Raw genomic sequence first — 57,671 nt, forward strand, 5'->3', positions numbered from 1 at the left:
CGCCCTGGACGCCTGCCGACGCAAAGGCATGAACGTCAGCGATCCGCTGGCGGCCGACAGCCTGTTTTACGCGGCGGAGCAGGGCGCTTACGACGCCATCCTGGCCATGTATCACGATCAGGGCACTATCCCCCTGAAGCGGTTCGGCTATGTGACCTATGCCGTCGGGCTGCCGATTATCCGCACCACCGCCGGCCACGGCACGGCCTTTGATATCGCCTGGCAGGGCATCGCCAAACCGGAACTGCTGTCCCGGGCGGTGAGACAGGCCGAAGAACTGGCCATGACCAAAGCCCGGCTTCAGCACGGATGAGCCGGTAAGGGAGAGAATATGCTAGGTATCGTGGCCGACGATCTCACCGGCGGCGCCGCTATCGCGGGGGAAATCGCCCGCCCCGGCAAACCGGTGCCCGTACTGCGCCTGCAAACTGACGGACGCGTCGAATTACGGACGCTGGTGCTGGAAACCGGCAGCCGCTATATGCCGGTGGCGCAGGCGGAGCAGCGCGTCGTGTCGGCGGTTCAGCAGCTGAGGCAGGCGGGTTTTACCTTGCTGATGAAAAAGATCGACAGCACCCTGAAGGGCAACGTCGCCGCTGAGCTGGCGGCATTCGCCAAAGCCGTCGGCGAACGGCTGATGATCGTACCGGCCTGTCCGGCCATGCATATCCACGTTCGGGCCGGCTATCAGTGGAAATCCGGCCGACAGGGTATCGATATCGTCGCCTTGGTGGGGCAAGCGCTGGGCTGGGCCCCTTTATCCCTGCCGCTGGATGTGGTGCGCGGCGGCGCGGCGGCCGTCAGCGCCTGGCTGCGCGCTAATGACTGTCCGGTGATTATCGCCGATACCGAGACGCAAAATGATATCCGGCAGATAGTCGGCGGCGCCGGGAGCGCCGGTATCAACGCCTATGCCGGCGTCTACGGCTTGGGCCGGGCGCTGGTCGGGCTGGCGGGCAAGCCGGATATGCAGCCTCCCGGCGAGGCGTCCCGGCTGGTGGTCTTGGTGGGGTCCACCGCCTCCGCCACGGTGGCGCAGGTGGATTATCTTATTGAGCAAGGGGCCGTCAATATCGCGGTACGGGTATCTTCTCTCATCGGCGACGACGGCGAACGGGAACTGAGCCGGATACGCAGGGAAATCGCCAGCGCCACCGCGCCTGTCGTATTGGTGCATACCGACGCAAAAAGCACTGCGGATAGTGTGAGCCGGTTTTGCCAGGATCGGGGCTGGAGCGACCGGGATCTGGCGCAAGCCCTGGCGGCGCCCTTTGCCGAAGCGGTGCGTGGCTTGCCGGGGGCGGGCATCATGATAGTCGGCGGTGAAACCACCGGGGCGTTATTCGACATGCTGGCATGGCGCGGTTTGCTGGTGACCGGCGAATTTGCCGATTCGGTGCCCATCGCCGCGCCGCCGGACGCTGCGTATCCTTTTATTTTAACCAAACCCGGCGCGTTCGGTACCGTCTCGGTGCTGCAGGACGCGGCGCAAAAGATGCTGGGAGCCCGCTGTGGCCGGCAATGAGTCTCGGCAAAATCATATTTAGGAGGACCGATGCGGTATTTTCCGGGGTTTCGTCTTGATAATAAAATCGCCGTCGTCACCGGCGCCAGCAAAGGACTGGGGGAGACCATCGCCCATTCGCTGGCGGAATCCGGCGCGACGGTGGCCATTGTCGCCCGCGACAAAGCGCTGCTGGAGCAGGTTGCCCGCACCGCCAAAGAGGAGTATGGCGGCAGGATGTTCCCGTTTCAGGCCGATCTTATCGATACGCACGGCTTTGACCGGTTGGTTTCCCGCATCGAAGACGAGGTGGGCGCCATCGATATCCTGGTGAACAACGCCGGGACCAATATCCAGCAATCCGCCACCGACGTTGACGAGCAGACCTGGGATTACCTGCTCGACCTGAATTTGAAATCGGTGTTTTTTTTAAGCCAGGCGGTGGGCAGGCGGATGCTGGACGCCAGGCGTCCTGGCCGGATCATTAATATCGCCTCGCAAATCGGCGAGGTGGGTTTTTACAAGCGTTCCGCCTACGCCGCCAGTAAAGGCGGGCTGGTGCATATGTCCAAGGTCATGGCCATTGAGTGGGCGGAGCAGGGCATCAGGGTCAACTGCGTCGGACCGACCTTTGTGGATACGCCTTTGCTGAAGATAGCCTTTCAGGACCGGGAGATAGCGGATGAAGTGATGCGGCGTATCCCTATAAAGCGCCTGGGCCTCGCATCGGAAGTCGCGACGGCGGTGGTGTATCTGGCCTCGGAAGGCGCCGATCTGGTTACCGGCCATCATTTATTGGTGGACGGCGGCTGGACGGCGCAATAGTGACGGCATGACGGAGAAAACACGATGAATATCGGCATGATTGGTTTGGGGCAGATGGGCTGGAACCTGGCGAAAAATTTGTCCGTCGCCGGCTACTCCGTGGCGGGCTTTGATCCGCGACCGGATAGCCGGCAGCGAATGGCGCAGATTAATGTCCAGGCGGCGGACTCGCCGGCGAGCCTGGCCGCCGGCACCGACGCCGCGGTGCTGATGGTCCTTAATAGCGAACAGGCCGAGTCGGCGGTCTGGGGGGTGAATGGTTTTGCCGCCGGGGCGGCCATAGACAAGACGCTGATTATCATGAGCAGCCTTTCACCGGTATTTGTCAGGGCGCTGGCCGCGCGTGCCGAGGGCAGGTTTCGGGTGCTGGACGCGCCGGTGAGCGGCGGAGTGGAAGGCGCGCGGGCCGCCACGCTGACCATTATGGCATCCGGTCCGGCGGATTTGCAGCAGGCCATGATGCCGGTGCTGCGGGCGATGGGTAAAAACGTAATTAACGTCGGCCACGAGGCGGGACTGGGGGCGACGATGAAGACCATCAATCAGGCCATGCTGTTCGCCGCCCTCGCGTCCGCCTCGGAAATGGTGGTGGCCGGCGTCAAGGCGGGGCTGGATCCGGATACCATTATCAAGGTGATCAGTATCAGCAGCGGCGGTAGCTGGGCGCTGGAACACCGGGTGCCTCTGGCGTGGCAAACCGACTATGTCAGCGGGGCTACCCTTGCCATCGCGGCGAAGGATATGCGTTCAGCGACGGAACTGGCGGATTCCCTGGGCACATCGGCAACTATTGCCCGCGAGGTGCGAAGGCTGGTGGATATCGGCATGGCGCGGCATCAGGGGGAGGGGGACGATCCGCTGATGGTGGAGATTATCGAACAGTTAAGCGATTTTTATATCAAGTCCCGTTCTGGGGCGGTCTCCCTATAACACGGCCGTTGCAGGGTCGGTGATTGCGGGCCTGCCGAGCCATGGGGCGCTCGGGCAGGCGGTAAAACCTATTCTTTCATGCACCAGCACCGCAAGCAGCCGGTGAGTAGTGCTTTTAGACATCTCCAGCACGTCGCTGCTGGAATCCCAAATCCAGCGCACCAAGTTTGTAAGGCGTTTGCGTTACGTTGAGGTTGTACAGGTTAATATAATATTAACTTTGCAATTAATGCTCTGTTTTTAATGGATTTTTTCAGGAAAAAGGCATTAATGAAAGAATATAATTAACACGAAAATCATAACCATAAAAAGGAAACCTGGGGAATATGTTGTCTAACGTGAACGCCTCTAGTCTTATCTTCTCAATAAAGTCAATAGATAAAATTTCATATGCCGAGCTTTGGGAGTTAGCTAGGTCCGACACTAACTCTACATTCACAAAATTCAGGCATTCCTTCATCGCGGCGGGCAATCCGCCTGATCGGAATAATGGGAAAATAGTGTCCTTCAACAGCACGGTGTCTGAACAGGCAATAAATGATCCTTGCGCTTTCCATAAAAATATTGAGGCGAGAATTAAAGAAAAAGAAGCGATTCTTGAAAGCAACAAGATGGAAAATATTGAGCATTGCGTCAGGAAATTGATGTTATCCGAATTCAAAAACAGAGATGATGCAACGATAAATGTTGTGAAACTGCATCTCGATGAATATTACCAATTGAAAAATAACAAAACGGTCTGAAGATTAATGGCTCCATGAGAGCCATTGCTATGACCAACGGCAAGCTTCCCTGTCTGAGTGACCGAAACCTCATTTGGCGAAGGCCGTGCGTGCCGGCGGCAAACCGATAACCCGGCCTGGCGGGGGGTAGGGCACGCCGTATTCTTCAGGCCAATTGTTACCGTTGTAATACAAAGTCATTAGCCTTTCTGCCAGCGTAATGTTATATAGTCGTGCTTAATCGGAGTATGCCGTTTCTCCTCCCGCCATAGTGCGTTTCCGTTCTCGGAATGAGAATATTTTATGTGCCGGGCCGTGGAGCATAAAAGGACCCTCTTTCCCATGCAGCCAATGTTTGAGTAATCATGCGCGTTGATCTGGATGATGACACCGCCGATATCAAGGCGCTTCCACGCTTCCAGCGGGCCGCTTTCCAGGCGCGCGGCTTATATCGTTTCGCCCAGGCGCTGGCCGTGCTGTGCGCCATTTTATTGCTGGCGGCGCTCCTTATTCATTGGATTGCGCCGGGGTCGATTTGGCTGCCGCTGGTTTGCAATAATATCGCGGCGCTGCTGGTATTTACCGCCGCGCTGCTCTCCGTCCGTCAGGTGGCGGCCTGGCGCGCCGCGGCCCTGGCGCAAATTAACGCTTCCCCCGCTGCGCCGCTCCCGGCTGAAACTTCGGCTTCAATCAACGCTACCGCGCCGCCGCCGGCTGAAATTTCGGCTTCACACAGCGCTGCCGGGGCGCCGTCGGCTGTAACGTCGGCCTCAACCAACGCTGCCGGGATGCTTTCGGCCGAATCTCCGTCCCCAATCCCAATAGCCGCGCCAGGCCCGCATCCGGCTGACACGGCGGGCTCAGCGGAAGCGCCGCCGCCGGGCCGTATCGCGCTTTTTCTCTCCGCCCGGCTCCGTCGGATCGGTAGCGACCCCCTGTGGTTGATTGGTTTGTCGCTACTGGCGATGCTGCTGATACGCGGCGGCTGGAACGTCGGCGCCCGTATCGGGCTGGTGGATCAAACCGCCTATGTGGTGGTGGGCCTGTTGATTCTGGCCGCCTTCGGACTGCTGGTGCTGGAACGGCACCTGGCGGCCAGTCCGCCGGAACAATGGCCGGAAGCAGCGGGACTGATGCCCGTGGTGCGGATGGTTATCGCGGTGCAACTGCTCGCCGTGCCCTGTCTGCTTTTTGCCAATGCAACCTCTTCCTGGCCGGGATATCTGGCGAGCCTGACGGGCTTACTGCCGGCGCTGGTGGCGCTGGAGCTGATGGCGCGGGCGGTGCTCTCATTATTCACTCCCCGCCGAGAGCGTCAGGAGCCGCGCCTGGTTGGCGAAAGCATGCTGGCGGCGCAGCTGCGCTGGCCGCCCCGCCCGCTGCAGTTTTTTCAGCATGAGCTCCAGCAGCGCTTCGGTATCGATTTACGGCAGATTTGGGCCTTCACCTTTATGCGCAGGGCCTCCCTGCCGATTTTGGCGTTTCTGCTGCTGGCGGGCTGGCTGCTGACCGGCGTCACCGAGGTCCCCTTTAACGGCCGCGGCATTTATGAGCGCTTCGGCAAGCCGGTCAAGGTGATTGCCCCCGGTCTGAATATCGGGCTGCCCTGGCCGTTCGGCCGCGTACTGTCGGTGGAGAATGGCGTGGTTCATGAACTTACCACCGGTTCGGCGGATACCCCGGCCGGCGGCGTGCCGGCGCCGGCGGAAGGTCCGGCCCCGGACAGCGCCAATCGCCTGTGGGATGCCTATCACCCCAGCGAACGGTCCCAGGTGATCGCCAGCGCGGCGGGGGACAAGCAGAGCTTCCAGATTGTGAACATGGACGTGCGCTTTATCTACCGCATCGGGCTAAGCGATAAGGCGGCCCTGGCGGCCACCTATAATACCGCCGATATCCCGGCGTTGATTCAGAGCACCGCCAACCGGGTATTGGTGGATGATTTCGCCTCCCGCACCCTGGACGATGTGCTCGGCCACCAGCGGGCGGATTTGGCCGCCGACATCGGCAAAGTGGTGCAGGGGCGGCTCGACCAGATGAACAGCGGAGTGGAAATCCTGGCTATCGTGATAGAGGCCATTCATCCGCCGGCCGGCGCCGCTAATGCCTACCATGGCGTACAGGCCGCGCAAATCGCCGCCCAGGCGCTGATTGCCCGCGAGCGCGGCCAGGCGGCGGCACGTCTTGACGCCGCCCGGCTGGATGCCAGCCTGGTGGCCGATGGGGCCGCCGGAGCCGCCCATGAGAGCCTGTCCCGGGCGCAGGCCGCCGATCTGCGTTTCGCCGCCGAGCGCCAGGCGTGGCAGAACGCGGGGCAAGCCTTCCTCACCGAAACCTATTTCAGCCAGCTCGCCCTGGCGTTGGGAAATACGCCGGCATTGATCCTCGATCATCGCATCGGCGCCGGCGAGCCGCCCACACTTGATCTCAGAAGCTTTGTCGCCCCTATCGATCCGGGCGCCGGCAAAGCCAAGCCGCAATAAATGCCGGAGAATCTTCTTTGAGTATGTCACCGCCACCCGATCATGACGTCCGTGCTTCCCGCGCCAGGCTTTGGCGCCGTCTCGGCCTGTCCGCCCTGCTGCTGATATTCGTTATCGCCGCCGCCTGCCTGGTGCAGGTGCGCTCCGGCGAAGCGACGGTGATTACCCGCTTTGGCAATCCGGTGAGGGTGTTGCTAAAGCCCGGCCTGGCCTGGCGGCTGCCGCTGCCGTTTGAATCGGCGATCCCGGTGGATTTGCGGCTACGCACCACCTCCAGCGGATTGCAGGACGTGGGCACCCGGGACGGCCTGCGGATCATCGTGCAGGCGTATGCCGTTTGGCAGGTGCAGTCCGATCCTGACCATGTGCAGCGGTTTATGCGGGCGGTGCAGAATCAGCCGGACGAAGCCGCGCGTCAAATACGCACTTTCGTCGGTTCCGCGCTGGAAACCACCGCCAGCGGTTATCCGTTGGCGGACCTGGTGAACACCGATGGATCCAAGGTGCAGCTGGCGGACTTTGAACAGCGGCTGCGCGGACAGATTGAGCAATCCCTAGGACAGACCTACGGCGTGCGCCTGGTGCAGGTGGGCATTGAACGCTTGACGCTGCCGTCGGTGACCCTGGGCGCAACGGTGGACCGCATGCGCGCCGAGCGGGAAACCATCGCCACCGAGCGTACCGCGGAAGGTAAGCGGCGGGCGGCGGAAATCCGCTCCGCCGCCGAGCGCGATGCCCGCATTATCCAGGCGGACGCCTCGGTGAAAGCCGCGGCCATCGAGGCCCAGTCCCAGGTGGCGTCGGCGGAGATCTACGGCAAGGCCTATGCCAGCTCGCCGGCCCTGTATGACCTGCTGCGCTCGCTGGATACCCTAAGCAGTATCGTTAACAGCGGTACCCGTTTGGTGCTGCGCACCGATGCCGCGCCGTTCCGGGTGCTGGTGGAAGGGCCGCCGCGTTTAACGCCCGCTCCTACGGTCAAACCACCGTTGTCTCCCGTGGTGCCGCCTGCGCCGGCGGCGCCCGCTACCGGGTCGCGGCAGCCATGAGACGGCCGATGATAGGCGATATCGGCCGGGGCGGCCCCTGGCTTCAGGCCGGACGGGTGGCTTTCCTGGTCCTCTATGGGGTGACTCTGCTCACCGCCGGCGCCTGGCTGCTGAGCAATGTGCGGCAAATCGGTCCGGACAGCCAGGCGGTAGTGCTGCGTTTTGAAGCCCTGCACCGTATCGAGCACGCCGGCCTATTGCTGGCCTGGCCGCAACCCTTTGAACGGGTGGTGGTGCTGCCCGCCGCCGACCGGGTGATCGAACGCCGGGTCACGGCCTTGTTGCGTTCGTCGCAGGCGCAGCAGGCGGATTACGGCGACGCCCTCACCAGCGATACGCTGGCGGGTTCCGGCTATCTGCTCACCGGCGATGCGGGCGTGGTGCAGCTGGATGTGCGGGTGTTTTACAAAATCAGCGATCCTTATGATTATGTCCTGCAAGGAGTGCATATCGCACCGGCCCTCGATCGGCTGGTGGAACGCGCCGCCGTGGTGGTATGCGCCTCGCGGGATCTGGACACCATCCTGGTGGCCCGCCCCGAGCTGGTAAGCAACGACAGCGATGTGGTGGCGCGGCGGGAGCGGATGCGCGGCGATTTGCAGCAGAGCATCAACCGGAGCCTGATCGCGCTGAAGGCTGCCGGCAGCGGACTGGGAATCGAGATAGAGCGGGTGGATGTGCAATCGTCGCTGCCGGACAAGGCGGTGAGCGCCTTTAATGCCGTGCTCACCTCCAGCCAGCTGGCGGAGCAGGTGATTGCCGGCGCGCAAAACGATGCGGCGCGGGTAACCCAGTCCGCCAATCAGTCCGCCGACCGTACCCTCCAAATCGCCCAGGCCAGCGCCAGCGAGCGGCTGGCCAAAGCGCGGGCGGATACCGCCGCCATCACCAGCCTGGCCACCACCCTGGACAGCGGTACGGATCCTGATATCCTCTGGCGCCTGTATCGCGATCGCATTGCGACAATCTTTGCCAAGGCGGGTTCGGTAACCGGCATCGATCCCCACGAGGATGCGCACTTGATCCTGCAAGGGGTCGACAACGCTACAACGGTGAAAAAATGAGCGATCCGGCCATGACTCCACATTCCCGCGAACATCACGATGTTCACGATCGCAACGATGCTCACGAGCACGATGACGGCCATGGACATCATGATAGTCCCGGGCACGAACATCATGATGGCCATGAGCAGCACGGTAATCATGCACATCACGGGCATCATGGACACCATCATGCCCCCATTACCGGCACCATGCTGACCCGCGATGAACAGCGCGCCATAGCCCGTCAATTAACCCTGGCCATGATAGCCTTCGGCCTGCTGGCGCTGGGATTGATCTGGCGCTGGCTTGCCCCGGATCAAGAAGGGGTCGGCCAGCTGCTGCTGGGCGTCTCCTCGCTGCTGGTGGCCATACCGGTATTCCGCTCCGGCTGGTACAGCCTGCTGCATCCCACCCTGCACGGTATTACCGACCAATTGATAGCCCTGGCCATGCTCGGCGCCTGGGCGACCGGCGATTTGCTCACCGCCGCGCTGCTGCCGATCATCATGATTTTCGGCCACGTGCTGGAGGAACGCAGCGTTATCGGCTCCCAGGAAGCCATCGACGCCCTGGGCCGGCTGACCCGCAGCCAGGCAAGAAAAATCGCGGCCGACGGCAGCGTGCTTGAGATCGACAACGATCATCTGCGTCCCGGCGATCGGGTGGAAGTGCGGGCCGGGGATCGCGTGCCGGCGGACGGACGGGTACTGGAAGGACAGGCCAGCCTGGATACCGCGCCCATCACCGGCGAGTCGGTGCCATTGGAGGTCCGGCCCGGTATGACGGTGTTCGGCGGCTCCATCAATCTGGACGGCCTGCTGCGTATTGAGGTGACCCGCATCGGCGAAGAATCCACCCTGGGCAAGGTCATTGCCCTGATGCAGCAGGCCGAGGGGTCCAAACCCCCCATCACCCGTCTGCTGGAACGACACGCCGGACAATATCTGCTGCTGGTGCTGCTTATCGCCGCGTCCACCTGGTTCGTCACCAATAACGCCCAGGCGGTGCTGGCGGTGCTGGTGGCCGCCTGTCCCTGCGCGCTGGTGCTTTCGGCCCCGGCCACGGCCATCGCCGGCCTGGCGGTGGCGGCGCGCCACGGCATCCTGATTCGCAGCTCCGCTTTTCTGGAAGAACTGGCGGATCTCACCTCGCTGATTATCGATAAAACCGGTACTTTGACCCACGGCGCCCTGCGTTTGCAGGAAATTCGCACGGCATCGGCAGAACAGGCGGAGCCTGTCCGGCGACTGGCCGCCAGCCTTGGCGCCACCAGCAATCATCCCGTCAGCCGCGCGCTGGCCGCCCTGGTCCCGCAGGAGGATTATTATCCGTTAACGGATATCGCCGAGCGGCAGGGCCTGGGAGTGGGCGCCATCACCGCCCAGGGCGAGGCGGTGCTCGGCCGTCCTGAACTTTTTGCCCAACAGGGCATCGTCACGTTGCCGGTGCCGGAGCATGACGGTCCCATCGTCGGGCTGGCTCTGGATGGACGCTTTCTCGCCTGGCTGCTGCTGGCGGATACGGTTCGCCGGGAGGCCGCCGAGGCGCTGGACGAACTGCGACAGCTCGGCCTCGGCCGGCAGATGCTGCTCACCGGCGATCGCCGGAGCGTGGCGCAGAGCATCGCCGGGGCGGTGGGCATCGGCGAGGTGATATCCCAAGCGTTGCCGGAAGATAAGCTCACCCGCGTCACCGCCGAAATCCGCAGCGGTTTCCGGCCGATGGTGGTGGGGGATGGCATTAATGATTCGCTGGCGTTAAAGGCCGGAGTGGTAGGGGTCGCCATGGGGGCGGGCGGGGCCGATATCGCCCTGGCCTCGGCGGACGTGGTGCTGATTGGCAGCGACCTGCGCCGTCTGGGCACCTGCGTGCGGCTTAGCCGCCGTTGCCGGCGCACGTTGCATATCAACGTGCTGATCGGCCTGGGCTGGACGGTGCTCATCGTCGCGGCGGCGGCGTTCGGCCTGCTGGGGGCCGCCGGCGCGATGATCGCGGCGGTGCTGCATAACCTCAGCACGCTGGTGGTGCTGGGCAACGCCGGCCGCCTGCTGCGTTTCGATGAGCCGCTGGGACAGATTGAGAGGCGGGATCCGCGGCAGAAATAATTAACCGGCGCGCCGTTCCAATCCGCGCTATACGGCTCGCTCCTTTTGCACGGCGTCGCCGGCAAGATTCAATCCGCCCGTTTCAATGGATGACCCCTGATTCGTCGCGATTGTCACAGGTCTTCCAGCGGAATCTGCTTCATTATCTCCACCCGCATCAGGAGATGGTAAAGCGGCTCCAACTGCTGGAAAGCGCGCTGCAGGCGCGGCGCCAGCTCCGGTGAGAACAGCGACTCCACCGCCGTATCCGTCGCCATGACCGCGAAGGATTTAAGGTTGTACCAGGCGGCAAGGCGAGGGTCCTGATCTTTAATCAGCGGACGTTTGTAGCGTTCTCCCTCCAATACCAGGGGCGCGCGGCAGCAGGCCGCCGCTTTGGCGAACTCTTCCGGCTGGCGCAGCATCAGATGGCGGAAGCGATCCATGGTGGCCTTGCTGGCGGAATAATAGCCCAGTCCGTAGCGAAAACACTCCGGCGAGAGCTCAAAGAAATAGACCGGGGCATCGGTCCACTCTTTGGACTGACGTTTGAAACTGAGCCACATGCGGCTGCGAAACAGGGATTTGTCGTTGGAAAAGCGGGTATCGCGGTATATGCGCGACAGGGTTTTACCGATGGCCGGGCGCGTCTCGAACCGATCGTCGATTTTCAGCATGGCCGGCGCCAGGCTTTCCACCAAGGCCCGAAAAGGCATCAGCAGATTTTCATTGTAGATGCCGCGGTGGGACTCGAACCACTCTTTGCTGTTTTCGGTAACGATCTGCTGTAAAAACCCCAGCCCTGCCGGGGTGAACCCGTGAAATGAAGACAATTGCACAATGTATACCCTGCTATAAATAGCAAAGAATCTACTAGATCTCCGTCCCGGAAGTCTATCGGATCGTGGCAATGGGATCCAAAAGATAGGTTGATACTTGAGGGAGGGCTGGCAAACAATCCCGGGGCCATTATGGCGGGACAGGATGATAGAGGAGTAAATTACTAGGATCTAGCATCCTGTCCCGACCGGGCACATTGTTATCAAGCCCATCGGGTAAGGCTAACCATTATGCTTTCAGCAATGCGCCGGCTTTCGCCACTACGTTTTCCACGGTGAAACCGAACTCCTCGAACAGCTGCTCCGCGGGGGCGGACTCGCCGAACCGGGTCATACCGATAATGGCGCCCTGCAGGCCGACATATTTATACCAGTAATCCGCTATGCCGGCTTCAATGGACAGCCGGGCAGGGACCCCGGACGGCAGCACCGACTCCCGGTACGCCTCGTCTTGCCGGTCGAAGACATCGGTGGACGGCATCGACACCAACCGCACGCGATGTCCCTGTGCCGTCAAGCGATCCCAGGCCCGCGCCGCCAGGTCCACTTCCGAACCGGTGGCGATCATCAGCAGCTCCGGTATACCGCCGCAGTCCTTAAGCACATAGGCGCCGCGGCGAATATCCGCCAACTGCCTTGGGGTACGCGGCTGCTGCGCCAGGTTCTGGCGGGAAAGCACCAGCGCGGTGGGGCCGTCATCGCGCTCCACGGCATGCTGCCAGGCAATGGCCGTTTCCACCTGGTCGCAGGGCCGCCAGGTACTGACATTCGGCGTCAGTCGCAGGCTGGCCAACTGTTCCACCGGCTGATGGGTCGGTCCGTCTTCTCCCAATCCGATGGAATCATGGGTATAGACCAATACATTGCGCAGTTTCATCAGTGCCGCCATGCGCACCGCATTGCGCGCATACTCCATAAACATCAGAAAGGTGGCGGAATAGGGCAGAAACCCTCCGTGCAGTGCGATACCGTTGGTGATGGCCGTCATGCCGAACTCGCGTACGCCGTAATGGAGATAGTTGCCAGCCGGGTCTTCGGCGATGTCCTTGGAACCGGACCATAGGGTCAGATTGCTCGGCGCCAGATCGGCGGATCCCCCCAAAAATTCCGGCAGCATCTTGCCGAAGGTTTCCAGCGCATTTTGCGACGCCTTGCGGCTGGCGATATTCGCCGGATGGGCCTGCAGCGTTTCGACGTAATGCTGGGCCGCCGCGAACCAGCCGGAGGGCAATCCACCCGCCATGCGGCGTTTGAATTCAGCGGCCGGTTCCGGGAAAGCTCGGGCATAGGCGGCGAATTTTTCATCCCAGGCGGACTCAAGCTCCCGGCCCCTAGCCTTGGCATCCCATAACGCGTAAATTTCCGCCGGAATCTGGAATGCCGGCCACGGCCAGTTTAATGTCTCGCGGGTAGCCAGAATTTCCTCTTCCCCCAGCGGAGCGCCGTGGGCCTCACTGGTGCCTCCCTTGTGGGGCGAGCCGAAGCCGATGATGGTTTTGCAGATAATCAGCGACGGTTTATCGGCCACTGCGCGGGCTTCCTCGATAGCCGCTTTAATCGCCGCGCTGTCGTGGCCGTCCACGCCGTCCACCACATGCCAGCCATAGGCGGCAAAACGTGCGGCGGTATCGTCCTTGAACCAGCCTGCCACCTCGCCGTCGATGGATATGCCGTTATCGTCATAGAAGGCGGTCAGCTTGCCCAGGCGCAGTGTGCCCGCCAGCGAGCAGGCTTCGTGGGAAATGCCTTCCATCATGCAACCGTCGCCCATAAAGACGTAGGTGCGATGGTCGACGATATCATGTCCCGGACGATTGAACTGCGCCGCCAGAGTGCGTTCGGCGATGGCGAAACCCACGGCATTGGCTATGCCCTGTCCCAGCGGTCCGGTGGTGGTTTCAACGCCGGGGGTATAACCGAACTCCGGATGACCCGGCGTACGGGAATGCAGCTGGCGAAAGCCGGCCAGTTCCGTCAGGGGCAGGTCATAGCCGGTAAGATGCAACAGACTATAGAGCAGCATCGAACCGTGGCCGTTTGACAGCACAAAGCGATCCCGATCGGCCCAGCCGGGATTTTGCGGGTTGTGTATCAGATAGTCGCGCCACAGGACCTCGGCGATATCCGCCATGCCCATCGGGGCGCCGGGATGTCCGGATTTGGCTTTTTGTACCGCATCCATGCTCAGTGCGCGAATGGCGTTAGCCAACTCTTTACGGGGTAGCATAATCTTGCTCCTGGGTGGTTATAGTTCAGCGGCCAGCATATCTTCCAGCTTTTGCTGGTCCACGGCGAACAGGCGGATGCCTTCAGCCAGTTTTTCCACCGCCATGGCGTCCTGATTGTGCTGCCAGCGGAATTCCGTTTCGGTAAGCAGATCCGGATGAGGCAGGCAGCGGGCGGGCGGCGTCAGTTTTCGTTCAAGGGAAGCGTCGGATTTCTTCATCTGATCCAGCAATGCAGGGGAGATGGTCAAACGATCGCAGCCCGCCAGGGCCAGTACCTGCTCCACGAGGCGGAAGCTGGCGCCCATGATGACCGTAGGGTAGCGATGCTCTTTATAATATTCATAGATGGCCCGTACCGATTTAACGCCGGGGTCCTGCTCGGCGTCGTACGCGGCGGCGGGCTGCCTGGCCTGATACCAGTCATAGATGCGGCCGACGAAGGGCGATATGAGGAATACGCCGGCCTCGGCGCAGGCCCGCGCCTGGGCAAAGGAAAACAGCAGCGTCAGGTTGGTGTTGATGTGCTCTTTTTCGAGCTCTTCGGCGGCCCGGATCCCTTCCCAGGTGGCGGCGAGCTTGATCAGGATACGGGAACGGTCGATGCCCTGCTCTTTATAAAGGGCGATAAGCTTGCGCGCCTTGGCGATACACATGCCGCGATCGAACGACAGCCGGGCATCCACTTCGGTGGAAACGCGGCCGGGGACGATGTTGAGTATCTCCCCACCGATGTTCACCGCCAGTTTATCGCAGGCGTTAATCAGCCGGGTTTCCCTGTTTCCCCCCTGCTTGCGGGCATAATCAAGGGCGTCGTCAATCAGGGTATGGTATTGGGGCAGCGCCGCTGCCTTCAGGATCAAGGAGGGGTTGGTGGTGGCGTCCTGCGGCTCGAATTGCCGGATGGATTCAATGTCGCCGCTGTCGGCGACCACCACGGTCAGTTGCTTGAGTGCCTCTAACTGGTTCATTTTTATGCTCCTTAATCAGACTTCCCGGTCTGATTATTTCAGGAGGAGGAAGAGTGAGAACGCTTATTTTTCCGCCCCCTGCTGTTCGTAATAGTCAATCTTCGCCACCTTCGGTGCCGATCGACCCCCTTCAAACTCGGATCCCAGCCAGGATTCGATAATGCTTTTCGCCAGCTCCGGCCCGATGACCCGTGCGCCAAGAGTGATGATTTGCGCATCGTTGCTCTTGCGGGCCCGTTGCGCGGAGTAAGTGTCGTGGCACAGCGCGGCGCGGACGCCCGGAACCTTATTGGCGACGATACTCATGCCGATGCCGGTACCGCAGAGCAAGATGCCGCGCTGGTGTTTTTCATCCCTGATGGCGCTGGCGACCTGGAAAGCGACGTCGGGATAGGTTTCCCCTTCGCTTTTGCCGGTGAAATCCGTGACGGGTATCTGGCGGTCTTGAAGAAATTTAACCAGCACATTTTTCAGCTCAATGGCGGCATCATCTGCTCCAATAGCTATTGGCAGCATAAAATACTCCTTATTTGTAATAAAAAGGGTTTAAACCAGTAATGGAAGATCATTTTTCTACCATAACCATAATCAATCATATGTTCAATACATGTTCATTTATTTTTTACGATTTGACCAGTGATTTAACTCATTGAGTGATAATTATCGCAAAAATAATCCTTTAATAAGCCATTAACCTCTTTTTAAAATGCTTTTTGAACAGAGTCACACTTTCAAACGTCCCAACTAGGTAATTTTCAGTAAGGGGTTTATTGTTCATTTGTTCCGTAAGTATTCTTATGCTCATCGAGCGCAAGCTATTACAGCCGGAATCATAAGCGGGGGATATAAAGGAGCCGCCGCGCGGGCGTAACGGACGTGCGTGATAAAAGAGGGACGCCAATAACGTAACGATTCAGAAAAGAGTGCGATGATATGCCGGTATCCTGACGCTGGGCCAGCAAGGATACCGGCTTGTATTAATGGATTTCACTCGAGTAACGAATGAACGGATAGCGACGGGAAAAACGCGTTATACCGGTCGGGAAAAAACATCCGGATAATGAATATATCCAAGCGATTTCGCGTTGCTGAAAGATGACGGGTATAGGCCTGGTTTCTAGGAGGAACATATGACGAACGGTCAAAAAGAAAGACAAGGTGAATTATCACTGCGGGGCAAAGTGGCCCTTATTACCGGCGGAGCGGCGGGCATCGGACACGCCATCGCCGAACGCTTTTTGCAAAACGGCGCCCGGGTGGCCCTGCTGGACTTCGCGGCGGACGTCGCCGGTATAGCACAGCAGCTCAGCGAACATCATGCCATCGGCATTCATACCGATGTTACCAGCAAGGCTTCGGTGCAGCAGGCAGTGGCCCAGGCCAAGGAACATTTCGGCCACCTCGATATTCTGGTGAACAGCGCGGGGATTGTCGCGCTGCAACCGGCGGAAGACCTGTCGGAAGAGTTCTGGGACCGCACGATGGCGGTAAATCTCAAAGGGGTATTTCTCGCCAGCCAGACGGTGGGCGCCCATTTTATCGCTCAGGGCAGCGGCAGCATCATCAACATGGCGTCGCAGGCCGGCGTAGTGGCATTGCCTAATCATCTGGCCTATTGCGCCAGTAAAGGCGGGGTCATCAGCCTGACCCAGGTGCTGGCATTGGAATGGGGACCGCATAACGTGCGCGTCAACGCCATTTCTCCCACCGTGGTGCTCACCGAACTGGGGCGTAAAGCCTGGTCGGGAGAGGTGGCGGAAGAAATGAAGCGGAAAATCCCGCTGCGGCGTTTCGCCGAACCGCAGGATATTGCCGCCAGCGCGCTGTTTCTCGCCAGCGATGCCGCCAGTATGATCACGGGCGCCAATCTGGTGGTGGACGGCGGCTATACCATTCAATGAGTTAACCTTCAGGCAAAGATGAGGTCAAGATGAACAGGATTATTAACGATCCGGATCAGGTGGTGGAAGATGCCCTGCAGGGATTCCTGAAAGCCTACCCGGAATATTACACCGCCACCGAAAATCCCCGGGTGCTGAAAACGCCGGCCGCGCCTATTGCCGGCAAAGTGGGTATAGTAACCGGCGGCGGCAGCGGCCATGAGCCCGCTTTCCTGGGCTATGTGGGCAAAAATCTCCTTGATGCGGTGGCCATAGGCGAAATTTTTTCCTCTCCCACCGCCGGCGCTTTTCTTGATGCGTTCAAATCCGCCGATGGCGGCGCGGGGGTCGCCTGCCTGTACGGCAACTATGCCGGCGATAACATGAACGTCAAAATGGCCATTAAAAAAGCCACCGCGGCGGGCATCGCGGTCAAGACCGTGGTAGCCAACGACGACGTGGCGTCCGCGCCCGCCAGTGAAAAGGAAAAACGGCGCGGCGTGGCGGGGGAAATCCTGATGTGGAAAGTCGGCGCTGCGGCGGCGGCGAAAGGCTATGACCTGGACGGGGTAATAGCGGCGGCGCAGAAAGCCATTGACCAGTGCCGCTCCATCGGTATCGGCTTAAGTTCCTGCACCATTCCGGCGGTGGGTAAGCCCAATTTCTTTATCGAAGACGGCACGATGGAGATCGGCATCGGCCATCACGGAGAGCCGGGGGTGGAAATTTCTCCCATCCAATCCGCGTCCGCCATGGCGGAGACCATGCTCAATCTGGTGCTCAACGACCGGCCCCTGGGCAAAGGGGATGAGGTGGCGCTGCTGATTTCCGGCCTCGGCGCAACGCCTGTTATGGAGCTGTATATCTACTACGCCGAGATTGAAAAGCGTCTGAGCGCTCGCGGGGTGGCTATCCACCGCCGTTATGTGGGCAACTATTTTACCTCGCTGGAAATGATGGGGGTGACGCTGACGGTGATGAAGCTGGATGATGAACTGAAAGCCCTTATCGACGTACCGGTCCAATCGTTGGGTTTGACCCAGGTGGAATAAATCATGGCAGAGCAGATTTCAACGCAGTATGGTAGCGAGATCGTAGCGGATCTGGTGAATGTGATCGTCGGTAACCGGGAGTACCTCAGTGAAATCGACGGCGCGATTGGCGATGGCGATCACGGCATCAATATGTCCAAAGGTTTCACCTTATGCGGCAAGGCCATCAACGGCAAAGCGCTGACCCTGGCGCAGGCCTTCGATGCCCTGTCCGACGCGCTGATGGAAGGTATCGGGGGATCCATGGGGCCGCTGTACGGCAGTCTCTTTATGGGCATGGCGGACAGCGTGCGGGATAAGCCGTTTCTGGATAAGGCGGCGTTTGCGGCGATGCTGCGCGGCGGCTTGACCGGATTGCAGGATATCAGCAGCGCCGGCATCGGCGATAAATGCCTGATGGATACCCTGATCCCGGCGGTGGACGGTTTTGAACGTTCCGTGCTGCAGGGCGACAGCTTCAGCCAGGCGCTGGCGCAGCTGAAACTCAACGCGGCCCAGGGACGCGACTCCACCCGTGATCTGGTGGCCAAAATAGGCCGTGCCAGCCGTTTGGGCGAGCGTTCGCGCGGTGTGCTGGATGCCGGTGCGGTATCCTGTTGCCTGCTGTTGACCCAGCTGGCCGATACGGTGGAGCGACGATTGGCGTCGGTGGCGGTGTAGCGTCGGTATAAAAGCGGGCTTGTGATTTTCTATTCCCTCTTTCACAATGGATGAGGGATTAGAAGATGCAGGCTTGTCATGAGGAAACGGGTGATAGATGGAAAAACAAACGATATTCCAAGATAATGAACTACTGACCGAGATTGCCGTTGCTTATTATCAAGACGAGATCACCCAGGAAGAGATAGCAAATAAATTCGGCATTTCCCGCATCAAGGTTGGTCGTCTGCTTAAACGCGCCCGGGAAGAGGGCATCGTCGAAATCACCGTCCGCTATCATCCGGTGTTCAGCTCCAGGCTTGAGCAGCAGATGAAGGAGCGTTTCCCCATCAGCCGCGCGCTGATTGCGCTTGATTACCAGGACGAGGACGAACAGCGTCGCCAGGTGGCGGCCCTGGTGGCGAATTTTCTGGCGCTGACGTTGAAAGACAATATGGTGCTGACGGTGGGACAGGGCCGTAACGTTTCGGCCGTGGCGGATCATATCGGGCAGGTGCCGGAAAAAAATTGCCGGTTTATCTGCGGCATCGGCGGGACCCATCGGCCCGGAGATGCCATTAACGCCGATCATATCAGCCGTCGGATGGCCAGGAAATTCGGCGGCATCAGCGAAACGCTTTATGCGCCGGCCTATGTGGAAAATCGCGCCCTTAAACAGGCGTTCATGCAAAACGGTACGATCAAGGATACTCTCGATCGCGCTCGTAAAGCCGATATCGCCCTGGTGGGCATCGGTGATATGAATGAAAACAGCTATATGGTCAAGCTGGGCTGGTTTACTCCCCATGAGATTATCGATGCCAATCTCAACCAGGGCGTTATCGGCGATATTGCCGGTTATGATTTCTTTAATGCCCAGGGGATTCATGTGGATACGGTGATGAGCGATCGGGTGATCGGCCTGAGCATCGAGGAGCTACGGAATATTCCCTGCGTGATCGCCATTGCTTCAGAGAATACCAAGGCGCTGGCGATACTGGGCGCCCTGCGCACCGGGGCCATCAATATCATCGCCACCAGCGCCCAGAACGTGCGGACCATTATCAACCTGTCGCAATAACGGCCCGGTTCCGCGGGCCGGGCCTGTTGACGCTGGGTAGGCTTGTCAGCCGCCCGTGCGCGGGGTTATTCGGTAGAAACCTGCCGGGCGATTTCCTCTACCTGGCGGATGGCCGCCGCGATGTGCTCCGGCGAGACGGCGTCAACCGCCAGCACGAAGGTTTCCTGCCTGCCGGCGGCGAATTCCGCCAGGGTGGCTATCGCCGTTTCACGATCGGTGGTAATGCCCAATGAGGCAAAATTGTAGGGAAATCCGTTTTTTCTATAAAAGGGCATGAGTTTTTTCACCACGTCCGCATCGCCGGTGGTCACCAGTTGCACCAGTATGCCGTAGGCCACTTTCACGCCGTGCAGTATTTCATGAGTTTCCGGCAGATAGCTCAGGGCGTTGTGAATGGCGTGGGCACCCGCCATGCGGCCATATTCTCCGCCGCAGCCGCCCACCATGCCGGCGACGGCAACCACCGCCTCGGCAACCCGCTGGAAGGCGGGGGTAACCCGGCCCGCGTCCATGTCGGCCAATGCCGCCGGTGTGTCCGCAAGCAGGGTATCCAGGGTGGTTTTCGCCGCCGCCAGTCCCATGGTGACGAACAGCGGCAAACTGTCCCGGGGGTATTTGCGGGTAATGGCTTCGGCTTCGTACCATTTTGCCAGGGTGTCGCCGATTCCGCCGACAAAGTACGCTTTGGGGGAGGCTATCAGTAACGATAAATCCAGCAGCACCAGGTGGGCGGCGCGGTGGTAATAATCCACCTGTTTGAAGGTGTGGTCGGGGTGATAGACCGCGGAGAGAGGGGTATAGGCTGAACAGGTGCCCATGACCGTCGGAATAAGGATATTTTCCACGTTCAGGAGTTCGGCGGTGCCTTTGGCGGTATCCAGCGCGCGTCCGCCGCCGATGCCGATAATCACATCCGCGTCCGGCGCCAGTTGTGACAGCCGCTGCATATCTTCATGGCTGGCGGTTTCATCATAAAACAGCACCGGGATAGTCAATTTTTCCGGCATGAACCGTTGGAACGCGGCATAGGCGTGTTTGCCGGCTATGATATAGGGGCGTTGGAAATGGGTTAATTTTTCCGGTAAATACCGTAAGGCTCCCTCTTCGCAGATATATTGCCCCGGACCGCTCCGTACAACCTGGCTTAATCGCATGTTACATATTGCCCGCTAGTATAAATAAAACACGAGTATAATCGTTTGGCGGCGCCTCACGCTACCTGTAACTGGCCCGGTGCGCGTTCGTTGATGGTGGGCCTGGCGTGCCATGGGGCGCTCTCCCTTTAACACGTTTGCTGCGCGATGGGTGATAACGGGCCTAGCGTGCCATGGGGCGCTTCGGCGGGCGGTAAAACCACGCCCGCGTCGACCCCATCGGCGCGCTCTCCCTTTAACACGCTTGCTGCGCGTTCGGTGATGGCGGGCCTGGCCTGCGGTTACAGGTCTTGCGGGTCTTCTTCAAACCAGTGGTGATAGCGCTCCGCGACCTGGGTCAGGGAGAAAATCATCTCTTTTAGGTGCTGATGCATCGCCAGCTCGGCGGCGTCGGCGTCGCCGGCGATAATGGCATCGAGGATGCGGCTGTGCTGCTTAATCAGGCTCGCCGGCGGCGACTCCTTGCTCAGGGTAAGAAAGCGCACCCTGTCCATGCCGGCTTTGATATTCTCAATGGTTTCCCAGGCCAGTTCGCAGTGAACGCTTTGCGCCAGTCCGCGATGGAATTCATCATCCAGCAGGAGGAATTCGTAAGGATCGTCTTTTTCCGCCGCCAATGTTTGCTGATGTATCATCCCGTTCAATCGGGCGATGTCCTCGGGTTTGGCCTCCGCCGCCGCCCGCCGGACCACCGCTGTTTCGATGGCTTCACGGATAAAGCGGCCGTCGGCCACATGGCGGGCGGATATCTTGCGTACAAAGGTGCCGCGCTGCGGCAGTATCTGCACCAGGCCGGTTTCCGCCAGTTTGATAAAGGCTTCGCGCACCGGCTGGCGGGAAATTTTGTACCGGGAGGAAATCTCGTTTTCCGACAAGGTCGAGCCAGGATGAATGGTGCAGGAGACAATATCTAGGCGTAAGAAACGGTAGATCTGTTTACTCACTGATTCGTAGGCGGTGATGTCTCGACTAAGGGGCATAAGTATTTCATTTTTATGTAGGCGTAGAAGAATTCGATAAGTCTAAAGAGGAGTGAAGGCCAGCGCCAGTCATTTTGACGTTTAGGGTGGACGGGAAGCGATCAGGCGAAAGGCGGACGGCTCGACGGGAGCCGTTCGCCCATGGGGATCAGGAGGCGGAGACCGGGTTGCCTTGATGCTTTGGCGGTTTGATCACCACCAATACCAGCAGGGCGCCCAGGGCGGCTACCACCCCCGCCAGCACGAAGGCGCTGTCGAATTTGCCGGTATGCTGTACGATATAGCCGGTGGCGACCGGGCCCACGATACCGGACACGCTGCCGATAAGATGGATAAAACCGCTTGCGCCCCCAACCCGGCTTTTATGCACCACGTCCTGGATAATGGCCCAGTAAATGGCGCCGGTGATATAAAGAAAGAAAATCGACACCGACATCAGCACCACTGCCGGCACCACGCTGCTCACCATGCCCGCCAGCGCCACGCAAATCGCCGCCGCGAATAACGACACTACCAGCACGATTTTGCGCGAGAGCAGCAGGCGGCCGGTTAACTGAAAAATTCTGTCGGAAATCCATCCCCCCAGCGCCAAACCCACGAACCCCACAATCCAAGGAATCATCGTGGTGAGGCTCATTTCCTTGATGTTCAGGTTATGGGCCTGTACCAGATAGCTGGGGAACCAGCTCAGGAAGAAAAACAGAATGTAGTTATAACAGAAGAAGGCGAAGGCGGTGACCAGGATAATCGGCTGGCGCAGGTAATATCCCAGGCCGTGGGCCGATTGGGCCAGTTCTTCGTCTGCGCTGATGACTTCCGCTTTCATCTGGTTTACCAGCAGCCGTTCCTCTTCGCTGACCCGTTTGCTGCGGGACGGATTGTCCGCGGCGAAGAACAGCCAGCCGGCCATCCACACCAGGCCGATGACGCAAATCGCTATAAAAGCCGGACGCCAGCCGAACGCCAGGGCCAGATAACCCACGATCGGCCCGCTTACCGCGCCGCCCAGCGGCGAACCGGCGCTGAGAAAGCCCATGGCCGTTGCCGCCTGTTTCTTCGGAAACCAGCCGTTGATGGTTTTATTGGCGGAGGCGCAGATTGGCCCCTCCGCCATGCCGAACAGTACCCGCAGGATCATCATCGACCAGAAGCCGGTGGCGAAGGCGGTCAATCCGCAAAATATGGACCAGAGCGTCACCGCCAGTCCCATCACCAGTTTGGGACCGAATCGGTCCGTCGCCAGGCCGCCGAGAAAGTTGAATAAGGCATAACCAAAAAAGAAGCTGCCGAAGATCAGGCCGAACTGTTCAGCGTTAATGGTTAGGTCTTTTTCTATCATCGGAACGGTGATCGACAATGCAACCCTGTCGATGTAATTGATCATGTAGACCAGGAATAACAGGAAAACGATCGTCCAGCGTAAGTTACGAAACATAGCAACTCCGGTTCTTATGAAGAATTTAGGGCACCGAGGCGGCGTATACCGTACGAAGCGTATCAGCCGACAGTAAGAATCACCTTGCAGCAGCGCTGCGGATCTTGTTCAAAGATAGTCATCGCCTCTTCTATCTGGGCCAGGGGCAGGGAATGGGTCACCAGCTTGGCCGGCGCGATAATGCCGCGCGCCATCCAGTCGATGACCGCCGGGAATCGCTTACTGTTCAGCCGCGAGGTGAACAGCGAAATCTCCTTGCTGGTGAGGCTTTGCTGCGTCACCGTGCAAGGGTCGCCGGAGAACCCCAGCAGGCCGATGCGGGCGGCGGGGGAGGCCAGCGCCACGGCTTCGGGCAGAATGGACGGATGGCAGGCGGCATCCACTATCAGAGTCGGCTGCTCGCCGTTTAGCAGTTCCGCCAGCGGCGTGGTGCCGTTATCCAGCGTCAGGTCGGCTCCGCTGGCACGGGCCAGCGCCAGGCGCTGCGGAATGCGGTCTACCACGATCACCCGGCTCACGTCATAGACGCCTTTTAGCACCTGGACAACCGTCAGCCCCATGGGCCCGGCGCCATATACCAGCGCCACGTCCCGCGTCGTGGGCTTGAGAAAGGCGGTGATATTGGCGGCGATGGTGAAGGGTTCCACCAGGCTCGCCACCTCATCGGGAATGGCGGCGGGCAGGAGATAGGCGTTTTCCGCCGGGGCGCAGGCATATTCGCTGAAACCGCCGTCGCGGTGTACGCCAATCACCTGCAAAGAGGCGCAGACGTTAGGGCGGCCCACCGAACAGGGGTAGCAGTGGCCGCAGCTGACCACCGGGTCCACCGCGACCCGTTCGCCGATGCGCCGGCTGTCCGCTCCCGCCCCGACCGCGTCAATTACGCCGAAAAATTCGTGGCCGATAACCCGGGGATAGCGGGCGAAGGGATTATGCCCGCGCCAAATATGCACATCGGAACCGCAAATACTGGCGGAACGAATTTTAATCCGGACTTCACCGGCGGCGGGTTGCGGTATGTCCCGCTGCTGCAAAACCAGCTCGCCCGGCTTATTGATGACTACACTTTTCATGAGGGTCGCTTTCCTTACTTTATTAACCTAGAGCAATAGGTTAAAAATACTACTTCCATTCTTCCATACAAGTATTCTTGAATGGAAACAAGACGCCCGTCACACATTTAGCAGGCGTCGGGTATCAGGCTGGATTGAATGCCGGAGAATTACCGCAGTACTCTTTCGCGGGCGGCGTTAACGCTGGGGGGACTCCCCGCCGGAATATCATCACGCTGCTTTTCCGGCGGGTGGTAATATCGGGCCTCTACCGAAACGGCGGCTCGTTGAAGGTGCGAAGCTTGCGGGAATGCAATTGATCGCCTTCCGCGCGCAGCAGTTCGATGGCGTGGATGCCTATCTGCAGGTGCTCGGAGATGGCGCCGTCATAGAAACGGTTCGCCTGGCCGGGCAGCTTGATTTCGCCGTGCAGCGGCTTGTCCGAAACGCACAGCAGCGTGCCGTAAGGTACCCGGAAGCGGTAACCCTGGGCGGCGATGGTGGCGCTCTCCATGTCCACCGCCACCGCGCGGCTGAGGTTAAAACGCAGCGCCGAGGCGGAATAGCGCAGCTCCCAGTTCCGATCGTCGGTAGTGACCACGGTGCCGGTGCGCAGGCGCTGCTTCACCTGATCCCCCGGCATGGCGCTGATGGTTTTGGTCGCGTCATACAGGGCGCGCTGCACTTCGGCGATGCTGGGAATGGGAATATCCGGCGGCAACACCGCGTCCAGCACGTGATCGTCGCGCAGGTAAGCGTGCGCCAGTACATAGTCGCCTATCATCTGGCTCTCCCGCAGACCGCCGCAGTGGCCGATCATCAGCCAGGCGTGGGGACGCAGGACCGCAAGGTGATCGCAAATGGTCTTGGCGTTGGACGGGCCGACGCCGATATTCACCAGCGTGATACCCCGTCCCCGCCTTGAAATAAGATGGTAAGCGGGCATCTGATGGTTTTTCCAGGCCAGATCGGAAACCGCTTGCCCGGGATTCAAGGTCTCGGCGGTGACATAGGTGCCCCCGGCGCAGGACAGCGCCTCATACGGGCTGTCGGGGTCGGCAATCTGGCTGCAGGCCCAGCGTACGAATTCATCCACATAGCGGGTGTAGTTGGTGAACAGGATGAACGGCTGGAAATGGTCCACCGGCGTGCCGGTGTAGTGCTTAAGACGGGCCAGGGAAAAATCGGTGCGCAGGGCGTCGAAATGGGATAACGGAAAGTTCTTGGCATAGGTAAATAACCCGTCGGCGGTCTCATCGCCGATTTGCGACAGCTCCGTGGTGGGAAAATGCTGCGCGATGCCGGCGCTCATGGAGCGGTCAAGAGCCAGGTCGGAACCGTCGATGACATAAGGAAAGGGAATTTCATGATGCGACGGCAGCACCTCGATACTGGCGGCGTATTCGCCCTCCAGCATCTCCAACTGGTGGGTCAGATAATGCCGAAACAGCCGTGGACGGGTAATGGTGGTGGTGTAGCAGCCCGGACGGGCGAAACGGCCGTAAGCCCGGTTCTTGGGATGGCCTTGGGAAACCCCGTCCCAGTTGACGCGCAGTTCGGGATAAGCAAACAGTCCCGCGGCCCGCGCCTGTTCGTCCGGTAGCCGGCCGTCCTTGATGAAATCCTTGATGGCTTCGCGCAGCGCCGTTACCGCGCCGTCATACAGCGACTCCAGCTTATCCAGGGCCTGGGCGGCGGTAAAGTTAATGCCGGATGTATTATTATCCACGTTATCTCCTTGGTTTTACCGATACAGCAATTGATCTATGGCTATTTGCCATAGATCAGCAGGCGTTATGCTGATTTTATCATTTCATCGCCCTATCCAGGCCCCTTTCCGGCGGGATTATCGCTGATTATTCCTCATGGATGAATTTGAGACAATGATCCTCCCGCCAAAGGGCCCGATAAGATTACCTCTATGGCGGCGCAGGGAACAACGCCGGTCAATATAGCGCCGGTCAGGTCAGCTCCGGTCAGGATAGCTCCGGTCAAGTCAGCTCCGGTCAGGATAGCTCCGGTCAAGTCAGCTCCGGTCAGGTCGGCTCCGGTCAGGATAGCTCCGGTCAAGTCAGCTCCGGTCAGGTCGGCTTTGCGCAGGTTGGCGCCGCTCAAGTCAGCCCCGCTCAGGTTAGCCCCTCTCAAATCAGCCCAACTCAGGTTTGCGTTATCCAGGGCAATACCGCTCATGTTCGACTCCCTCAGAATCGTGTTACCCAATTTAGCGTCTCTCAAATCGGCCCCGCGCAGGTCGACCCCTTTCAGATCGGTATTACCCAGTTCAGCTTCAGCCAAGATGGCCCACCTCAAATCAATCCCTTCCAGATTGGCGGCAAAGAGGTTGGCTTGACGCAGGCAGGCGCCGCGCAGAATGGTATGGCTCAGATCGGCGCTGCGCAGGTCAGCATCGTGCAGATTGGCATTCATCAGATTAGCGTCCCTGAGGTCTATATGCCCTCGGTCCGTTAAGACTACGGCGTTATGGGGAAGACCGGCCCGCCGTCGTATCATTAAACCGGTGCTGCTGCGGCAATACATTTTTCTGTTTACTTCCGACCGGATACATTTGCCGTCCTTGCTCACGTCGATAATGACGGGATTTAATTCACAAGGGTCGTCATCCGGCAGGGTGAACGTAACGGTATAGCCGGCGAAATCCACCACCAGCCTTGCCGGAATTTTACATGAAGCGCTGTCCGGGGACGCAAGGTAAAGTGAGGTGGCCAAGGCTTCGGCGAACGCATCATATGCCTCGGCGCGCTGCCTGCTCAGGTAGCCAAAGGTAAAAAAATTGAGAATATGCTCAAGGATACCTTGAGGTGAGGTGGCTTCGTCTCTTGCCAAACCGGTGCCGATACCGGAAAGGTGTTCCGCCATCGAGCTTGCACGATCAATGGTAAAATTCATTGATGACACTCCTTGTCAATGCCATTGCGGCTGACTTATTTCAACCTCTGAAATGACAAAATGACGTTAACATGATGAAGGGTAGCGCTCTTTCAGAAAACACTCTTTGATAAGTCCGGTTAAGCATTGGTTCAGGCGATAGCGCAAAGTTTTCGTCGAGACAGGTCCATCGTTTGGCGCCAGATATGGGCACAATATCCCGGCGAATGAAAGGTGAGGGTTGAGTCATCATCTGAGCAACTCCCCCGACGTGGGGGAGTTGAGCTGAACGGGCAAAGCCCGCGCCGGGACGTGACGATCAGTATCTTTCCAGCCAGTGGGCATAAGGCGCCGGCAGGGTCCAGGACGGTCGATCGATACCCAGTTCGCGGGCGGCATAGTAGGCCCAGTGCGGATTGGCCAGATGTGCTTTGCCCACCAGCACCAGATCCAGCTGGCCTTCGGCGACCGCCTTTTCAGCCAGTTCCGGCGTGCCGAACCCCCAGGCGGAAGCTACCGGAATGCCGGTTTCTTCCCGCACCCGCTGCGCGATGGGGCCCATAAACGCCGGTCCCCAGGGAATGTTGGCGTCAGGTGTTGAAAACCCGATGCTGACGCTGAGCAGATCCAGCCCGGTGGCTTTGAACCGGCGGGTTAGTTCGATGGACTCGGTGAGGGTTTCCTCGTCGCGGCCGTCGAATTCGATGACGCCGAAACGGGCGGTGAGCGGCAGATTTTCCGGCCAGACTTCACGCACTGCCGCCAGGGTTTCCAGCAGGAAACGGCTGCGGTTTTCCAAGCTGCCGCCGTACTGGTCGTGGCGCTGGTTGGAGTGCGTGGAGAAGAAACTCTGGCCCAGATAGCCATGGGCGAAATGCAGCTCCAGCCATTCAAAACCGGCGTCGCGGGCACGGCGGGCCGCCGCGACGAAATCGTTGCGTACCCGGGCGATATCCTCCAGGGTCATGGCTTTGGGTTGCTTGGGTAAATTGGCGCCGAAGGCAATCGCGGAGGGCGCGATGGTCTGCCAGCCGCGTGGATCGCTGTCGGCGATATGATCGTCTCCTTCCCAGGGACGATTGGAGCTGGCTTTACGCCCCGCGTGTCCTATCTGGATGCCGGGTACCGCTCCCGCCGCTTTGATGGCTTTTACCACCGGGACAAAGGCCTGCGCCAGCTTGTCGTTCCAGATGCCGGCGCATCCGGGGGTGATACGGCCTTCCGGCGCAACGGCGGTGGCTTCCACCACGACCAGTCCGGCGCCGCCGCGGGCCAGGGCGGCCAGATGTACCTGATGCCAATCGTTGATCAGGCCGTCATCGGCGGAGTACATGCACATCGGCGGGACGGCGATGCGGTTGCGAAGTGTGACATCCTTAAGCTTGAAGGGTTGAAAAAGTGCTGACATAAAGACTTCCTTTTTAAAAGTGGGATCGCATTTACTGATAATTCTATATTTCGATATTAATCGAATAATGGATTTCAGGCAACCTTTTAGGTATAGTTAGCCCATGAGACCTTTCAAACATCCTACCGCCGATGAATTCGTCCTCGAGCGCGTGCTATACGCCCTGAGCGATCCGTTGCGTCTGGACATTGTGCGGCGCCTGGCCCTCCAGGGGGAGGCCAGCTGCGGCGAACTGGACGGCGGCCGTCCTAAATCCAGCGTTTCCCACCATTTCCGCGTCTTGCGCGATGCCGGGCTGGTCCATACTCAAAACGTCGGCACCACCCATATGAATCAGCTGCGCCGTGAAGATATGCAGACCCGCTTCCCCGGCTTGCTGGACGTGATATTGTCGCAGCGGGTTTAACTTCATTGCGCTTTCCTCGCCGGGATGATAAAAAACTTTTCATTGTTAGCGATGTAGCGGCCAGACAGATGACCAAAAACCGTATCCTGCGTGATGCCCTCGCGGGCGGGAAACTCCTTACCGCCATGGCGGCTCATAATCCCCTGGCGGCGAAGCTGGCGGAAGAAGCGGGCTTCGACGCCGTTTGGGGCAGCGGTTTCGAACTGTCCGCCAGCTATGCGGTACCCGATGCCAATATTCTTTCCATGGGTACCCATCTGGAGATGATGCGCGCCATCGCATCGGTAACAGCCATTCCGTTGATAGCCGATATCGATACCGGTTTCGGCAATGCGGTAAACGTCAGCTATGTGGTTCCGCAGTATGAGGCCGCCGGCGCCTCGGCTGTCGTCATTGAAGACAAAACCTTCCCCAAGGATACCAGCCTGCGCGCCGGGGGCCGCCAGGAGCTGGTGCGCGTTGACGAGTTCCAGGGCAAGGTGGCCGCGGCGGTGAGCGCCCGGCATGACCGGGATTTTATGGTTATCGCCCGGGTGGAAGCCCTGATAGCCGGCCTGGGCCAGGCGGAAGCGCAAAAACGCGGCCTGGCCTACCAGGAGGCGGGGGCCGATGCGGTATTGATTCACTCAAAGCAAACCACGCCGGATGAAATCCTCTCTTTTATCGCCGCCTGGCAGGGGAGCATTCCCTTGGTGCTGGTACCCACCGCCTATCCGCAGCTCACCGAAGCCGACGTTGCCGCCCTGGGCAAGGTGGGTATCGTGATTTACGGTAATCACGCCATCCGCGCGGCGGTGGGCGCCATGCGCAGCGTTTTTGCGCAAATCCGCCGGGACGGCGGTATCCGTGAAGTGGATAAAACGCTGCCCGCGGTAAATGAGATTATTGAATTGCAGGATGATGCCCGCATGCGCCGCATCGAAGGAAAGTTTTTACGCTGACAGCGGCAATCAGGCCCTGTTTTAGCTAAGGGCCACATTATAACGATCCATGCACGCCGGGCCGCCGCGACAGCGCCATGCCATCAAGACAGCATGGCTAAAGCGTCATTAACGCCAAGCCTTTTGATGGCTCTCACGGTTTAGCCGGTCAATTTTCGGTATGATAAAAATAGGTATTATTCAGTGAAAAGAGAACGATCGTGGAAATACAACTTTTGCATGAATTTGTATTATTGTCGAAAACACTGAATTTTAGCAAAGCCGCGCAGAAAATGAATATCACTCAGCCGGTATTAAGCAGGCATATGAAATATTTGGAGGAATATTTTGAAGTCAGTTTCTTTAAACGCGACACGCATAAGGTTGAACTGACCAGCGCCGGGAAATTATTTTCTGAGGAAGCGAGCAAAATATTATTCCAATATGAAACGTCGGTATCAGCGATCCAATCGTTTACCGGTAAAAGCCGACGCCGGCTCTCAATTACTTTTCTGGGAGAAGCCATCCAGAAAGTCTTGATAACTTTCCTGACGCAATTTCGCGCCAAACATAGCGATATCGCTATAGAATGCCGCGACAGCGAGCTGGATGAAGCCCTTGCTTTACTGGATAACCATACCAGCGATATGGGATTTCTAATCCGGCCCAGTTTTATGATCAATGAATCGAAATTTTGCACGCTGCCTTTTCAAACCGATCCGCTGTGTGCGGTGGTCAATAAATGTCATCCCTTGGCGGGGCGCGGCAGCGTCTCCCTGCGTGAGGTGGGTGAATGGCCGATAATGCGGGTTGATCCCCGTGAGTTTACCCTGTCCGATGAATACAGCACCCGATTTTTAACCATCCATAACATTAATTTCACCCTGGACAGGGAATACCCCAATCTGAAGACCTGCTGTTTCAACCTGGAATTCACCGATCGTGCGGTGCTCCTGATGCCCAGGCACCGGGGATATCTGGCGGGCCAGAACTGCGTCATGCTGGACATTGCCGAAGAGGACTGCTGGTTCAATCTGGAACTGGTCTGGGATAATAAAAATACCAATCCCACGGTGGCCATATTTTTGAAAGAGTTTAAGAATTTTTTAAAGCAATAAATTGAGATATTGCTCCCTCATCCTCCGTAGATTTATATAAATGAAATTATCGATTGCAGTCAAACTCTAATTAAAGTTTTTATTATATATATATTTTAATTACTCAGCCGTATATATATGTAATTGCCATTCTCAATTAAAACTCCACGGTTATACCTTAGACTACATTAAGCCGAATTTTTACAGGGTGGTTTAATTATATTAGAAGGCCAGTGGTCCCCTTGTGAATAATATTTGGATAATTTTTATCTTATTTTTTTGTGAGTGATGTCACATATTTTCATTGAAAATTTCCGGTTTCATCAAACGCCGAAAAAAATGGTTATGTGGGAAATGCATAACCGAAAATATAAAAAGAATTTCCCCCGCTCAGGGGGCGATGGTACGTTTTTATTGCCAGAAAGCATCAGGGCAAAAATGTGACTCACACCACTTAAACCTGGATTGCTTTTAATAAATTCTCGTTAAGCCATAAAGGAGTAAACCATGGCGATTAAAGCCAATTATGAATCCGATGCCGGAAAACGCAAAGAAATGTCCCATAAGGAATTGGGCACTATTCCCCATATGCGTTTTGAGGAGTATTCGGAAAAATTAAAACACTGCTTCACCATGAAACGGGAAAACGGAATTCTTGAAGCCCGGCTGCATACCAACGGCGACAGCCTGCAGTGGGGCGCGCCCGCGCACCAGGCTCTTCATTACTTTTTCGACTGGGCCGGCAGGGATCCGGACAACGAGATCATCATCCTCGGCGGGACGGGAAAGGACTTTATGAAGGGTATCGGCCGGCTTGACGATAAGGGCAATTGGGGCCCCGCAACCGAGTTTAACTCCGCGCCGGAAGAAGCCTGGAAGATGTATGAATATCAATATTATGACGGCACCAATGACATCGAAGGCCAGGTGTTCGATGTGGAAGTGCCCACTATCGGCGTATGGAACGGCGCCGCTTTCCACACCGATCTGGTGCTTTTCAGCGACCTTACCCTTTGTACCGAAGATGCGTGGACCACGGATATGCACTTCCGGGTCAACATGGTCCCCGGCGACGGCATCGGCATTGCCTGGCGGGAGCTGATGGGCCGCAAGCGGTATGCCTATGCGGAACTGACCGGCGAGATCATCACCGCCCGCAAGGCCCTTGCCCTTGGTATGGTCAACGAAATCTGCCCCGATACGGAATCCTGCTATGCCAGAGCAAGGGAAATAGCCGAGCTCATCATGCGGACCGGTACCCGTGTCACCCGCCGCATCACCACCCAGCAACTGCGGAAGGCCTGGAAGGAAGATATCGCCAATGAGCTTCGCAATGCCTTCTCCACCGAAATGTTCGTGACCGCTACCGAGCACAGTCCCCACGAAGTCAATTACTGGCATTGGGCGCACGAAGAAGCCGAACTGGTCAAGGCGGCGGAGAAGAAAGGCAAGGTTATCCGGCCGCGTGTCAACGGCGGCCAGGAAGAAGATGAGATCAAGTAACTGGGCCGTCATCGGCCGGAACGGGGCGTAGCGCCCCGGATGCCGGTGCATCCGGGCCGCCTTTTACCGGCAGAAAATTCATACAACTCGTAAACGGGACAGGTTCATGAATATTGGCAACGACGTCATCATTTCCGCCGCATTGACCGGCGCGGTGACACCAAAAGACATCAATGAAAACATCCCGCTGACACCGGAAGAGATCGCCGCCGATGCTTACCGCTGCTGGCAGCGGGGCGCCGCCATCGTTCATCTCCATATGCGCGACGACGGGGGCCTGGGGACGATGGACAGCAATAAATTCGCCGAAACCATCCGTCTGCTGCGCGACCGCCATGACTGCGATGTGATTATCAACTGCACCACGTCCGGCGACCATCGGGCCAGCGATAAGCAGCGGCAGGAACATGTGGCCAACCTGAACGGAATCGAAATGGCTTCCTGGGACGCGGGCTCCTTTAACTGGATGCCCGGCGGCGTATTTATCAATTCCCCGCAGTTTTTAGGTGCGCTGGGGGAGGTGCTCACCGGCCGGGGCATCAAACCGGAAGTGGAAATTTTCGATGCCGGCATGCTGGGCATCGCCGACTATTTTGTCCAGCAGGGCAAGCTGTCCAGGCCGCTGCATTACCAATTCTGCCTGGGCGTGCCGGGGGGAATGTCCGCCACGGTGGAGAACCTGCTTTATCTCTGCGGGCATATTCCCCCCGACGCCACCTGGTCGGCGTTCGGCGTCGGTAAAGCCCATATGCCCATGCTGTACGCCGCCATAGCATTGGGCGGACATGTCCGCGTGGGTCTGGAAGACAACGTCTATTTCAGCAAGGGCGTAAAAGCGTCCAATACGCAGTTGGTGGAACGCGCCGCACAGGCGATCCGACTGTTCGGCAAAGAGGTGGCTACACCGGAACGGGCAAGGAAACTGCTGGGGCTCCGGCCGTTATGATCAAGGCCATCGCCGGACCCCTCCTGAGGGGCTCGCAGGCATGCAAAAGAAGGTTGTTATGAGAGAAGCAGTCATAGTATCCGCGGTCCGTACCCCGGTGGGCAAATGCCGCGGCGCGCTGGCGCCGGTACCGGCGCATATTTTGGGCGCCCTTACCGTCAAAGAAGCGGTGAAGCGGGCAAACATCGAGCCGGAAAGCATTGATGATGTCATATTTGCCAACCTGATGAATAGCGAAATCAATAACATGGGGCGGATGGTGGCGCTGGAAGCCGGGCTGCCGGTTTCCGTGCCGGGAATTACCCTCGATCGCCAGTGCGCCGCGTCGCTGAACGCGCTGGCCTATGGCGCCATCCAGATCATGGCCGGTTTTGCCGAGGTGATTATCGCCGGCGGGGTGGAAAGCGATTCCCGCCGTACCTGGTCGCTGGAAAAAACCGATAGCGCTTATTCGGTACAACCGCCGCGGTTTGTGGATATCCATACCTCGCCGGACAGCCTGGGCAATCCGCCCATGGGCATCACCGCCGAAAATGTGGCCGCCAAGTATGGTTTGACCCGCCGCCAGCTTGACGAGTTCGCGCTGCGCAGCCACCGGTTGGCCAGCGCCGCCTGGCAGACGGGCCGGTTTGACGAGCAGATCGTACCGGTGCCCGTAACCGATAAAAAAGGCCGGTTAACCACGGTATCCCGCGATGAGCCGCTGCGCTCCGATTGTTCCCTGGAAGCCCTGGCTTCCCTGCGGCCCAGTTTCAGAGCGGACGGCGTGGTGACCGCCGGCAACAGCTCCCCCATGAGCGACGGTGCCGGGGCTATGGTGCTGATGGAGCGTTCGCTGGCGGAGAAAAGCGGCCGCCGGATCCTGGGGGTCTTTCGCGGTTATGCGGCGGCGGGAGTGGATCCCAACCTGATGGGGCTGGGGCCGGTTCCCGCTACCGCCAAGCTTTTGAAGCAGACGGGTCTGGCGGTGGGCGATATTGATTTATGGGAGTTGAACGAGGCTTTCGCCGCCCAATCCATTGCTTGTATCCGGGAAATCGGCATGGATCCCGCGCGGGTCAATCCCAACGGCGGCGCCATTGCCTTGGGGCATCCCCTGGCGGGCACCGGGGCGATCCTGACCGCGAAAACCCTGTATGAAATGAAACGCCGCAACCTGAACAACGCCGTAATCACCTTCTGTGTCGGTGGCGGCCAGGGCGTGGCGGTATTGCTGACGAGGAGCTGATCATGCCGGGAAAATTTGCTTTCGCCGATGAAATCACCGGCTTGTTTGAAGACGGCCAGACGCTGATTTGCGGAGGGTTCGCCAATTGCGGTGTGCCCAATCACCTTATCCAATGCGTGATCGACAGCGGCGCCAGGCACTTTACGCTGATTTCCAATGATTCCGGCGACGCCGATCTCACCATCGGCCGTCTGATTCATCATGGTTTGGTGGATAAGCTCATCGCCTCGCATATCGGCCGCAATACCGAAACCGTGGCGCTGGTGGAGACCGGCAAAATCCAACTGGAGCTGGTGCCCCAGGGCAGCCTGGCGGAGCGCATCCGCTGCGGCGGCGCGGGATTGGGCGGCATTCTCACCAAAACCGGCCTGGGCACCATGGTGGAGGAGGGGAAACACCGGGTGGTCGTGAACGGTGAAGTGTTTTTGCTGGAAACCGCGCTGCGGGCGGATATCGCCCTGGTGCGCGCCCGCACCGCCGATCCGCTGGGAAACCTGACCTATCGCGGCACCATGCGTAACTTTAATCCCCTGGTGGCCAAGGCGGCGCAGATGACCCTGGTAGACGCGGACATGCTGGTGGATGTGGATGAGTACGGCGTGGATCGCATCGTTACCCCCGGCGTGTATGTGGACAAGATCCTGACAACCCAAGGAGAAAACAAATGAATGCCCGTCTAAGGATAGCAAAACGCGCCGCCGGGTATTTTTCCGCCGGCGATGTGGTCAATCTGGGCATCGGCATTCCCAGCCTGTGCGGCGACTATGCCGCCCCCGGCGTGATGTTCCATACCGAAAACGGTCTGGTGGGCATGGGTCCGCTGACGTCGGGACTGCTGGCGGTGGAAGGGTTCTGCAATGCCACCGGCATGCGTTTTGTGCCGGTGCCCGGCGCCTGCGCATTCGACAGCGCGGAATCCTTCGGGCTGGTCCGCTCCGGCAAACTGGCGGCCTCGGTGCTGGGCGCCCTGCAGGTGGCGCAAAACGGCGATCTGGCCAATTGGGCGCAGCCCGGCCGGGTTTTCGGCATGGGCGGGGCGATGGATCTGGTGAACGGCGCCCGGCAGGTGATTATCACCATGGAGCTGTGCGCCAGAGACGGCGCGCGGAAAATCGTCAACGCCTGCAGTTATCCCCTGACAGGCAAACACTGTGTCGACCATATCGTCACGGAACAGTGCGTAATTGACGTGACCGCGGACGGACTGGTGCTGGTGGAACTGCTGGAAGGCTTGACCCCGAAGGACATCCAGCGCCAGGTGGAACCGAAGCTGATTGTGTCAGATTCCTTGAAAATCATGGAAATATGATGCCAGGAGGATCTCATGGCGAAAGACGCTTTCGGTAAACCAGCGCTGGCTTGCGGCGCGGGGGATAGCGACAAACCTATGCCGAAATGTTGGAAAACCTGCGGACCATCCCGATAAACCCATTACGCATCTCCGGGCGTGGCCCGACTGCGTACAACGAGCTTACCATTATGACTGGTCAAGAAAAATATCTGGCGCTGCCACCAAAGGCCATCGAACGCGGCACCGGTAGAGACGATCATCTTTCCGCCACCAAAAGCAGTTTCGGGCCCCATGGATGGACCATTATTTTTTTTCAGGCCCTGATGTTCTGGCTTGCCGCCGGTGCCGTCACCCACGGTCTGAATGTGATCCTGCCCGCCTTGTCCAAAACCTTTCAGCTGGATTACAACGCGCTGCTGGCGCTGGCGACCCCCGCCTCCTGGGCTTCAATCCTGGCGGGTCCCCTGTGCGCCAGATTGTGTGAAAAGAAGGGTCCCAAATTCAATATCGTTTTTTGCCTTGTCGCCTGCGGGCTGTGTTTTGGCCTGCTGGGTTACTGGGGGACGCTAACCGGATTCACCGTATTGTTTGCCGGGGTCTGCTTTTTCGGTACCGGCTTCGCCTATATGGGCGGCACCGCCCTTATCGCCAATTGGTTTATCCGTAAACAGGGCCTGGCGCTGGGCTGGTGCACCATGGGACAGACCTTTTCCAGCGCCTTCTTCGTGCCGGTGCTGGCCGGTTTCTTCTCGTGGTTCGGCGTTCACAATGGATTTTGGGGCGTGTCGCTGCTGATGTTCGCCACCGCGCTGTTGGTGGCGCTATTCGCCGCCAACAAACCGGAAGATATCGGCTGTGCGCCGGACAATGCGCCCATTACCGCCGAGGAACTGGCCGAACGGGTCCGCGAGCATAAAGACTATATCTGTCCGGTTACCACCGGCCAATTGCTGCGCATGAAGGATGTCTGGTTTATGGGCATCGCCACCGGCGGTATCTATATCATGCTGGTGGGGGTGGTGAGCCAGATAGTGCCCCGGTTGATGGGCATGGGCTTTGCACTGAGCACAGCCATCTTCTATATGACCCTCTCTGCGCTGTTCGGTACCTTGGGCGCCTATGGCTGGGGCTGGCTGAACCAAAAGGTGGGGATCAAAGCGGCCATCATGATTTACACCCTGTGGTGGATGGTGTCGGTGGTTATCAACATCTTCCAGTACAACGCGCTGACCTTGTGGATTTCCCTGCTGATGATCGGCTTTAGCCTGGCGGGCGCCACTAATTTAAGCACCGCGCTGATAGCCACTAAATTTCCGCGCAGAACCTATATCCGGGCTATCGGCATTATCGCGCCGATCCAGTCCATTGTGCGCTGTTTCGCTTTTTCCATTCTGGCGGTGGGGTTGACCTACTTGGGGGGATATGCCGGAGCCTATTTCCTGCTGGTGGCGGTAGGCGCCGTGACGCTGATTTTGATTTGGCAAACCGATGTGACGCCCGTGGAAACTCTGTCGTTTACCAGTCATGTTTCCCGGGAGCAATGAAATGCTATTCATCAAGAGGTCGCTATGATGGAAATTGTTATTGCCAGCGCCGTACGTACCGCAATCGGCAGCTTTGGCGGCGGTCTGGCTTCGCTGGCGGCTCCCCGGCTAGGGGCGCTGGTAGCGCGTGAGAGTATCAGGCGTGCCGGTATCGAGCCCGGTATGATCGACGAGGTTTTCCTCGGCAATGTCCTGCAGGCGGGATTGGGCCAAAACCCGGCCCGCCAGGCTATGTTGCATGCCGGCATCGATGAAAAGACCCCGGCGACCACGCTGAACGTTGTCTGCGGATCCGGCTTGAAAAGCGTGATCCTGGCGTCGCAGGTTATCGCTGCGGGCGATGCGCAGATTGTTCTGGCGGGGGGGATGGAAAATATGTCGGCGGCGCCCTATCTGCTGGATAAAGCCCGCTGGGGATACCGGATGGGGGAAGGGACGGTTACCGACAGCATGGTGCATGACGGACTATTTTGCAGTATTAATCAATACCATATGGGAATCACTGCCGAAAATGTCGCCGCCCGTTATTGCATCAGCCGGCTTGAACAGGACAGCATTGCCTTGCGCTCGCAGCAGCGGGCGGTGGCGGCCATTGGCAATGGCGCGTTTCGCCATGAAATCCTGCCGGTTATCCTGCACGGCAAAAAAGGCGACATCATTTTCGATACGGATGAACATCCCCGCGGGGATGTCAGCGCCGAGGGCCTGGCCGGACTGCGTCCGGCCTTTACGCCGGGTGGCAGCGTCACGGCGGGTAATGCTTCCGGCATCAATGACGGCGCGGCCGCGCTGGTGGTCATGAGCGAAGCCCGTGCTCGATCGCTGGATATCCGGCCCTTGGCGCGGATCCGGGGCTATGCCACCTGCGGCGTCGATCCGGCTTTTATGGGCATCGGGCCGGTGCCGGCGGTACGCGCGGCGCTGAAGAAAGCCGGCCTGGGCATGGGTGATATTGATCTGATCGAGGCCAATGAAGCCTTTGCCGCGCAGTTCGCCGCGGTGGGCCATGAGCTGGGGCTGGACGAGGAGAAGACCAACGTCAATGGCGGCGCCATTGCCCTGGGCCATCCTATCGGCGCGTCCGGCGCCAGGATCCTGGTAACGCTGCTCTATGCCCTGGCGGCCCGGGACAAAACCTTCGGTCTGGCGACCCTGTGTGTCGGCGGGGGATTAGGCGTGGCGGTGGTGGTGGAACGCCTTTGACTGCAGACTTGCCGTTAAAGGGAAAGGTTTTGGCTTTTAAAAAATAATGATAGAGGGAATATTGCCAGGCAAATGGGCAGGCTTTAATTCATAAATGCATTATTAATTCAAAAATACAGGGTTATTATTTTTGCGGGCCAGTGTTATATCCGGATCTTGACGAGTCTTTTTATATCCGGGATAGACGCCCGACCTAGCATAATAGGCGCGGTGAAGTTGGAAATGGCGTGAAATAGAACTAATTGCAATTATTTTACCTTATGTAGCCGATAAAATCGGATGCGGATTAATATTGGCACCAACTTTGCTCAATATCGTTGGTAAATAAAACATATATAAGCGGATCGATATTCTATGAAAAACGATTATGTGAAAAAAAGATTACCGGCTTTTGTTGCGCTCATTCTGGGCTGCTCCGAGGTTTTTTTTGCCAATGCGGCCGTTACCGCCGGCGATTATACGGCGTCGGCCAGAGGCCTGGAAAGCGATGTCAAGGTCACGGTTTCCATTGATCAAGCGGGAACGATTAAAAATGTCGTCGCCGATGCGTCCGGAGAAACGCCTGAATTGGGGGGCGTAGCCGGACCCCAGGTCGCCAAGGCCATCGTTGATCATCAAAGCCTGGACGTAGACGGCATGACCGGCGCCACCGAAACCAGCGATGCCGTAAAGCAAGCCGCCAAGGCCGCCTTGCTAAAGGCCGGCGCGGATATCGGCAAATATACCAGCGTATCGGCTAGAACCGCCGCTCCGGTCGCCGATGAAGAGAAAACGGTGGATGTCGTGGTGATGGGGGGCGGGACTTCCGGCACCGCCGCCGCGCTGGCCGCGGAGGAAAAAGGCGCCAAGGTGTTGGTGGTGGAAAAATCAGCGGTAGTGGGCGGCAGCGGCAATATGGCCAGCGGCTTTTTTGCCGTGGAATCTTCGCTGCAAAAATCCGAAGGCATGAAGTATACCGCCTCGGAGCTGACGCACAGGCTATTGGAATACAACCACTATCTATCCGATGGCCCCCTCACCGAAGCCATTGTGAATAAATCCGGTTCAACGGCCGATTGGATGGCAAAGCACGGCGTCAAGTTTGATATCAAGTCGGCGGCTAAAGATACCAATCAGGAACAGCAGGCCCATCGGGATGATCCCATTAAGTCGGATATATATCATCACTATCTCGATACCAACGCCGCATATAAAAGTCTGTACGACAGTTTCCTGAAGGCCGGCGGGGAATTGCTGAAGAATACCGCCGCGACGTCGCTGATTCAGGAAAAGGACGGCCAGGTTACCGGCCTCATTGCCAAGAAAGCGGACGGCGGCAAGTTAATCGTTCATGCCAAAGCGGTTATTATTGCCAGCGGCGGATTCGGCGGTAATGAAAAAATGGTGCGGGAAGTCATGAATACGCCGAATATTCACGTATTGGCCTGGCCGAATCAGGGTGAAGGCACCAGGATGGCCTGGGCGGCGGGCGGAGCGCAATGGAACCTGCATTCCGCATTAATTCATGCCTGCAAATTGGTGGGTATTACCTCATCCGCCACGGCGGATAAAGGAAATGCCGAAAACGACAGTCCGCTTATCTGGCTCTTGAAATCACCGCTATTATGGGTGGACGCCAATGGTCAGCGCTTTGGCGATGAAGGCCTGGTCTACGATACGGCCTATTGGGCCAACGTGTCGTATTCGGTGGGCGGTAAATATTACATAGTCCTCGATAGCCAGACGCTGAATGCCTATACCAAGAAATCATTCCCCTTCGCTTTATCCGGCGCGGGACCGGCCAATCCACCCAAGGGCGGGGATTTTGTGGCGCTGGCGGATGCCGCGGTTGACGGCGGTAAAAGTAAAAATATCTTCAAAGGCCAGACTATCGAAGAATTGGCGAAAAACATGGATGTGGAAGCCGGGCAATTGGAAAAAACCGTTTCACATTATAATGATTTGATCAAAGCCAAAGCAGACCCGGATTTTGGCAAAAAGCCCGAATATCTGGTTTATCCGGTGAAATCCGGTCCCTTTTATGCGTTCGAAACCCAGGTGGTCAGTTTAAGCAGTATCGGCGGGGTGAGGGTGAACGCCAAATTACAGGTCACCGATATCAACGCCAAACCCATTCCGGGATTATATGCGGTGGGGAATGTTGCCGCAGGTTTTTACAGTGGTCCGGGCTATCCCCCCTATGAAGGCTTAGCCAACGGCTTTGCCCTGAACTCAGGTCGTATTGCCGGAGAAAACGCGGCTAAAGCCGTCGCTATGGCGCATTAATAATAAGCCGGGGTGCTTTTGGGCGCGCTTAGTGCAATAGGGAATAAAACGGGGAATGGCTGATTTCCCCGGCCCCGGCCAGTTATTAAATATAACGTTGTTTTATTGAAAAATTTATTATTGAAATTGGCAGCAATATCGTTTGCCGCAGGATTGCGGTGAAAAGATATCGTATTGCTCCCGCGTTATTTCTATTAAAGGGGTTGGTATGGGCGTTTCGCGTCGCGGGTTTATTATGGGAATAGGCGGGGCCGCATTGGCGGCCAATCCTATTAACCGTATTCTGGCGGAGGTCATTAATCCGCAAACTCTCGTCATTGGTAATATCCGCTACGGCATGGTGCATGATGAAACAAAATGCATCGGCTGTCGTGCCTGTATTCTGGCTTGCCACAGAGTGAACAAGGTTCCGGCGGAGGTCACGCGGCTGGATATCCTGGATAACGGAACATACCGGGAGCTGAACAAGAACTCGCGGCAGTTTGTGCGTAAATCCTGCCAGCATTGCGATAACCCGCCGTGCGTGGCGGTCTGTCCCACCGGCGCGTCCTACAAGGATCCCAAAACGGGCATTGTGGATGTCCACCACGATCGCTGTGTCGGGTGCCGGTACTGCCTGGCCGCCTGTCCCTATCATGTGCGTTTTATCCATCCGCTATCGAAAACGGCTGATAAATGCAATTTCTGCCGGGATACCAATCTGGCCGCCGGCAAGCCGCCCGCCTGCGTGGCGATTTGCCCGGTGAAAGCGTTGACCTTCGGTAATCTGGACGATCCCGACAGTGATATCGCCAAACTTATCGCCAGCAAAACCGTATACCGAAACAAGCTGTATTTAGGCACTTCCCCCAAGCTTTATCATATTGCCGGTAAATTCGGAGAGATACGAGGATGAACACTGCCTTTCATTTCGATACCCTGGTCTGGGATTGGCCGATAGCGGTTTACCTGTTATTGATAGGTATTTCATCCGGCATGGTGATAATAGCCGTTTTGCTTAAAAGATATATCCTCGTGGCGAATGCCGCCGACGATGGCGTTATCAAAGCGACGACCATTATCGCGCCGTTGACGGTCATTTTGGGGCTGGTGATCCTTATTTTCCATTTGGCGCGCTCATGGACCTTTTGGTATTTGATGGTGTTTTATAATCCCCATTCGATTATGTCTCTGGGGGTGATGCTGTTTCAGATTTATATGGCGGTGTTGATATTGTGGATAATCGCCATTTATCAGGCAAAGATCAGCGATATCATCAATCTAGCCTGGGTAAGCCGGCTGGTGCGCCTCATCGCCAAAGGGGAACGCGGGCTGGATATCATTATGATCTTTTTGGCCGTCCTGTTAGGCGTCTATACCGGCTTTCTCCTGTTGGCCTTAAAATCCTACCCGTTACTGAACAATCCGGTATTGCCTTTGCTTTTTCTGGCCTCCGGCCTGACGTCGGCCGTTGCCATGGCGATTTTATGCGGCCTGATGTTTTATAAACAATCGGTCCATTCACCGTCACTGGCCTTTATTCATAAACTGGAACTGCCGCTTATCATTATGGAGTTCGGTCTGCTGGCGGTTTTTTTTATTGGCCTGATCTTTGGCGGCGGGCAGAAGGAAGTGGCGGCCGCCACCGCGTTAAGGGGATTTTGGGGCGCCGTTTTTTGGCTGGGTGTTATGGGGCTGGGGATCTTATTACCCATCGCCCTAAAATTGTTGTGCAGCGAACGTATCAAATTCAATAAGGCCTACCTGGTGACGATGTCCGCTATCGGACTTTGCAGCGTGTTCATACTCCGCATGTTTATATTGTATGCGGGACAGATGGTAATGGCATAGATGAATAACTCAACCTGGCTTCTGAGCATTGCATCATTAACATTTTTCATGCAATCACTGGATACCACCATGCTATATCTGGCTATCCCTTCCATAGCGGAGGCATTACACCAGTCCTCTCTGGGCATGGGGATAGTGGTTGTTTCTTATATGCTGACGGTGATGATATTGACGCCGGTGTGCGGATGGCTGGCGGATACCTATGGCTATCGGCGAATCTATCTATTATCGTTGGGCCTGTTTACTTTGGGGTCTTTTTTGTGCGCCTCGGCTAATACGTTAACCGGTCTTATTCTGGCGCGCTTTTTACAGGGCATCGGGGGGGCGTTAATGCTGCCGGTGATGCGGGTTGTCATTTTGAAAACAACCTTGCCGGCGGAAAAGCTATCCGCCTTGAATAAAATCACTTTATTGGGACTGGGGGGCACGCTGCTGGGGCCGCCGTTAAGCGGGCTCCTGATCACCGCCTTCTCCTGGCGAATGATTTTCCTGATCAATATACCCTTGTGCCTGATTTGTTTTATCCTGGCAAAAAAATATATGCCGGAACAAATAAGGTCACAAGGGCGGGGAAGCTTCGATACGATAGGATTTATGCTGGTGGTGCCGGCATTATTATTTATCTTGCTGGGTTTATTGGGTATCGGTAAACAATATTTTACCAGCATATGGGTAATAACATTTTTTTTGCTGGCAATGGTGTTGTTATACAGTTATAAAAATCACCAGGACAAAATACTTGAGCCTTTATTTACGCTTTCGTTGTTTAGGCACAGAACCTTTGCCGTGGGCATCACCAGTAATATTTGCGTACGGATTTTTTTAGCGTCGATACCCTTGGTGCTGTCGCTGATGCTGCAACTGGAATTCAAATATTCACCGGCGGGGGTCAGTATCATTATGCTGTCACTGGCGGCAGGATCGCTGAGCGCCAGGTTCCTGTTGCGACCGGCATTGGCGTGGTGCGGCTATCGGTGTTTATTGCTTATTGCGACGACGGCCAGCGCGACATTGATTTACGCCTTGACCCTTTCGCCTTTGAACGGTTCGCTGGATAGTATTGTTGTATTGATATTTGTGCTGGGGATTTTTACCTCTGTGCTGTATGCCACCATGAATACTTTGACGTTCAGTGAGTTGACGGATGAAACCTATAACGACGGCAATAGCCTGCTTATATTGAGTCAATTACTTTCAATCATAATAAGCGTTACGTTAACATTCGCGTTGCTTCGTTATGTTAATTACGCAGATAATGCAAGGGGGTTAGAAAATTACCATGTGTCATTTTTATTAATGAGCCTGGGGCTGTTTTTATGTTGCTTCATTTTTTTACGATTGGATAAAAATGATGGCGATATTTTTATTCAAAGGACGCAGAAATAAAAAATGCGGCAATACAATAAATAATCCAGCCTGCCGGTAACATCGGCTGGGCATGTTGACCTAATGATTTTAGCAAGACGTACCTTATAAATGATAACCAGAGTCGGATAAAAACGCGCTGATAACTCGGCCGTTTCCGTCCTATTACCTCAATGGGATAGAACAATGAAAATCACACATCATAATATATTTACCAGAATGCTATGTTCCGGCGCGATCCTGTGCGGCATGGTGCTGACGAGCAACACAGCGCTTGCCGCCGGCGACGCGGAATCTTCTGACCGCCCGTTGTCCGACGCGGGGGCATGGCTGTCTGAGCACGGCGTCACCCCGCATATCATGGCGTCCCAGCTTTGGTTGGGCAATCCCAGCGCGGGGACCTCAACCAATGAGCAGCAATCATATACGATGTTTTTCGCCGGCGCGGATTTCGATCTGGACCGCATGGGGCTGATTCCCGGCGGCACCGTCCACTTCATGCAGCTGTGGGTGCCCTTTAGCAGTAATACCTTATATGGCAATAACGCCGGCGGCATGCTGGCCGGCGATCCGCCGCCCTATATCCCCAAGGTGGCGCACCTGCTGCGTTTTGGCTATGAACAGAAACTGTTCAACGACCGGCTGTCCATTGAGGTCGGCAAGAGCAACCCCGGCCAGTTTGTCGGCTTCACCAACTGTAATATACAGTCGTCCTGCGTCAATACCGTACTTAATAAAACGGCGGGTTTTGCACCCGCGCCTTATGCCGGCTGGGGTGCACATGCCAGCTACCACTTTACGCCGGAGCTGGAGTCTAACATTGGCGTCTGGCGCACTTATCAGGCGTTTCCGTTCACCAACGGCTGGGAACGATGGGACGACGACTACGATTCCGGTAGTACCCTGTGGGTCGCCAACGTAGCGCGGCGAGTTAGCTGGCAGCAGGAACCCTATCCCTTCAACTGGGAGGCGCTGGCGTTTCACAACAATCTGCAATACAACGACGCCTACTCCACGGTGAACGGCACCTCAAAGGTATACGACAGCAGCGCCGCGGTGCTCACCCACAAAAACGTCTCCGGCTTCTATCTCACGGCAAAAAAAGCCTTATGGCGGCGTGACGGCGGAGCCGATCTCCGCAATCCCGCGCCCAGCGCCGTGAGCCTGCACGGCAGTTGGTCGCAAACCTTGCAATCGGATGCCTACACGGGGATAGCCACGCTGGCCGACGCCGGGCTTATCTGGTCGGGACCCTGGCAGAGCCGCCCCTTTGACAGTTATGGTTTGACGTTCCGCTGGGGCAGGCTGACGGACGGAGAACACCGCTACTTGCAGGATATGTTCGATTCCCAGGGCGGAACGGGCTGGTCGGTGCCGCGCAACGAGCAGCAGTTGAGCATTGATGCGTCCTTTATGGTGACGCCGGAGGTCAATTTGACGATGACCGGCTCTCGTGTCTGGAACAACACCAACTTCCAGTATCCCTATACCAACGTCAAATCGGAGGATGGCTACACATTCTGGCTTCAGGTCAACGTGATGCTGGATAAACTGCTGGGTTTGTGACCGGGGCGGACAGCGATATTGCCGGCGCGGCCTGGCGCCGGCAATGCATGTTTACCGCTATCATCCCTGATAGCAGACCGGCTCCGTATCATGGCTGGATCGTCTGCGCCCGATGCCCAGGGATTGCAGTTTCCTGACGATTGTGGGTTGGGAAACCCCCAGGGCGGCGGCAATAAGATAGGTGGTTTTATATTTTTCCACTGCCAACATCAGCACGGTCCTTTCGACGGACGACATAATGTCCGCCAGGGATTTGTTATCCCGCATTTGTTTTGCACAAAAATCGAATAGCTCATCGTCGATACTATCGGTGCACGATAGGTGATTGTTTTTATTTAACAGCGGCGAGATCATCTCTTCCGTGATAAAGTTTTCCTCGGAACAAATGTACAAATATTCAATGATATTTTCCAATTCTCGGATATTTCCAGGCCAAGGGTAATCAACTAATGTTTTCAATGTTTGTGGTGTGAATCTGATGATTCTGTTATAAACGGCATCAAATTTATGCAGAAAGTATTCAATCAATATCGGAATGTCAGACGCTCTTTCCCTTAAGGGAGGAAGGTGGATGGGAATAAGGCTAAGTCGGTAAAAGAGATCCGCACGAAATTGCTTTTCAGCAATTTTTTTATCCAGATCTGAATTAGTCGCGGCAATGATCCGTATGTTTAAGCCGATAGGCTTCGTGCCGCCCAAACGAACGATCTCTTTTTGCTGCAAGACGCGCAATAGTTTTGCCTGGGCCTCAAAAGGCAAATCGCCAATCTCATCAAGGAATATTGTTCCTCCGTTCGCCTGCTCGAAAAAGCCGGCTCTGCTTGACGTGGCGCCGGTGAACGCCCCTTTTTCATAACCAAACAGTTCTCCTTCTATAAGGGCGGTCGGTATCGCCGAACAATTGAGTTTGATAAAGGGTCTGCCCGCTCGTGAGCTCAATCTTTGGATATTCTCGGCAACCACTTCTTTACCTGTGCCGGATTCCCCACGAATTAAAATAGTCGCGTCTGTTCTTGCGACTCTTAACATGATCCGCTTCAGCTCTTCCATGGGCTTGCTGATACCGATTAAATTGTCAACGGGCGGGGGGGCAGGTAAACGCTTTTTTCCCAGCAAATCATGATAAGAATCGAAGGAATAAATTGGATAATTAAATTTGGCATGTAATTTTTGAAAAAAGGATTCTGCATAGAGAATGGAAACCACGTGCTCAATCTCGTTTTCTTCATCGAGCACCGGCATGCCGGACACAAAAGCCATTTTTTCGGGCAAAAGATGATGGACGAAAAAAGCCATTGCCTCTTTTTTTTGTTTCAACACTTCTGTGGTAATCGCATGTTTGAAATATTTTCCTTCTTTAATGATATCGTCGATAGTTCGGCCTAGGATCGCCTCAGCGTCTATGATGGGATTTTCACGTAGGTAAGCCTGGTTGATATATTCCGTGACGCCGCTTGAGTCAGTGATGTAGATGGGGCACTCCAGGGTGTCGACGATTTTTTTGAAATCAATGGCGGTCTCGTTAGCCGATTGAATAAAATTTCCGCTGGACATGGTGACCCTCATGAAAAACTGTGATTGAGAAAAAATCCTGTCTTAAGTCAAAGGACCTGGAGCCGGCATGGATGTCCTGGAGCTTTGACGCTGATACAGTATTGTATTAATAAAATACAATAATTAATGTTAGGTGAGGTTATAAATAAAATAGATTGCGGGTTATGTGAAATAAATCACATATCTCCGCCAGCCAGACCGGCCGTCAATATTTTTGATATTAAGTAATATGATTGTAATAAGAATAATAAAATGATGTTGAATATGGAGCGCTTTGTGTTATTAAGCAGTTCGTTCCCGCAAGAAAAAGAGATGATCTGAAACGAATAAACGATGCTTCATGTCATTAAATTTGCGGGATAACCGGATAGCGGGGTTTAGCCGTTACCTCACCACCAGTCCGATGACCAGCGCAATGCCGATGCCCACCAGAGGCGAGGCGCGGCACGATAACACTATCGCGCCCATGATAACCATCGCCACGCCCAGCAGATCCGTGGCGGCATGTGCGGCAAGGGCCGCGCTGGAGGGAATGAGCAGCGCGATGACCGACAGGCTCAGGGAGTGCATGACCGCGCGAAAGCGTGGCAGATGTAACAGTCGGCTGCGGAGGTTTTCAAGTATGATAACCAGAAAGGGGGGAATAACCAGCGCCAGCGTGGCCGCGCCGGCACCTTTGATACCGCCGATGAAGTAACCCGCCACTACCAGGTAGAGACCGTTGGGACCGGGTGAAATATTGCCGATGGCGAGGGCATGCAGCAGCAGGTTGTCGGCCGGCAGCCCGGCGCTTTGGATCTGGCCGCGCAGGATGGGCAGGGAGCTAAGACCGCCGAAGCCGATAAGATTTGCCGCCAGTACTACCAGAAAAATCCGCTCCAGGCTCATGGTTCAGGTCGCTCCCCTGAAGACTCCTCCGGGGGGTGTTTTTCCAGTTTATTGAACAGGCCGGGCAACAGCAACGCAAGTACGATGGCTATTCCCATGACCATAAGCGGATTGGCCACCAGAAACGCCAGGCCGGTGTAAGCCATCACGATGACCGTGGTGAGCACAACACGGCGCCCGGCAAAAGAGTCCCGCAGCAGTTGCAGCGTCATCGCAATGGCGAAGCCGGCCGATGCGGCAACGATGGCGTGCAGGGGCGTGACGGTGGAGGGCAGGCCGTTGATGAATTGATAAAGTTTCGACAGGGCGAGGGTGATGGCGAGTGCGGGCGTCAGCAGTCCCGCCAGTCCGGCGAACATGCCGGGGACACCGGCCACCGCGCGGCCGACAAGCAGGGTTTGCGCCAGGATACTGATGCCGGGCGTCAGGCGCGACAGCACCACGATATCGAGAAACTGCTGTTCGTTCATCCAGCCGTGGCGGATGCAGGCTTGGCGCATGGCGGCGATGGTAGCGCTTCCGCCGCCAAACGCGGTCGAGCCTATTTTTGCAAAGACGACCAACACTGCCAAGGCACCGGACAAGGGGTGGCGATGCTGGGTCCGTCGTCTTTGCATTGCCCCCTCTCTTATCCAGGTGACTACTGTCGGCGATGTTTAAACCTAGAATTTCCAGCTACGATCGATGGTGGCGATGTCGATTTCAACGCCGTCCGGATCCAGGAATTTGAAGAAACGCGGCGGCACTTGCTCTTTATCTTCACCGTACCACTGGATGCCGTATTCCTTTAATGCTTCCATGACGCCGACGATGTTATCGGTTTCGACACCGATGTGATTTGGGCCTAAAGTACCTTGAGCCCATGGAGCGAATTCCACGCGTTCATCCGGACACAGCAGCGAATAGTTAACTTCACCGTCGCTCATGTCGATAGCTCTACCCGGATAATGACCTGGAGTACGTGCTGGACCCAGTCGTTTGAAGCCGAGCACTTTTTCATAAAAAGTGGCGGCTTTTTCCAGATCTTTGGTTACTACACCTATATGGCGAATACGCATCCCATCTCTCCTCTATACTGACAATGTCTTCTATAAGGAAACTATGTCCTCCGTAAGGACAAGCTGGATATTGCAACGTACTTTGCATGAAGTCAAGACTGAGATGTTCTTGTTGTGGACAAAAGATCACAAAATTGACAATATTGTCTGGCATACAGAATATAACAAAGGGGTGATATGTGCGCGACGGTCCAAATTCCAGCGGTGGCAGCGAGCCAAGCTACCCCATCTCTTCGGTAGATAATGCGCTTCGCCTGTTGCTGCTGTTCCGCGAGCAACAGAGTATGCGCCTAACCGAGGCCTGCAACTATCTTGGGGTGGCCCATTCCACCGCTCATCGTTTGCTGGCGATGCTGATTCATCGGGGGTTCGTCCGGCAGGACGATACCAGGGCGTACCGGCCGGGGCCGATGCTGGTTGAGATCGGGCTGGCGGTGGTGCAAAAAATGGATGTCAGGATGCATGCGCGTCCGTTTCTGGAAAAACTGGCGGCCAAATTTGGAGAAACTGTCCATCTGGTGACACTGGAGGGGGACAAGGTGCGTTATATCGACGCGGTGGAGAGCGATCGGACGCTGCGGGTGATAGCCCGCACAGGCCAGATCCTCTATGCCCACTGCACCTCGGCGGGCAAAGCGATGCTGGGGGAACTGACGCCGGAACAGGTTCGCACTTTGTACGCTAATAAGAAACTGCTGCCGCAAACCTCCAGCTCCATCAAGTCCATGGATGCCCTGGAAAGCGCGTTGGACGATGTGCGCAGCCTGGGTTACGCCACCAATTATGAAGAAAGCGAAGAGGGAGTGGGTTCGGTGGCCATCGCCCTGGTGAACGCGGCCAATCGGCCTGTGGCCTCCATGGCGGTAGCGGTGCCCGTGACCAGGCTGGTGCCTGAGATGCAGGCCAATATTGTCAAGGCTTTGAAGGAGGTACGGCAGCAGTTCCGCGATCTGCCGGTTTGATTTATTTTATATGAATCAGCATAAGGCGGGATTATCGCCCTGTGCCCGGGACGGCATGACTGGATGACATATCGGTGATGCCGTTTTTTTTTGTAACATTTTTGACACCTTCCGGCCCGATTTTGGTCCTTCCGGCAACGGAAAAGATTCCTCCATCACATTGTGGAAAGTTAACCTGCAACTATTCTTGACGCCCGCTTCAATTTCTCTTATATCTCGGCAATGATGTCTATAGAAAAGAAATAATGTCTGGTATACGGAGGTATGGAATGCGTCGTGCTGATGTTGCGTTCGGAAGCGTGGTTGCAATAGTGGCGGCTGCCGTATTGATAATGGCTTGGCAAATGCCTTTTTATTTGAACAATGTCCCTGGTCCGGGTTTTCTGCCCAGAATCATCGCCTTTGTCTTGTTGATACTGGGAGTGATTCTTGTGGCGCAAAGCCTGCGTCCCTCAATACCGGAAGTCCGTGCGATAGGGGTGGTAAATCCTATCGAAACCAAAACCCACGGCAAACCGGATCCTAAAGAAATCGCGCCGCATTTTTTCCCCAAAAAGACGGTGGCTGTATTTATCGGATATGTGGTCGCAGTTCCGCTCTTCGCTTCAATCGGGTTCGTCCTAACGGGGGTATTGCTGATGGCGTATCTGCTGCTCTATGTGGAAAAACGGCGCAGTGTCGCATCGTATATCGCTCTGGTCGCCGTACCCATAGCAATTTACCTCCTATTCGTCCAGGTCCTCAGCATTGAGCTGCCAACCGGCCTGCTCAATACCGGAATTCTTGGCATCTGACGCGATAATAAGAGAGAACTATCATGTCCCTACTCTATAACATGCTCGACGGTTTCGTGGCGGCCTTATCCTTCACGAATCTGATGTGGATAGTGATCGGCGCATTATTGGGTACCCTGATCGGCATCCTGCCGGGTTTGGGCAATCCGGCGGCGACGCTGGCCATTCTGCTGCCCCTGACGTTGCGGCTGCCGCCCACCACCGGCCTTATCATGATGGCCGGTATATATCACGGTTCGAAATTTGCCGGCGCCACAACGGCGATCTTATTGAATATCCCCACCGAGACGTCGTCGGTGGTGCTTTGCTATGACGGGCACGAGCTTGCCAAGCAGGGACGGGCCGGCGCGGCGATGGGGATGTCCGCCATTTCCGGATTCATTGCCAGCACCATCGGCGTGATCGGCCTGACCTTTGCCGCGCCTGTAGCCGCCCGGCTTGCGGTACAGTTCGGTCCGCCGGAATTCGCCATGTTGATGATTTTCGGCCTGCTGCTGGTTATCTCCTTGGCGGGCAAATCCCCGGTAAAGGGGCTTATTTCCATGTTCTGCGGACTGCTGGTGTCCACGGTGGGGGCGGATATATTCTCCGGCGCCCAGCGGTTCACCTTCGGCAGCGTGAATTTGTATGACGGCATCGAATTTTTGGTCGTGACCTTGGGTCTGTTCGCGGTGGGCGAGGTATTAATCAATACCGGCAAAACCATGGAAAAGGCCAATCCGATGGCGGCGCCCAAACACCTGCGGGAATATTTACCCACCTGGGCCGACATTAAACAGTCGCGCCTGGCCATGGCCATCGGCACCCTGGTGGGGTTTTTCATCGGCTCGCTGCCCGGCGGCGGCTCCACCATCGCCTCGTTTGTGTCCTATGCCATGGTAAAAAACACCTCTAAACATCCGGAAAAATTCGGCACCGGCGTGATTGAGGGCGTGGCGGGTCCCGAAGCGGCCAACAATTCCGAATGCGGCGGCAGCATGATCCCGCTGCTAAGCCTGGGTTTGCCGGGCAGCGCCAGCACCACCGTGATGCTGGCCGCCCTGTTGTTATACGGCATTCAGCCCGGACCGCTGCTGTTCACCAATCACCCGGAAATCGTTTGGCCGGTTATCGCCAGTCTCTATCTGGGCACTATCGCACTGTTGGTCCTTAACTTGCCGATGATTCCGGTCTGGGTGCAGATACTGCGTATTCCCTACTGGTTGCTCTATCCCATCATTCTGCTGCTGGCGGTGGTGGGGGCCTATAGCGTCAGGGGTTCCATCTTTGATGTGTGGCTCCTGATGGGCTTTAGCGCTTTCGGTTACCTGTTCAGGCGATTGGGAGTACCGGCGGCGCCCATGCTGATGGCGTTTGTCTTGGGCCCCGAAGCGGAGCTCGCTTTCCGGCAATCCCTGATGCTTTCCAATAACAGATTGTCGATTTTTGTCGAACGGCCGATATCCGCCGGCATTCTCGGCGCCATCGTCCTGGTGGTGCTGTTCTCTGTATACAGTCGGATGAAACAGCGGAGCAAGGTCTTGTCCCCGCGCTAGAGCAATGGGTCGTATTAACGGGCGTCCGCAGAGCCGCCTGAATAACAGGAGAATTAAAATGATGATATTACGTCGAGTTGCCTATCTTGCCGTTGCGGGTTTACTGATGACCACCCTGGCGGCGTGTAATGATGATAATGATGCGGCTAAACCCAGCAATGTGCAGTTTGTGGTAGATACCGGCCCCGGCGGCGGCAGTGATTTGTTCGCCCGTAATATAGTGAAGATAGCCCGTCAAAATAAAATTATGGATGACAATTGGCCGGTGCTGTCGCGGCCGCAGGGCGGCGGGTTAGGGGCCATGAATTTCATGGGGGAAAAGAAAGGGCAGCCCAACTTCATTGCGGCCTTTACCTCAAAATGGATTTCCAGCGGTTATACCGAACCTAACGCTACCACCACCGTCAAGGATTTGACCGTTATCGCCTTGCTGGCGGATGAGCAGCAAATCGTGGCGGTGCCGGCCAATTCACCCTATCACACCTTCAAGGAATTCCTTGATGGGGCCAAACAAAACCCCGGCCAGCTGGTACAGGTGGGGGGCGCCTACCAATCCGTGGATAACCTCGCCGCGCTGCAGATTGAGAAGAATACCGGCACCAGCTGGAAATATCTCTCCTTTGCCGACGGCGGTCCGCGTATCACCGCTTTGCTGCGGGGAGACGCGCAGATCATGATCGGCGCGCAAACCGATTTCTCCGAACAGGTGGCGGCGGGCCAGATGCGCCTGATCGGCGTATTGGGCGACGCGCGCAGCAAGCAGTATCCGGACGTGCCGACATTGGCCGAGCAGGGCATCCCCACCCAGGGCATTCCCGATCAATTGCAATTTCGCGGTATCGCGGGACCGGCAAACATGAAACCGGAAACCGTGGCCTATTACCGGGATATCTTCGCCAAACTGGTGAAGACCCCCGACTGGGATAAGTACATGCAAGAGGAAGGCGATAGGACGCTGTTTGTGACCGGCGATGATTTAAACAAGACGTTAGACCAATACAGCCAGGACATTCAACAATTGATCAAGCTGCTCAAGGGGAATAAATGATATGTCTGTTGATATGACTGAAGTATCGCGGCCAGTCACCAAAACGCGTCAACTGGGTATATTTGCGGCTTCGCTCAGCTTTTCCGCTCTGCCGCCGGAAGTCATTCATTATGCCAAACGCGCCTTTGTGGATTGGAGCGCCGCGGCAATTGCCGGCGCGGGAGAGCCGGGAGCGCGCAAGCTCCAGAAAGTCATCTCGGCCCTTGGGCAGGGCGGACCGGCGAATATTATCGGTACGTTATTGACCGCCAATGCGCCTTATGCCGCGCTGTGCAATGCCTATGCCTCTCATTTGCTGGACTATGACGATGTGTTCAATCCCATCGAAACCACCATTCACCTGAGCTCATGCGTCTGGCCGGCGGTGGTGGCCATCGCTCAACTGCGCGGGCTGAGCGGCCAGGACATGATCACCGCCTATGTCGCCGGTTTTGAAACCGGCGCGCGGGTGGCGAAGGCGGCGGGACCGAGCCATTATCAAAGCGCCTGGCATGTAACCGGCACCATGGGCCACGTTGCGGCGGCGGCGGCGGCGGCCAACGCCCTTAAGCTCTCACCGGAAGCCGCCACCCATGCCCTGGGCTGCAGCGCCACCCAGGCTGCCGGCGTGCGCGAAATCTACGGCAGCGATTCCAAAGCGCTGCATCCGGCAAAAGCGGCGATGGACGGCGTCATGTCGGCGCTTTTGGCCGAAGCGGGATTCACTTCCACGGATACCGCTATCGAAGGCCAGCGCGGATTGCTGCAGGCGGTGAGCAAAGATCCCGACAACGAGATGCTGGTGGCGGGGCTTAACAGCCAGTGGCAGTTGCCGAATAACGGCCACAAGCTGTATCCCACGGCGTCGCTGACCCATGCGCCCATTGAGGCGGGAATCGCGGCGTCGAAAGGTCTGGCGGCCAAAGGGGACATTGTCGGCATTGAACTGCACCTGCATCCTTTCTCCTCCGCGGTGACGGCGCTGGTGCATCCGGCCACCGGGCCGGAAGCCCGTTTCAGCACCCCCCATTGCGTGGCGGTGGCCCTGGCGCATCATGGCCTGGGATTGGGAGATTTCGACGATGCCACGCTGCGGGATCCCTTTATCACCCATTTGCGTTCCCTGGTGCGTATCGTCTCGGAGACGACCATGGATAAACGCGGCTGCAAGCTGATCATTCACTGGGCCGACGGCACGAGTTCCGATTATGAAGTGCAGCGTAACCGGGGAACGCCGGACGCACCGCTGCTTGATCATGACTTGACGGACAAACTTGTCACGGCGGCAAGCGGTCTGATGGACCCGGCGAGCGCGGTGGCATTGGTTGAGCAATGCTGGAACCTGGAAGGGGTTAAGGATATCAATCAGATAATGCAAAAAATGACCGGCACGTTGAAACAGTAACCGCCGCGTTCGCAGGAGAGGCGTCCAGCCGGCGCTGCTATGCCGGTTTGGGCACCAACAGCATGAATGGAACATCAACCCGACGAGTATACGGTAGAGGTAAATGTCTAAATAAATCGATGGGGTAATAATGATGAAGCGCAATGTGATAGCAATGGTAATTCCGGCCTTGTTGACCGCGGGAGCTGTTCATGGGGCGGAGATTTATAATAAAGACGGCAACAAATTGGATCTGTATGGCAAAATCGACGCCATGCACTACTTCTCCAGCGCCAGCGACGGCGGTTTTGCCGGCGATGGCGATCAAACCTATGTCCGCACCGGCTTCAAGGGCGAAACCAAGATTAACGACCAACTCACCGGCTACGGCCAGTGGATTTACGAGTTCGCCGGCAATGATACCGAAAGCGGCCCGGATCACGTTGACGGCGACCATACCCGCGTGGGCTTCGCCGGGTTGAAATTCGCCAATTACGGTTCTGTGGATTACGGCCGTAACTGGGGCGTGGTATACGACTCTCTTGGCTGGACCGATATGTTGCCGGAATTCGGCGGCGATACCGCCTACACTGATAACTTCATGGCCGCCCGCTCCACCGGTCTGGCCACCTATCGCAACACCGATTTCTTCGGCTTGGTTAAAGGCGTTGACTTTGCGGTGCAATATCAAGGCAAAAATGACCGTTCCGACGATCCGAAACGCTCCAATGGCGATGGCTACGGCGGTTCAATCTCGTACGTTTCACCTATCGGCGTGGGTATCGTAGGGGCGTATGCGTCATCCGATCGCACCGATGCCCAGAATGCCAGTGATTACGGCCGGGGCGACCGGGCGGAGGTGTGGTCGACCTCGCTGAAATACGATGCCAACAACATCTATCTGGCGGCTACCTATGCTGAAACCCACAATGCAACCTGGTTGTCGAATAATCTGCAAACCAACGCCGCCGGCGATAACCTGTCCGGTTTCGCCAACAAAACCCAGGATACCCTGATTGTGGCCCAGTACCAGTTCGATTGGGGTCTGCGTCCATCCATTGCTTACGGCCAGTCCAAAGCGAAAGATGTGGAAGGCATCGGCGATGCCGACCTGTTCAAATATTATGAACTCGGCGCGACGTACTTCTTCAACAAAAACCTCTCTACCTATGTTGACTACATCATCAATGTGCTCAATAAAGACAACCCGCTGGGCTATTCCTCGGGCGACACCGTAGCTGTTGCCCTGGTGTATCAGTTCTGACATCTATTCTCTATAGTCGCTGTTGCAGCGACTATAGAGGCAGAGGCCGAATGATGATTATGCTTTCGATGAGACGATATCGATGAAAATAGTGCCGAATTCATCCACTCTCACCCGACCGGAAGGGCCGACGACAATCGTACATTCCCGCTCCTCGATAATTGCCGGGCCGTCGAACGACAAGCCCGCCCCCAGCGCGTAGCGATCGTAGATGGGCGTCTGGATAAAGTCCTTTAGTTCCGGGAAATAGACCCGGCGCGCGCCTTTCTCTCTTTGCGTATTCCGGGGGGCATGCAGTTTGGGCAGGCGAATATCGGGATCATGGCCGCTCACCGTAGCGCGGCAAGTGATCAACTGTACCGCCAGGTGCCGGTGTTCATGGCCGAACTTTTCCCGATGGGTGGTATAAAACAGCTCGCAAATGCCACGGTAATCCCCGGCCTTTACCAATTCCTCCGGGATATCCAAGGTCATCTCATGGCCTTGGCCCTTGTGACGCAAATCCAGCTGATACTGGACTTTTATCTCCTCGGGTTGCGCGCTCAGCTTGACCCCGGCCAGCAGCGCCGTGCCTTCCGTCACCATTTCCTCGAACAGCGCGGCGATATGCGGCCAGGTTTGCCCGGTTACCTCCACCACCAGCGAGCGCGCATAATCAAAGGAGATGCCGGAGGTCACCAGTCCCATGGCCGATGCTGCGCCCGCGCCGTTCGGCACGATAATGCCTTTCATGCCCGCCGAGCGCGCCAGCTCGTAGGCGTGAGCCGGACCGGCGCCGCCGAAGGCAAACAGATAGAACTTTCTCGGGTCGTCCCCCCGTTCGGCAATGTGAACTTTCATCGCGGATATCATGCTTTGGTTAACAATTTCATAAATGCCGGCGGCGGCCTTCTCCACGGAGATAGCCAGGGGATTGGCGATATTTTCCTTTATGGCGCTCCTGGCGGCCTGCTCATCCAGCGTCATGGCGCCGCCGAGGAAATAGCCGGGATTAAGATAACCCAGCACCAGGTTACTGTCGGTCACCGTGGGCAACCGGCCGCCCTGCCCGTAACAGGCGGGCCCGGGCTGGGCGCTGGCGCTGCGCGGTCCCACTTTAAGCAGGCCCATTTTATCCATGGCGGCGATGCTGCCGCCGCCGGCGCCGATTTCAATCAGTTCAATAATCGGCATTTTCACCGGCAGGCCGCTGCCTTTCTTGAACCGGGCCACGCGGCCGAATTCGAAGGTGCCCGACTTGGCCGCTTCGTAGTCCTTGACCAATCCCACCTTGGCGGTGGTCCCGCCCATATCGAAGGTCACCAGGCTCGGGATGCCCATCTGCCTGGCGTAGAAAATCGCCGCCAGCACCCCGGCCGCCGGCCCGGATTCCAGCATGCGGATGGGGTATTCCTTGGCAACGTCCACGCCGGTCACCCCGCCGGCGGACAGCATCATATAGAGCTTGTTGCGATAACCGACGTCGGCCAGGGTCTGGGACACCAGGTCCAGATAGTTGGCGGTAATGGGTTTGGCATAGGCGTTGGCCGCGGTGGTGCTGGTGCGTTCGTATTCGCGGATTTCCGGCGCCACGGACGAAGACGTGCTGATGGCGATACCCGGCAGTTCCCGCGCCAGTATGGCGGCCGTCTGCCGTTCATGGGCGGGATTACGGTAGGCGTGCATAAAGGCAATGGCCACCGAACGGACCTCCAGGGCGGCCAGCTGCCGGGCCAGGGCCACTACCTGCACTTCATCCACCGCGGTGAGAACCTCTCCGTCGCTGGTGATGCGCTCGTCTATTTCGAAGCGCAGAT

The 57,671-nt window shown here is 57.1% G+C and carries 51 protein-coding genes (2 of these 51 cut by a window edge); 34 read left to right on the plus strand and 17 right to left on the minus strand.

The window, feature by feature from the left end:
- The 4 genes in view from pdxA to ACL2XO_RS11295 are tightly spaced (at most 30 nt apart) and all read left to right on the plus strand, a layout consistent with a single transcriptional unit that may run on beyond the window.
- On the plus strand, window positions 1-313 hold the end of the coding sequence (gene pdxA, locus ACL2XO_RS11280; protein WP_413723959.1) for a 4-hydroxythreonine-4-phosphate dehydrogenase PdxA. It extends 692 nt beyond the left edge of the window; only the last 313 of its 1,005 coding nucleotides appear in the window; its start codon lies beyond the left edge, outside the window; it ends in the stop codon at window positions 311-313.
- A gap of 18 nt (window positions 314-331) precedes the next feature.
- On the plus strand, window positions 332-1,525 hold the full coding sequence (locus ACL2XO_RS11285; protein ID WP_413723960.1) for a four-carbon acid sugar kinase family protein: 1,194 nt from the start codon (window positions 332-334) through the stop codon (window positions 1,523-1,525).
- 30 nt (window positions 1,526-1,555) lie between these two features.
- The gene (locus tag ACL2XO_RS11290; RefSeq protein ID WP_413723961.1) at window positions 1,556-2,329 is read left to right on the plus strand and encodes an SDR family NAD(P)-dependent oxidoreductase; all 774 of its coding nucleotides are present in this window, start codon (window positions 1,556-1,558) and stop codon (window positions 2,327-2,329) included.
- Between the two features lie 24 nt (window positions 2,330-2,353).
- Window positions 2,354-3,259, plus strand: a complete 906-nt coding sequence (locus tag ACL2XO_RS11295) for an NAD(P)-dependent oxidoreductase (RefSeq protein WP_413723962.1) — start codon at window positions 2,354-2,356, stop codon at window positions 3,257-3,259.
- Here ACL2XO_RS11295 and ACL2XO_RS11300 read toward each other — a convergent pair.
- Window positions 3,254-3,421, minus strand: coding sequence for a helix-turn-helix domain-containing protein (locus ACL2XO_RS11300; RefSeq protein ID WP_413742727.1), 168 nt, complete (start codon window positions 3,419-3,421; stop codon window positions 3,254-3,256). The two genes, ACL2XO_RS11295 and ACL2XO_RS11300, sit on opposite strands and share 6 nt — an antisense overlap.
- 164 nt (window positions 3,422-3,585) lie before the next feature.
- Here ACL2XO_RS11300 and ACL2XO_RS11305 point away from each other — a divergent pair, with 164 nt between their 5' ends.
- The 5 genes from ACL2XO_RS11305 (at window position 3,586) to ACL2XO_RS11325 (ending at window position 10,664) form a co-directional block, all read left to right on the plus strand.
- The gene (locus ACL2XO_RS11305) at window positions 3,586-4,002 is read left to right on the plus strand and encodes a hypothetical protein (RefSeq protein ID WP_413742728.1); all 417 of its coding nucleotides are present in this window, start codon (window positions 3,586-3,588) and stop codon (window positions 4,000-4,002) included.
- 344 nt (window positions 4,003-4,346) lie between these two features.
- A complete protein-coding gene (locus ACL2XO_RS11310) occupies window positions 4,347-6,464 on the plus strand; it encodes an SPFH domain-containing protein (protein ID WP_413742729.1) in 2,118 nt (705 codons plus the stop codon).
- Between the two features lie 23 nt (window positions 6,465-6,487).
- The gene (gene hflC / locus ACL2XO_RS11315; protein ID WP_413723966.1) at window positions 6,488-7,513 is read left to right on the plus strand and encodes a protease modulator HflC; all 1,026 of its coding nucleotides are present in this window, start codon (window positions 6,488-6,490) and stop codon (window positions 7,511-7,513) included.
- Window positions 7,514-7,521: 8 nt separating this feature from the next.
- The gene (hflK, locus tag ACL2XO_RS11320; protein ID WP_413723967.1) at window positions 7,522-8,577 is read left to right on the plus strand and encodes a protease modulator HflK; all 1,056 of its coding nucleotides are present in this window, start codon (window positions 7,522-7,524) and stop codon (window positions 8,575-8,577) included.
- Window positions 8,578-8,768: 191 nt separating this feature from the next.
- Complete coding sequence (locus tag ACL2XO_RS11325; protein WP_413726913.1) at window positions 8,769-10,664, plus strand: heavy metal translocating P-type ATPase; 1,896 nt, start codon at window positions 8,769-8,771, stop codon at window positions 10,662-10,664.
- Between the two features lie 113 nt (window positions 10,665-10,777).
- On the opposite strand, the gene ACL2XO_RS11330 is transcribed toward ACL2XO_RS11325, so the two are convergent.
- The 4 genes from ACL2XO_RS11330 to rpiB all read right to left on the minus strand — a co-directional run bounded on the left by ACL2XO_RS11330 (window position 10,778) and on the right by rpiB (window position 15,194).
- The gene (locus tag ACL2XO_RS11330) at window positions 10,778-11,482 is read right to left on the minus strand and encodes a DUF2461 domain-containing protein (protein WP_413742730.1); all 705 of its coding nucleotides are present in this window, start codon (window positions 11,480-11,482) and stop codon (window positions 10,778-10,780) included.
- Between the two features lie 229 nt (window positions 11,483-11,711).
- On the minus strand, window positions 11,712-13,709 hold the full coding sequence (gene tkt, locus ACL2XO_RS11335) for a transketolase (protein ID WP_413742731.1): 1,998 nt from the start codon (window positions 13,707-13,709) through the stop codon (window positions 11,712-11,714).
- Between the two features lie 18 nt (window positions 13,710-13,727).
- Window positions 13,728-14,678, minus strand: a complete 951-nt coding sequence (gene tal, locus ACL2XO_RS11340) for a transaldolase (RefSeq protein ID WP_413723970.1) — start codon at window positions 14,676-14,678, stop codon at window positions 13,728-13,730.
- 63 nt (window positions 14,679-14,741) lie between these two features.
- Window positions 14,742-15,194, minus strand: a complete 453-nt coding sequence (rpiB, locus tag ACL2XO_RS11345; protein WP_132922305.1) for a ribose 5-phosphate isomerase B — start codon at window positions 15,192-15,194, stop codon at window positions 14,742-14,744.
- 614 nt (window positions 15,195-15,808) lie between these two features.
- Between rpiB and ACL2XO_RS11350 the strand changes: the two genes are divergently transcribed.
- The 4 genes from ACL2XO_RS11350 (at window position 15,809) to ACL2XO_RS11365 (ending at window position 19,330) form a co-directional block, all read left to right on the plus strand.
- Complete coding sequence (locus ACL2XO_RS11350) at window positions 15,809-16,579, plus strand: SDR family oxidoreductase (protein ID WP_132922304.1); 771 nt, start codon at window positions 15,809-15,811, stop codon at window positions 16,577-16,579.
- Between the two features lie 29 nt (window positions 16,580-16,608).
- Window positions 16,609-17,610 carry a dihydroxyacetone kinase subunit DhaK gene (locus ACL2XO_RS11355; protein ID WP_413723972.1) on the plus strand — a complete coding sequence of 334 codons (1,002 nt, stop codon included), beginning with the start codon at window positions 16,609-16,611 and terminating at the stop codon, window positions 17,608-17,610.
- A gap of 3 nt (window positions 17,611-17,613) precedes the next feature.
- Window positions 17,614-18,270 carry a dihydroxyacetone kinase subunit DhaL gene (gene dhaL, locus ACL2XO_RS11360; protein WP_413742732.1) on the plus strand — a complete coding sequence of 219 codons (657 nt, stop codon included), beginning with the start codon at window positions 17,614-17,616 and terminating at the stop codon, window positions 18,268-18,270.
- A gap of 97 nt (window positions 18,271-18,367) precedes the next feature.
- Window positions 18,368-19,330, plus strand: a complete 963-nt coding sequence (locus ACL2XO_RS11365; protein WP_132922301.1) for a sugar-binding transcriptional regulator — start codon at window positions 18,368-18,370, stop codon at window positions 19,328-19,330.
- A gap of 65 nt (window positions 19,331-19,395) precedes the next feature.
- Here the strand turns inward: ACL2XO_RS11365 and ACL2XO_RS11370 are convergent, their stop codons facing one another.
- From ACL2XO_RS11370 to ACL2XO_RS11400, 7 genes are all read right to left on the minus strand, one after another.
- Window positions 19,396-20,484, minus strand: a complete 1,089-nt coding sequence (locus ACL2XO_RS11370) for an iron-containing alcohol dehydrogenase family protein (RefSeq protein WP_413723974.1) — start codon at window positions 20,482-20,484, stop codon at window positions 19,396-19,398.
- Between the two features lie 281 nt (window positions 20,485-20,765).
- A complete protein-coding gene (locus ACL2XO_RS11375) occupies window positions 20,766-21,464 on the minus strand; it encodes a GntR family transcriptional regulator (RefSeq protein ID WP_132922299.1) in 699 nt (232 codons plus the stop codon).
- A gap of 148 nt (window positions 21,465-21,612) precedes the next feature.
- A complete protein-coding gene (locus tag ACL2XO_RS11380; protein ID WP_132922298.1) occupies window positions 21,613-22,899 on the minus strand; it encodes an MFS transporter in 1,287 nt (428 codons plus the stop codon).
- 62 nt (window positions 22,900-22,961) lie between these two features.
- Window positions 22,962-23,972 carry a Zn-dependent oxidoreductase gene (locus ACL2XO_RS11385; protein ID WP_132922297.1) on the minus strand — a complete coding sequence of 337 codons (1,011 nt, stop codon included), beginning with the start codon at window positions 23,970-23,972 and terminating at the stop codon, window positions 22,962-22,964.
- Between the two features lie 247 nt (window positions 23,973-24,219).
- Window positions 24,220-25,680 (minus strand): AMP nucleosidase, encoded by a 1,461-nt coding sequence (locus ACL2XO_RS11390; protein ID WP_413742733.1) that lies wholly within the window; start codon window positions 25,678-25,680, stop codon window positions 24,220-24,222.
- Between the two features lie 134 nt (window positions 25,681-25,814).
- Complete coding sequence (locus ACL2XO_RS11395; RefSeq protein WP_413742734.1) at window positions 25,815-26,858, minus strand: pentapeptide repeat-containing protein; 1,044 nt, start codon at window positions 26,856-26,858, stop codon at window positions 25,815-25,817.
- Window positions 26,859-27,156: 298 nt separating this feature from the next.
- A complete protein-coding gene (locus ACL2XO_RS11400; RefSeq protein ID WP_132922294.1) occupies window positions 27,157-28,245 on the minus strand; it encodes an NADH:flavin oxidoreductase/NADH oxidase in 1,089 nt (362 codons plus the stop codon).
- A gap of 103 nt (window positions 28,246-28,348) precedes the next feature.
- Here ACL2XO_RS11400 and ACL2XO_RS11405 point away from each other — a divergent pair, with 103 nt between their 5' ends.
- From ACL2XO_RS11405 to ACL2XO_RS11475, 15 genes are all read left to right on the plus strand, one after another.
- Complete coding sequence (locus ACL2XO_RS11405; RefSeq protein ID WP_132922293.1) at window positions 28,349-28,651, plus strand: ArsR/SmtB family transcription factor; 303 nt, start codon at window positions 28,349-28,351, stop codon at window positions 28,649-28,651.
- Window positions 28,652-28,719: 68 nt separating this feature from the next.
- Window positions 28,720-29,592, plus strand: coding sequence for a phosphonopyruvate hydrolase (locus tag ACL2XO_RS11410; RefSeq protein WP_413742735.1), 873 nt, complete (start codon window positions 28,720-28,722; stop codon window positions 29,590-29,592).
- 200 nt (window positions 29,593-29,792) lie between these two features.
- A complete protein-coding gene (locus ACL2XO_RS11415) occupies window positions 29,793-30,689 on the plus strand; it encodes a LysR substrate-binding domain-containing protein (protein ID WP_413723980.1) in 897 nt (298 codons plus the stop codon).
- Between the two features lie 486 nt (window positions 30,690-31,175).
- A complete protein-coding gene (locus ACL2XO_RS11420) occupies window positions 31,176-32,171 on the plus strand; it encodes an enoyl-CoA hydratase/isomerase family protein (RefSeq protein WP_132922290.1) in 996 nt (331 codons plus the stop codon).
- A gap of 106 nt (window positions 32,172-32,277) precedes the next feature.
- Window positions 32,278-33,117, plus strand: coding sequence for a 3-keto-5-aminohexanoate cleavage protein (locus ACL2XO_RS11425; protein WP_413742736.1), 840 nt, complete (start codon window positions 32,278-32,280; stop codon window positions 33,115-33,117).
- A 58-nt stretch (window positions 33,118-33,175) separates the two neighbouring features.
- Complete coding sequence (locus tag ACL2XO_RS11430; protein ID WP_413742737.1) at window positions 33,176-34,345, plus strand: thiolase family protein; 1,170 nt, start codon at window positions 33,176-33,178, stop codon at window positions 34,343-34,345.
- A 2-nt stretch (window positions 34,346-34,347) separates the two neighbouring features.
- Window positions 34,348-35,013 carry a CoA transferase subunit A gene (locus ACL2XO_RS11435; protein ID WP_413742738.1) on the plus strand — a complete coding sequence of 222 codons (666 nt, stop codon included), beginning with the start codon at window positions 34,348-34,350 and terminating at the stop codon, window positions 35,011-35,013.
- The gene (locus tag ACL2XO_RS11440; RefSeq protein WP_132922286.1) at window positions 35,010-35,654 is read left to right on the plus strand and encodes a CoA-transferase; all 645 of its coding nucleotides are present in this window, start codon (window positions 35,010-35,012) and stop codon (window positions 35,652-35,654) included. The genes ACL2XO_RS11435 and ACL2XO_RS11440 overlap by 4 nt, the downstream gene beginning before the upstream one ends.
- Window positions 35,655-35,824: 170 nt before the next feature.
- The gene (locus ACL2XO_RS11445; protein ID WP_413742739.1) at window positions 35,825-37,180 is read left to right on the plus strand and encodes an MFS transporter; all 1,356 of its coding nucleotides are present in this window, start codon (window positions 35,825-35,827) and stop codon (window positions 37,178-37,180) included.
- Window positions 37,181-37,204: 24 nt separating this feature from the next.
- The gene (locus ACL2XO_RS11450; protein ID WP_413723983.1) at window positions 37,205-38,383 is read left to right on the plus strand and encodes an acetyl-CoA C-acetyltransferase; all 1,179 of its coding nucleotides are present in this window, start codon (window positions 37,205-37,207) and stop codon (window positions 38,381-38,383) included.
- A 354-nt stretch (window positions 38,384-38,737) separates the two neighbouring features.
- Window positions 38,738-40,648, plus strand: a complete 1,911-nt coding sequence (locus ACL2XO_RS11455) for an FAD-dependent oxidoreductase (RefSeq protein WP_413742740.1) — start codon at window positions 38,738-38,740, stop codon at window positions 40,646-40,648.
- A 208-nt stretch (window positions 40,649-40,856) separates the two neighbouring features.
- The gene (locus ACL2XO_RS11460; protein WP_203521981.1) at window positions 40,857-41,543 is read left to right on the plus strand and encodes a 4Fe-4S dicluster domain-containing protein; all 687 of its coding nucleotides are present in this window, start codon (window positions 40,857-40,859) and stop codon (window positions 41,541-41,543) included.
- Complete coding sequence (gene nrfD, locus ACL2XO_RS11465; RefSeq protein ID WP_413723985.1) at window positions 41,540-42,478, plus strand: cytochrome c nitrite reductase subunit NrfD; 939 nt, start codon at window positions 41,540-41,542, stop codon at window positions 42,476-42,478. The genes ACL2XO_RS11460 and nrfD overlap by 4 nt, the downstream gene beginning before the upstream one ends.
- On the plus strand, window positions 42,479-43,864 hold the full coding sequence (locus ACL2XO_RS11470) for an MFS transporter (protein ID WP_413742741.1): 1,386 nt from the start codon (window positions 42,479-42,481) through the stop codon (window positions 43,862-43,864).
- 165 nt (window positions 43,865-44,029) lie between these two features.
- Window positions 44,030-45,409: a carbohydrate porin gene (locus tag ACL2XO_RS11475; RefSeq protein WP_413742742.1), complete on the plus strand. Its 1,380-nt coding sequence runs from the start codon at window positions 44,030-44,032 to the stop codon at window positions 45,407-45,409.
- A gap of 60 nt (window positions 45,410-45,469) precedes the next feature.
- Here the strand turns inward: ACL2XO_RS11475 and ACL2XO_RS11480 are convergent, their stop codons facing one another.
- The 4 genes from ACL2XO_RS11480 to ACL2XO_RS11495 form a co-directional block, all read right to left on the minus strand.
- The gene (locus tag ACL2XO_RS11480; RefSeq protein WP_413742743.1) at window positions 45,470-46,963 is read right to left on the minus strand and encodes a sigma-54 interaction domain-containing protein; all 1,494 of its coding nucleotides are present in this window, start codon (window positions 46,961-46,963) and stop codon (window positions 45,470-45,472) included.
- 384 nt (window positions 46,964-47,347) lie between these two features.
- Window positions 47,348-47,851: a chromate transporter gene (locus ACL2XO_RS11485; protein WP_413723989.1), complete on the minus strand. Its 504-nt coding sequence runs from the start codon at window positions 47,849-47,851 to the stop codon at window positions 47,348-47,350.
- Window positions 47,848-48,468, minus strand: coding sequence for a chromate transporter (locus ACL2XO_RS11490; RefSeq protein ID WP_413723990.1), 621 nt, complete (start codon window positions 48,466-48,468; stop codon window positions 47,848-47,850). Before ACL2XO_RS11490 ends, ACL2XO_RS11485 begins: the two co-directional genes overlap by 4 nt.
- 45 nt (window positions 48,469-48,513) lie before the next feature.
- Window positions 48,514-48,909: a VOC family protein gene (locus ACL2XO_RS11495; protein WP_132922276.1), complete on the minus strand. Its 396-nt coding sequence runs from the start codon at window positions 48,907-48,909 to the stop codon at window positions 48,514-48,516.
- Window positions 48,910-49,088: 179 nt separating this feature from the next.
- Here ACL2XO_RS11495 and ACL2XO_RS11500 point away from each other — a divergent pair, with 179 nt between their 5' ends.
- The 6 genes from ACL2XO_RS11500 (at window position 49,089) to ACL2XO_RS11525 (ending at window position 55,875) form a co-directional block, all read left to right on the plus strand.
- A complete protein-coding gene (locus tag ACL2XO_RS11500) occupies window positions 49,089-49,871 on the plus strand; it encodes an IclR family transcriptional regulator (protein WP_203521975.1) in 783 nt (260 codons plus the stop codon).
- A 269-nt stretch (window positions 49,872-50,140) separates the two neighbouring features.
- Window positions 50,141-50,665, plus strand: coding sequence for a tripartite tricarboxylate transporter TctB family protein (locus ACL2XO_RS11505; RefSeq protein ID WP_413723991.1), 525 nt, complete (start codon window positions 50,141-50,143; stop codon window positions 50,663-50,665).
- 23 nt (window positions 50,666-50,688) lie between these two features.
- The gene (locus ACL2XO_RS11510) at window positions 50,689-52,200 is read left to right on the plus strand and encodes a tripartite tricarboxylate transporter permease (RefSeq protein WP_413723992.1); all 1,512 of its coding nucleotides are present in this window, start codon (window positions 50,689-50,691) and stop codon (window positions 52,198-52,200) included.
- Window positions 52,201-52,258: 58 nt separating this feature from the next.
- The gene (locus ACL2XO_RS11515) at window positions 52,259-53,248 is read left to right on the plus strand and encodes a Bug family tripartite tricarboxylate transporter substrate binding protein (RefSeq protein WP_165934135.1); all 990 of its coding nucleotides are present in this window, start codon (window positions 52,259-52,261) and stop codon (window positions 53,246-53,248) included.
- Window position 53,249: 1 nt separating this feature from the next.
- Complete coding sequence (locus ACL2XO_RS11520) at window positions 53,250-54,632, plus strand: MmgE/PrpD family protein (protein ID WP_413742744.1); 1,383 nt, start codon at window positions 53,250-53,252, stop codon at window positions 54,630-54,632.
- Between the two features lie 130 nt (window positions 54,633-54,762).
- Entirely contained in the window at window positions 54,763-55,875 is a 1,113-nt protein-coding gene (locus ACL2XO_RS11525) for a porin (protein ID WP_413742745.1), read from the plus strand.
- A 57-nt stretch (window positions 55,876-55,932) separates the two neighbouring features.
- On the opposite strand, the gene ACL2XO_RS11530 is transcribed toward ACL2XO_RS11525, so the two are convergent.
- Window positions 55,933-57,671 carry the 3' portion of a hydantoinase/oxoprolinase family protein gene (locus ACL2XO_RS11530; protein WP_413723995.1) on the minus strand. 364 nt of this gene lie beyond the right edge of the window, so 1,739 of the gene's 2,103 nt are visible here — the last part of the coding sequence; the start codon falls outside the window, past its right edge — the gene reads right to left on this strand; the stop codon is at window positions 55,933-55,935.

Origin of the sequence: Sodalis sp. RH15, assembly GCF_047324255.1 — a bacterium.
Classification (GTDB): Bacteria; Pseudomonadota; Gammaproteobacteria; order Enterobacterales; family Enterobacteriaceae; genus Acerihabitans; species Acerihabitans ligni.

Bases quoted from the DNA above. Each gene is read 5' to 3' on its own strand.
- ACL2XO_RS11285 (WP_413723960.1), top strand. From the start codon at position 332: ATGCTAGGTATCGTGGCCGACGATCTCACCGGCGGCGCCGCTATCGCG.
- ACL2XO_RS11290 (WP_413723961.1), top strand. From the start codon at position 1,556: ATGCGGTATTTTCCGGGGTTTCGTCTTGATAATAAAATCGCCGTCGTC.
- ACL2XO_RS11295 (WP_413723962.1), top strand. From the start codon at position 2,354: ATGAATATCGGCATGATTGGTTTGGGGCAGATGGGCTGGAACCTGGCG.
- ACL2XO_RS11305 (WP_413742728.1), top strand. From the start codon at position 3,586: ATGTTGTCTAACGTGAACGCCTCTAGTCTTATCTTCTCAATAAAGTCA.
- ACL2XO_RS11310 (WP_413742729.1), top strand. From the start codon at position 4,347: ATGCGCGTTGATCTGGATGATGACACCGCCGATATCAAGGCGCTTCCA.
- hflC (WP_413723966.1), top strand. From the start codon at position 6,488: ATGTCACCGCCACCCGATCATGACGTCCGTGCTTCCCGCGCCAGGCTT.
- hflK (WP_413723967.1), top strand. From the start codon at position 7,522: ATGATAGGCGATATCGGCCGGGGCGGCCCCTGGCTTCAGGCCGGACGG.
- ACL2XO_RS11325 (WP_413726913.1), top strand. From the start codon at position 8,769: ATGCTGACCCGCGATGAACAGCGCGCCATAGCCCGTCAATTAACCCTG.
- tkt (WP_413742731.1), bottom strand. From the start codon at position 13,709: ATGCTACCCCGTAAAGAGTTGGCTAACGCCATTCGCGCACTGAGCATG.
- tal (WP_413723970.1), bottom strand. From the start codon at position 14,678: ATGAACCAGTTAGAGGCACTCAAGCAACTGACCGTGGTGGTCGCCGAC.
- rpiB (WP_132922305.1), bottom strand. From the start codon at position 15,194: ATGCTGCCAATAGCTATTGGAGCAGATGATGCCGCCATTGAGCTGAAA.
- ACL2XO_RS11350 (WP_132922304.1), top strand. From the start codon at position 15,809: ATGACGAACGGTCAAAAAGAAAGACAAGGTGAATTATCACTGCGGGGC.
- ACL2XO_RS11355 (WP_413723972.1), top strand. From the start codon at position 16,609: ATGAACAGGATTATTAACGATCCGGATCAGGTGGTGGAAGATGCCCTG.
- dhaL (WP_413742732.1), top strand. From the start codon at position 17,614: ATGGCAGAGCAGATTTCAACGCAGTATGGTAGCGAGATCGTAGCGGAT.
- ACL2XO_RS11365 (WP_132922301.1), top strand. From the start codon at position 18,368: ATGGAAAAACAAACGATATTCCAAGATAATGAACTACTGACCGAGATT.
- ACL2XO_RS11370 (WP_413723974.1), bottom strand. From the start codon at position 20,484: ATGCGATTAAGCCAGGTTGTACGGAGCGGTCCGGGGCAATATATCTGC.
- ACL2XO_RS11375 (WP_132922299.1), bottom strand. From the start codon at position 21,464: ATGCCCCTTAGTCGAGACATCACCGCCTACGAATCAGTGAGTAAACAG.
- ACL2XO_RS11380 (WP_132922298.1), bottom strand. From the start codon at position 22,899: ATGTTTCGTAACTTACGCTGGACGATCGTTTTCCTGTTATTCCTGGTC.
- ACL2XO_RS11385 (WP_132922297.1), bottom strand. From the start codon at position 23,972: ATGAAAAGTGTAGTCATCAATAAGCCGGGCGAGCTGGTTTTGCAGCAG.
- ACL2XO_RS11395 (WP_413742734.1), bottom strand. From the start codon at position 26,858: ATGAATTTTACCATTGATCGTGCAAGCTCGATGGCGGAACACCTTTCC.
- ACL2XO_RS11400 (WP_132922294.1), bottom strand. From the start codon at position 28,245: ATGTCAGCACTTTTTCAACCCTTCAAGCTTAAGGATGTCACACTTCGC.
- ACL2XO_RS11405 (WP_132922293.1), top strand. From the start codon at position 28,349: ATGAGACCTTTCAAACATCCTACCGCCGATGAATTCGTCCTCGAGCGC.
- ACL2XO_RS11410 (WP_413742735.1), top strand. From the start codon at position 28,720: ATGACCAAAAACCGTATCCTGCGTGATGCCCTCGCGGGCGGGAAACTC.
- ACL2XO_RS11420 (WP_132922290.1), top strand. From the start codon at position 31,176: ATGGCGATTAAAGCCAATTATGAATCCGATGCCGGAAAACGCAAAGAA.
- ACL2XO_RS11425 (WP_413742736.1), top strand. From the start codon at position 32,278: ATGAATATTGGCAACGACGTCATCATTTCCGCCGCATTGACCGGCGCG.
- ACL2XO_RS11430 (WP_413742737.1), top strand. From the start codon at position 33,176: ATGAGAGAAGCAGTCATAGTATCCGCGGTCCGTACCCCGGTGGGCAAA.
- ACL2XO_RS11435 (WP_413742738.1), top strand. From the start codon at position 34,348: ATGCCGGGAAAATTTGCTTTCGCCGATGAAATCACCGGCTTGTTTGAA.
- ACL2XO_RS11440 (WP_132922286.1), top strand. From the start codon at position 35,010: ATGAATGCCCGTCTAAGGATAGCAAAACGCGCCGCCGGGTATTTTTCC.
- ACL2XO_RS11445 (WP_413742739.1), top strand. From the start codon at position 35,825: ATGACTGGTCAAGAAAAATATCTGGCGCTGCCACCAAAGGCCATCGAA.
- ACL2XO_RS11450 (WP_413723983.1), top strand. From the start codon at position 37,205: ATGATGGAAATTGTTATTGCCAGCGCCGTACGTACCGCAATCGGCAGC.
- ACL2XO_RS11455 (WP_413742740.1), top strand. From the start codon at position 38,738: ATGAAAAACGATTATGTGAAAAAAAGATTACCGGCTTTTGTTGCGCTC.
- ACL2XO_RS11460 (WP_203521981.1), top strand. From the start codon at position 40,857: ATGGGCGTTTCGCGTCGCGGGTTTATTATGGGAATAGGCGGGGCCGCA.
- nrfD (WP_413723985.1), top strand. From the start codon at position 41,540: ATGAACACTGCCTTTCATTTCGATACCCTGGTCTGGGATTGGCCGATA.
- ACL2XO_RS11470 (WP_413742741.1), top strand. From the start codon at position 42,479: ATGAATAACTCAACCTGGCTTCTGAGCATTGCATCATTAACATTTTTC.
- ACL2XO_RS11475 (WP_413742742.1), top strand. From the start codon at position 44,030: ATGAAAATCACACATCATAATATATTTACCAGAATGCTATGTTCCGGC.
- ACL2XO_RS11480 (WP_413742743.1), bottom strand. From the start codon at position 46,963: ATGTCCAGCGGAAATTTTATTCAATCGGCTAACGAGACCGCCATTGAT.
- ACL2XO_RS11485 (WP_413723989.1), bottom strand. From the start codon at position 47,851: ATGAGCCTGGAGCGGATTTTTCTGGTAGTACTGGCGGCAAATCTTATC.
- ACL2XO_RS11490 (WP_413723990.1), bottom strand. From the start codon at position 48,468: ATGCAAAGACGACGGACCCAGCATCGCCACCCCTTGTCCGGTGCCTTG.
- ACL2XO_RS11495 (WP_132922276.1), bottom strand. From the start codon at position 48,909: ATGCGTATTCGCCATATAGGTGTAGTAACCAAAGATCTGGAAAAAGCC.
- ACL2XO_RS11505 (WP_413723991.1), top strand. From the start codon at position 50,141: ATGCGTCGTGCTGATGTTGCGTTCGGAAGCGTGGTTGCAATAGTGGCG.
- ACL2XO_RS11510 (WP_413723992.1), top strand. From the start codon at position 50,689: ATGTCCCTACTCTATAACATGCTCGACGGTTTCGTGGCGGCCTTATCC.
- ACL2XO_RS11515 (WP_165934135.1), top strand. From the start codon at position 52,259: ATGATGATATTACGTCGAGTTGCCTATCTTGCCGTTGCGGGTTTACTG.
- ACL2XO_RS11520 (WP_413742744.1), top strand. From the start codon at position 53,250: ATGTCTGTTGATATGACTGAAGTATCGCGGCCAGTCACCAAAACGCGT.
- ACL2XO_RS11525 (WP_413742745.1), top strand. From the start codon at position 54,763: ATGATGAAGCGCAATGTGATAGCAATGGTAATTCCGGCCTTGTTGACC.